Origin of the sequence: Bremerella sp. JC817, assembly GCF_040718835.1 — a bacterium.
In the GTDB taxonomy this organism is placed as follows: domain Bacteria; phylum Planctomycetota; class Planctomycetia; order Pirellulales; family Pirellulaceae; genus Bremerella.
Map to the genome: position 1 here is coordinate 1,095,442 of NZ_JBFEFG010000280.1, position 57,671 is coordinate 1,153,112.

General features: G+C 57.5%; 50 protein-coding genes and 1 tRNA gene (3 of these 51 cut by a window edge). 26 read left to right on the plus strand and 25 right to left on the minus strand.

What is annotated here, in order from left to right:
* The 7 genes from AB1L30_RS22890 to AB1L30_RS22920 all read left to right on the plus strand — a co-directional run.
* A protein-coding gene (locus AB1L30_RS22890) for a PAS domain-containing methyl-accepting chemotaxis protein (RefSeq protein WP_367016342.1) crosses the window boundary here: on the plus strand, positions 1–946 show its end. The gene continues 1,049 nt to the left of window position 1, outside the view; only the last 946 of its 1,995 coding nucleotides appear in the window; the start codon falls outside the window, past its left edge; it ends in the stop codon at positions 944–946.
* A gap of 206 nt (positions 947–1,152) precedes the next feature.
* Positions 1,153–2,271 carry a GTP-binding protein gene (locus tag AB1L30_RS22895; protein WP_367016344.1) on the plus strand — a complete coding sequence of 373 codons (1,119 nt, stop codon included), beginning with the start codon at positions 1,153–1,155 and terminating at the stop codon, positions 2,269–2,271.
* Between the two features lie 246 nt (positions 2,272–2,517).
* The gene (locus AB1L30_RS22900) at positions 2,518–2,721 is read left to right on the plus strand and encodes a hemin uptake protein HemP (RefSeq protein WP_367016346.1); all 204 of its coding nucleotides are present in this window, start codon (positions 2,518–2,520) and stop codon (positions 2,719–2,721) included.
* A gap of 70 nt (positions 2,722–2,791) precedes the next feature.
* Entirely contained in the window at positions 2,792–3,532 is a 741-nt protein-coding gene (locus AB1L30_RS22905) for an energy transducer TonB (protein WP_367016348.1), read from the plus strand.
* Positions 3,533–3,740: 208 nt separating this feature from the next.
* Positions 3,741–6,686, plus strand: coding sequence for a CHASE domain-containing protein (locus AB1L30_RS22910; protein ID WP_367016350.1), 2,946 nt, complete (start codon positions 3,741–3,743; stop codon positions 6,684–6,686).
* 201 nt (positions 6,687–6,887) lie between these two features.
* Positions 6,888–7,835 (plus strand): DUF1559 domain-containing protein, encoded by a 948-nt coding sequence (locus tag AB1L30_RS22915; RefSeq protein ID WP_367016352.1) that lies wholly within the window; start codon positions 6,888–6,890, stop codon positions 7,833–7,835.
* A gap of 33 nt (positions 7,836–7,868) precedes the next feature.
* The gene (locus tag AB1L30_RS22920) at positions 7,869–9,056 is read left to right on the plus strand and encodes a cytochrome c peroxidase (RefSeq protein ID WP_367016354.1); all 1,188 of its coding nucleotides are present in this window, start codon (positions 7,869–7,871) and stop codon (positions 9,054–9,056) included.
* Between the two features lie 71 nt (positions 9,057–9,127).
* Here the strand turns inward: AB1L30_RS22920 and AB1L30_RS22925 are convergent, their stop codons facing one another.
* Positions 9,128–9,349: a hypothetical protein gene (locus AB1L30_RS22925; protein WP_367016356.1), complete on the minus strand. Its 222-nt coding sequence runs from the start codon at positions 9,347–9,349 to the stop codon at positions 9,128–9,130.
* A 211-nt stretch (positions 9,350–9,560) separates the two neighbouring features.
* Here AB1L30_RS22925 and AB1L30_RS22930 point away from each other — a divergent pair, with 211 nt between their 5' ends.
* The 6 genes from AB1L30_RS22930 (at position 9,561) to AB1L30_RS22955 (ending at position 19,872) form a co-directional block, all read left to right on the plus strand.
* On the plus strand, positions 9,561–12,281 hold the full coding sequence (locus AB1L30_RS22930; RefSeq protein ID WP_367016358.1) for a phosphoenolpyruvate carboxylase: 2,721 nt from the start codon (positions 9,561–9,563) through the stop codon (positions 12,279–12,281).
* Between the two features lie 93 nt (positions 12,282–12,374).
* The gene (locus tag AB1L30_RS22935) at positions 12,375–13,457 is read left to right on the plus strand and encodes an alpha/beta hydrolase (protein WP_367016360.1); all 1,083 of its coding nucleotides are present in this window, start codon (positions 12,375–12,377) and stop codon (positions 13,455–13,457) included.
* A gap of 243 nt (positions 13,458–13,700) precedes the next feature.
* Complete coding sequence (locus tag AB1L30_RS22940) at positions 13,701–16,505, plus strand: hypothetical protein (RefSeq protein WP_367016362.1); 2,805 nt, start codon at positions 13,701–13,703, stop codon at positions 16,503–16,505.
* Positions 16,506–16,717: 212 nt separating this feature from the next.
* Positions 16,718–18,187 carry an arylsulfatase gene (locus tag AB1L30_RS22945; protein WP_367016364.1) on the plus strand — a complete coding sequence of 490 codons (1,470 nt, stop codon included), beginning with the start codon at positions 16,718–16,720 and terminating at the stop codon, positions 18,185–18,187.
* A gap of 35 nt (positions 18,188–18,222) precedes the next feature.
* Positions 18,223–18,366 (plus strand): hypothetical protein, encoded by a 144-nt coding sequence (locus tag AB1L30_RS22950; RefSeq protein WP_367016366.1) that lies wholly within the window; start codon positions 18,223–18,225, stop codon positions 18,364–18,366.
* Between the two features lie 381 nt (positions 18,367–18,747).
* Entirely contained in the window at positions 18,748–19,872 is a 1,125-nt protein-coding gene (locus tag AB1L30_RS22955; RefSeq protein ID WP_367016368.1) for a hypothetical protein, read from the plus strand.
* 89 nt (positions 19,873–19,961) lie between these two features.
* Here the strand turns inward: AB1L30_RS22955 and AB1L30_RS22960 are convergent, their stop codons facing one another.
* Complete coding sequence (locus AB1L30_RS22960; RefSeq protein WP_367016370.1) at positions 19,962–20,306, minus strand: histidine triad nucleotide-binding protein; 345 nt, start codon at positions 20,304–20,306, stop codon at positions 19,962–19,964.
* 389 nt (positions 20,307–20,695) lie between these two features.
* Between AB1L30_RS22960 and AB1L30_RS22965 the strand changes: the two genes are divergently transcribed.
* A complete protein-coding gene (locus tag AB1L30_RS22965; RefSeq protein ID WP_345088331.1) occupies positions 20,696–21,277 on the plus strand; it encodes a hypothetical protein in 582 nt (193 codons plus the stop codon).
* A gap of 106 nt (positions 21,278–21,383) precedes the next feature.
* Here the strand turns inward: AB1L30_RS22965 and AB1L30_RS22970 are convergent, their stop codons facing one another.
* A complete protein-coding gene (locus AB1L30_RS22970; RefSeq protein WP_367016372.1) occupies positions 21,384–21,746 on the minus strand; it encodes a hypothetical protein in 363 nt (120 codons plus the stop codon).
* A 111-nt stretch (positions 21,747–21,857) separates the two neighbouring features.
* The gene (locus AB1L30_RS22975; RefSeq protein ID WP_367016374.1) at positions 21,858–22,841 is read right to left on the minus strand and encodes a DUF1559 domain-containing protein; all 984 of its coding nucleotides are present in this window, start codon (positions 22,839–22,841) and stop codon (positions 21,858–21,860) included.
* 485 nt (positions 22,842–23,326) lie between these two features.
* On the opposite strand from AB1L30_RS22975, the gene AB1L30_RS22980 reads away from it, so the two are divergent.
* Both AB1L30_RS22980 and AB1L30_RS22985 read left to right on the plus strand, forming a co-directional pair.
* Entirely contained in the window at positions 23,327–23,641 is a 315-nt protein-coding gene (locus AB1L30_RS22980; protein ID WP_345088326.1) for a hypothetical protein, read from the plus strand.
* A gap of 362 nt (positions 23,642–24,003) precedes the next feature.
* The gene (locus AB1L30_RS22985) at positions 24,004–27,936 is read left to right on the plus strand and encodes a family 10 glycosylhydrolase (RefSeq protein ID WP_367016376.1); all 3,933 of its coding nucleotides are present in this window, start codon (positions 24,004–24,006) and stop codon (positions 27,934–27,936) included.
* Between the two features lie 23 nt (positions 27,937–27,959).
* On the opposite strand, the gene AB1L30_RS22990 is transcribed toward AB1L30_RS22985, so the two are convergent.
* From AB1L30_RS22990 to AB1L30_RS23005, 4 genes are all read right to left on the minus strand, one after another.
* Entirely contained in the window at positions 27,960–29,192 is a 1,233-nt protein-coding gene (locus AB1L30_RS22990; RefSeq protein ID WP_367016378.1) for a sulfatase-like hydrolase/transferase, read from the minus strand.
* 85 nt (positions 29,193–29,277) lie between these two features.
* Positions 29,278–30,069, minus strand: a complete 792-nt coding sequence (locus AB1L30_RS22995; protein ID WP_367016380.1) for a WecB/TagA/CpsF family glycosyltransferase — start codon at positions 30,067–30,069, stop codon at positions 29,278–29,280.
* A 7-nt stretch (positions 30,070–30,076) separates the two neighbouring features.
* Positions 30,077–31,477 carry an O-antigen ligase family protein gene (locus AB1L30_RS23000; protein WP_367016382.1) on the minus strand — a complete coding sequence of 467 codons (1,401 nt, stop codon included), beginning with the start codon at positions 31,475–31,477 and terminating at the stop codon, positions 30,077–30,079.
* A gap of 62 nt (positions 31,478–31,539) precedes the next feature.
* On the minus strand, positions 31,540–33,009 hold the full coding sequence (locus AB1L30_RS23005) for a hypothetical protein (RefSeq protein ID WP_367016384.1): 1,470 nt from the start codon (positions 33,007–33,009) through the stop codon (positions 31,540–31,542).
* Between the two features lie 549 nt (positions 33,010–33,558).
* On the opposite strand from AB1L30_RS23005, the gene AB1L30_RS23010 reads away from it, so the two are divergent.
* From AB1L30_RS23010 to AB1L30_RS23040, 7 genes are all read left to right on the plus strand, one after another.
* Positions 33,559–34,557, plus strand: coding sequence for a GNAT family N-acetyltransferase (locus tag AB1L30_RS23010; RefSeq protein WP_367016386.1), 999 nt, complete (start codon positions 33,559–33,561; stop codon positions 34,555–34,557).
* Between the two features lie 10 nt (positions 34,558–34,567).
* Positions 34,568–35,437: a polysaccharide deacetylase family protein gene (locus tag AB1L30_RS23015; protein ID WP_367016388.1), complete on the plus strand. Its 870-nt coding sequence runs from the start codon at positions 34,568–34,570 to the stop codon at positions 35,435–35,437.
* Positions 35,434–36,951 carry a lipopolysaccharide biosynthesis protein gene (locus tag AB1L30_RS23020; RefSeq protein WP_367016389.1) on the plus strand — a complete coding sequence of 506 codons (1,518 nt, stop codon included), beginning with the start codon at positions 35,434–35,436 and terminating at the stop codon, positions 36,949–36,951. The genes AB1L30_RS23015 and AB1L30_RS23020 overlap by 4 nt, the downstream gene beginning before the upstream one ends.
* A 20-nt stretch (positions 36,952–36,971) precedes the next feature.
* The gene (locus AB1L30_RS23025; RefSeq protein ID WP_367016391.1) at positions 36,972–38,198 is read left to right on the plus strand and encodes a glycosyltransferase; all 1,227 of its coding nucleotides are present in this window, start codon (positions 36,972–36,974) and stop codon (positions 38,196–38,198) included.
* A 124-nt stretch (positions 38,199–38,322) separates the two neighbouring features.
* Complete coding sequence (locus AB1L30_RS23030) at positions 38,323–38,934, plus strand: lysophospholipid acyltransferase family protein (protein ID WP_345088316.1); 612 nt, start codon at positions 38,323–38,325, stop codon at positions 38,932–38,934.
* A gap of 15 nt (positions 38,935–38,949) precedes the next feature.
* Positions 38,950–39,996, plus strand: coding sequence for a phosphatidate cytidylyltransferase (locus AB1L30_RS23035; protein WP_367016393.1), 1,047 nt, complete (start codon positions 38,950–38,952; stop codon positions 39,994–39,996).
* Between the two features lie 108 nt (positions 39,997–40,104).
* Positions 40,105–40,187 (plus strand) — tRNA-Ser (locus AB1L30_RS23040).
* Positions 40,188–40,423: 236 nt separating this feature from the next.
* Here AB1L30_RS23040 and AB1L30_RS23045 read toward each other — a convergent pair.
* The 10 genes from AB1L30_RS23045 to AB1L30_RS23090 form a co-directional block, all read right to left on the minus strand.
* The gene (locus AB1L30_RS23045; RefSeq protein ID WP_367016395.1) at positions 40,424–40,909 is read right to left on the minus strand and encodes a helix-turn-helix domain-containing protein; all 486 of its coding nucleotides are present in this window, start codon (positions 40,907–40,909) and stop codon (positions 40,424–40,426) included.
* 33 nt (positions 40,910–40,942) lie between these two features.
* Positions 40,943–41,392, minus strand: a complete 450-nt coding sequence (locus AB1L30_RS23050; RefSeq protein WP_367016397.1) for a hypothetical protein — start codon at positions 41,390–41,392, stop codon at positions 40,943–40,945.
* A gap of 305 nt (positions 41,393–41,697) precedes the next feature.
* Entirely contained in the window at positions 41,698–41,907 is a 210-nt protein-coding gene (locus AB1L30_RS23055) for a hypothetical protein (protein WP_367016399.1), read from the minus strand.
* Positions 41,908–41,931: 24 nt separating this feature from the next.
* Complete coding sequence (locus tag AB1L30_RS23060; protein ID WP_367016401.1) at positions 41,932–42,786, minus strand: hypothetical protein; 855 nt, start codon at positions 42,784–42,786, stop codon at positions 41,932–41,934.
* Between the two features lie 4 nt (positions 42,787–42,790).
* A complete protein-coding gene (locus AB1L30_RS23065; protein ID WP_345088293.1) occupies positions 42,791–42,913 on the minus strand; it encodes a hypothetical protein in 123 nt (40 codons plus the stop codon).
* Between the two features lie 57 nt (positions 42,914–42,970).
* Positions 42,971–43,516, minus strand: a complete 546-nt coding sequence (locus tag AB1L30_RS23070; protein WP_367016403.1) for a hypothetical protein — start codon at positions 43,514–43,516, stop codon at positions 42,971–42,973.
* The gene (locus tag AB1L30_RS23075; protein WP_367016405.1) at positions 43,513–45,162 is read right to left on the minus strand and encodes a hypothetical protein; all 1,650 of its coding nucleotides are present in this window, start codon (positions 45,160–45,162) and stop codon (positions 43,513–43,515) included. Before AB1L30_RS23075 ends, AB1L30_RS23070 begins: the two co-directional genes overlap by 4 nt.
* Positions 45,162–45,965, minus strand: coding sequence for an ABC transporter ATP-binding protein (locus AB1L30_RS23080; protein ID WP_367016407.1), 804 nt, complete (start codon positions 45,963–45,965; stop codon positions 45,162–45,164). Before AB1L30_RS23080 ends, AB1L30_RS23075 begins: the two co-directional genes overlap by 1 nt.
* Before the next feature lie 333 nt (positions 45,966–46,298).
* On the minus strand, positions 46,299–46,808 hold the full coding sequence (locus AB1L30_RS23085) for a DinB family protein (protein WP_367016409.1): 510 nt from the start codon (positions 46,806–46,808) through the stop codon (positions 46,299–46,301).
* Between the two features lie 71 nt (positions 46,809–46,879).
* Positions 46,880–47,515, minus strand: a complete 636-nt coding sequence (locus AB1L30_RS23090) for a molybdenum cofactor guanylyltransferase (RefSeq protein ID WP_367016411.1) — start codon at positions 47,513–47,515, stop codon at positions 46,880–46,882.
* 68 nt (positions 47,516–47,583) lie between these two features.
* Here AB1L30_RS23090 and AB1L30_RS23095 point away from each other — a divergent pair, with 68 nt between their 5' ends.
* The 3 genes from AB1L30_RS23095 to AB1L30_RS23105 all read left to right on the plus strand — a co-directional run bounded on the left by AB1L30_RS23095 (position 47,584) and on the right by AB1L30_RS23105 (position 51,093).
* The gene (locus AB1L30_RS23095) at positions 47,584–48,402 is read left to right on the plus strand and encodes a formylmethanofuran dehydrogenase subunit C (RefSeq protein ID WP_367016412.1); all 819 of its coding nucleotides are present in this window, start codon (positions 47,584–47,586) and stop codon (positions 48,400–48,402) included.
* A 552-nt stretch (positions 48,403–48,954) separates the two neighbouring features.
* Positions 48,955–49,230 carry a DUF4212 domain-containing protein gene (locus tag AB1L30_RS23100; protein WP_345088279.1) on the plus strand — a complete coding sequence of 92 codons (276 nt, stop codon included), beginning with the start codon at positions 48,955–48,957 and terminating at the stop codon, positions 49,228–49,230.
* Positions 49,231–49,233: 3 nt separating this feature from the next.
* The gene (locus AB1L30_RS23105; protein WP_367016414.1) at positions 49,234–51,093 is read left to right on the plus strand and encodes a sodium:solute symporter family protein; all 1,860 of its coding nucleotides are present in this window, start codon (positions 49,234–49,236) and stop codon (positions 51,091–51,093) included.
* A gap of 141 nt (positions 51,094–51,234) precedes the next feature.
* On the opposite strand, the gene AB1L30_RS23110 is transcribed toward AB1L30_RS23105, so the two are convergent.
* Positions 51,235–51,522: a hypothetical protein gene (locus tag AB1L30_RS23110; RefSeq protein WP_367016416.1), complete on the minus strand. Its 288-nt coding sequence runs from the start codon at positions 51,520–51,522 to the stop codon at positions 51,235–51,237.
* Between the two features lie 351 nt (positions 51,523–51,873).
* On the minus strand, positions 51,874–52,608 hold the full coding sequence (locus tag AB1L30_RS23115; RefSeq protein WP_367016418.1) for a response regulator transcription factor: 735 nt from the start codon (positions 52,606–52,608) through the stop codon (positions 51,874–51,876).
* Between the two features lie 82 nt (positions 52,609–52,690).
* Positions 52,691–53,386 carry a phosphate signaling complex protein PhoU gene (gene phoU / locus AB1L30_RS23120; RefSeq protein ID WP_367016420.1) on the minus strand — a complete coding sequence of 232 codons (696 nt, stop codon included), beginning with the start codon at positions 53,384–53,386 and terminating at the stop codon, positions 52,691–52,693.
* Between the two features lie 31 nt (positions 53,387–53,417).
* A complete protein-coding gene (locus AB1L30_RS23125; RefSeq protein ID WP_367016422.1) occupies positions 53,418–54,251 on the minus strand; it encodes a hypothetical protein in 834 nt (277 codons plus the stop codon).
* Between the two features lie 36 nt (positions 54,252–54,287).
* Positions 54,288–55,142, minus strand: coding sequence for a phosphate ABC transporter ATP-binding protein PstB (gene pstB / locus AB1L30_RS23130; protein WP_367016424.1), 855 nt, complete (start codon positions 55,140–55,142; stop codon positions 54,288–54,290).
* A 42-nt stretch (positions 55,143–55,184) separates the two neighbouring features.
* Positions 55,185–57,671, minus strand: the 3' portion of a protein-coding gene (locus AB1L30_RS23135) for an ABC transporter permease subunit (RefSeq protein WP_367016426.1). Its footprint extends 3 nt past the window's final position; 2,487 of the gene's 2,490 nt are visible here — the last part of the coding sequence; its start codon lies beyond the right edge, outside the window; it ends in the stop codon at positions 55,185–55,187.
* A protein-coding gene (locus tag AB1L30_RS23140) for a hypothetical protein (RefSeq protein ID WP_367016428.1) crosses the window boundary here: on the minus strand, position 57,671 shows a 1-nt sliver of it. The gene runs 2,699 nt beyond the window's last position; only 1 of the gene's 2,700 nt is visible here; its start codon lies beyond the right edge, outside the window — the gene reads right to left on this strand; the stop codon is cut by the window's right edge — 1 of its three bases falls inside, at position 57,671. The genes AB1L30_RS23135 and AB1L30_RS23140 overlap by 4 nt, the downstream gene beginning before the upstream one ends.

The following is a 57,671-nucleotide window of genomic DNA, read 5'->3' on the forward strand; positions in this document are numbered from 1 at the left end:
GAAGCTCAACCGTGGTGAATTCGACGCCGGCCAATACAAGCGACTGGCCAAGGGTGGCCGCGAGATCTGGATTCAGGCCAGCTACAACCCGATCTTCGATCTCAACGGCAAGCCTTACAAAGTGGTGAAGTACGCCACCGACGTGACCAAGCAGGTCCAGATGCGAATGGACATGGCCAACCTGATTGTCAACGTCATGGAAAGTGCCAACCAGTTCAGCGAAAGTGCCGCCACGGTCGCCGAAGGCTCGCAGTCGGTTGCTGAAGGTGCCCAGACCCAAAGTGCCGCAGTCGAAGAAATCAGCGCTTCGGCTCAAGAGCTGACTCGTTCGATCCAAGGTGTTCGCGACCGTGCGAATGAAACCGATCGCCTTGCCGGTCAGACCAGCCAGATCGCCATCGAAGGTGGCCAGGCGGTGATCAAGAGCGGCGAAGCGATGGATCTGATCAAGGCTTCTTCGGAACAGATCGGCGATATCATCCAGGTGATCAGCGAAATCGCCAGCCAGACCAACCTGTTGGCCTTGAACGCTGCGATCGAAGCGGCCCGTGCCGGTGAGCATGGTCTTGGCTTCGCGGTCGTCGCCGACGAAGTTCGCAAGTTGGCGGAACGTGCCAGCGACGCCGCCAAGGACGTTTCGGCCTTGATTAAAGAATCGACCGCTCGTGTTGCTAACGGTGTCGAACTGAGTTCGCAGGCCGGCAATGCCCTGGAAAGGATCGTCGCCGCTGTCGAAACGACTTCGGCCAAGATCGCTGAAATCGCCGCTTCGACCGACGAGCAGATGAGCATGTCGCAGGAAGTGTTCGATACGATCCAGCAGGTCGCTTCGGTCACCGAACAGTCGACCGCTTCCAGCGAAGAAATGGCTGCCAGTGCCGAAGAACTCGGTGCCCAGGCCAAGTCGTTGCGAGACCTGGTCGAAAGCTTCGACATGCACGGCTAATCAGCCGAACCAAGCTATGGGAAGGGCCGAATCCAAGAGTTCGGCCTTTGGGTGGCAGGGGCCCGTCGCGAAGACGGAGGCCCCTTTCGCCGATTCTTGGGGGTGCCTTTGGTGGCAAGACGCTTGGTTGAAGCGTGGCCGGAGGATGGTTATTCTAATCATTGTTTGAATGATTGAGACTTCTGCATCCCCTCAGGAACGTATCTATGGCTTCCGATACTCCCAAAATCCGTTTCGTCATGATTGGTGGTTTTTTGGGGGCTGGCAAAACGACCACGATCGGTCGACTGGCCCAAACCTATCAGGACCAGGGTCTGAAGGTGGGAGTGATCACCAACGATCAGGCTGCCGACCTGGTCGATACGAATCTGTTGCGTTCGCAAGGCTTGCGGGTGGGGGAAGTCGCCGGCGCTTGCTTCTGCTGCAACTTCAACGAACTGACTTCGACCGTCGAAACGCTGTCGGCCGATCAGCGTCCTGATGTTGTCATCGCCGAACCGGTCGGCAGTTGTACCGACCTGGTGGCGACTGTCGTGCAGCCGCTGATGAAGCTGTTCGATGCCGAGTTCGATGTCGCACCGTATGGCGTGATCTTGAAGCCTTCGCATGGGCTACGGATCTTGCGGAAGGAAGCCAACATGGGGTTCTCGCCCAAAGCGGCTTACATCTTCGAGAAGCAGTTGGAAGAGGCCGACTTCTTGATCATCAATCGCATCGACGAGCTGAGCCCGGAACAAATTTCGGAACTGTCCGATCTGCTGGCCAAGTTCGCCCCGGAAACGCCGCTGCTCCGATTGTCGGCCAAGACCGGCGAAGGGATGGATGGCCTGATCCAGATGTTCGAGCAGCGCGGCGCATTCGGGCAGAAGATCCTCGACCTCGACTACGATGTCTACGCGGAAGGCGAGGCGGAACTGGGCTGGCTGAACAGCAGCATGCAGATGACCAGCGGCGAGCCATTCGCCTTGGACGACGTGCTATTGGGGATCGTGGAAGGTCTGCGGGAACGCCTGGCGAGCGACGGTGCCGAGACCGCTCACTTGAAAACAATTGGCCTATGGGAAGGTGCTTATGGTGTCGCGAACCTGGTGAGCAGCGATACGCCAACCGTTCTTTCGTTGCCTTCCAACTGCACCACCAAGGAAGCGAACGTGGTGGTTAACGCCCGGGTCGCAGTCGATCCGGAAACGCTTCGCGACGACGTCCAGGCGATCGTCAATCAGCTGGTCGAGCGGATGGGAATCACGGTCGAATTTCATCAAACGCAAAGCTTCCGCCCAGGTCGCCCGGTGCCAACCCATCGGTTCTCGAATGCCAGCAGCTAGCGGGGTTTGGTCTGCTGGAAGTGGGATCGAGCGAATGTCGCTTGGCGCGACACGATTGTTTGCCTGAGCGACATATTTTCGCCGATTGGAAGGCAAAACGAGGGGATTCGAGGCCGGCGCGCCACTTGCATAGAGGGGGTGCGACCCGTTTTCCCGCACATTTTTGGGGAATCCGGGTCCGCTCGAAATTCTTTGAACGCCTGAAGGGGTGTTCATCCGATTCCTTTAGCAGAAGTGTTCATCACCATGCATCGTAGCTATGATGGCGTGAGCGTTGCCGAAGTCCCCACCCGACCATTGGTACGTCGCGAAGCAGTGACCGCTGAGCAAGAGTCTCCGATTGCATCGAAGGAATTGCTGAAAGGTCAGCGACAGGTCTGGATCGACCACGGCGGAACGCTCTACTGTTTGAAGGCCACGTCCAACGGACGTCTTTACCTAACCAAATAGGGCTCCTGCGGAAATGGGGCTCGCTTCGGGCGTGCCCCCGCACTTCGCGGTCGTGGCAAAGTAATTTTCCATGCAACGACTTGCGACTGCTCAATTTGCCATTCCGATCTCGATCAGCGTGCATATGCTGCTGGTCGGCTTGATGGTCTGGCAACGGGCAGCCGTCTTGCAGCGGATGGAGTTCGCCGGCGAATCGAAAGCAGTCACCATCGCAGCGACGTTCGCTCCGCCGGTACCCTTGAGTGAGCCACAACCGGTTAACATCGTCACCAGCGAGATGGACGCGACCGAAACGACGGTCGAAGTCGCGGCGGAAGCCCTTGTCGCTCGGCAGTCGCTCGATCTGAAGCCGACCCGCAAAGAGGCTGAGATTGTGGTCGCCGAGTTGCAACAGACCCCCCAGGCCCGGCTGGCCAATCGACGGCAATTTCAGCGTCAGCCCGATCCACCCAAACCAAGCACGCAGCCGGTTCCACGGCAGTCTCGACCGATCAAAGTCGCCTCGCTGGCGTCTGCCGTTCCGATCCCCGTCGGCAACGTGAAGAAGACGCCGCCTGACTTCTCGATGAATCCTCCGCCCGACTATCCGGCCGAAGCAAAACGTAACGGCTGGAAGGGGGAAGTCTTGCTGCGGCTGACCATCGCGCTCGATGGCCGCGTCAGCGAAGCGATCGTCGCCAAGAGCAGCGGCTACACCATCTTAGACGACGCAGCCGTCGAGGCCGTTCGTCGCTGGAAAGGGCTTCCGGCCACCGTCGGAGGGCAGCCTGTAGCGGTGGTGCGGTACTTGCCGGTGCGGTTTTCACGGTAAGTTGCTGCGGGTTTGCACCATACCTCTGTCAGCATAACCGGCGCAGAACCTATTGTCTTTCTGACTGGATTACGGGCCTCCGTTCCACGCACGAATCAGTACCCGAAACCCGGCAACTTCTTTAACTGTGTGCGATCTTGCACATGATCAGCAGGTTTACTTGCTTCGGGCCGCAGTGCGGTCTTTATCGGTTTAGCAAGGGCATCCAATGCAATGCAACAAGGTTCTGTTGCGAATCGTCATCGAACTGGTTTTGGTGGTGATCGCGGCAGATATCGTCACTCAATTTCTACTTCCGGAGGTGATCCCAAGCCTGCCGGATTACGCATCGCGTGTCCTGGACATGGCGTCGAGTGCCTTGATCATTGCGCCCTATATCATCTTGCGTGTGCTCTCGCTCTGGAGAAATCCGCCACGCGAAGAAGCCACTCCCGTCGAAAGCAGCATGCGCGACGTCATGCGGCCGATCTTCTTGATCGTGATTCTGGGGGTCGGGCTCACCTCGATTGTCGCGGTTTGGCTCGCTCGCGAAGCCCATCGTCAGGCCGAGTATGAATTCGACGGCCTGGCCGAACGTGTGAAGATCGACGTCACACGTCGTATGACCGAGTTTGAACATGGGCTCAAGGCTTTACGCGGACTGCACGAAGCGAGCGAAGTGCTAACCCTGTCCGAGTTCCGCGACTACTGCAAAGTGGTCGATCCGGTCGCCTGTTTTCCAGGGGCGATGGGCCAGGGGTTTATCCGTCAGGTCCAGAAGGATGAGGTGGGGCCGTTTCTGGAATGGGCTCACGAGAACCTGGGAGGCGATTTCACGATCCGCTCGGCGGGTTCGTTACAAAACACCAGCGACTACCTGGTCATCTGTCATATTGAACCATTGGCCCTCAATCGTCAGGCCTGGGGGTTAGATGTCGGATCCGAAGCGAATCGCCGCGCCGCCGCCGTGAAGGCAAAGAGTTCCGGCTTGCCAACCTTGTCCGCCAAGATTGACCTGGTTCAAGATAACCTCGATCAGAACGGCTTTCTTTACTATCTGGCCGTCTACGAGCAAGGCAAGCCGCTGCGAACGCCCGAAGAGCGGCAGAAGGCCTTCAAAGGCTGGGTCTATATGCCGATCACGTCGGAATTGGCCCTCGATGGGATTGTCTGGTCAGGCGACGGCAAGATCGATATCGAAGTCTTCGACGATCGCGCGGTCGACGATCCAAACGCCCGTTTGTTTGTGGAGCATGGCTATCAATTTGAAGACCACCATGCCAACGCCGACCAATACATGGCGTTGTTCGAGAAAAGCTATTACCTCAGTTTCGGTGGTCGACACTGGACAGTGCTGATTCGCAGCAATCCGAGTTTCGACACCAGCGGAATCTTCATGCGACCCGCGATTACGGTGGCGGTTGGTGGTATTGTGACCTTGTTGCTGGTGATCATGACCTGGAACATGAGTGCGGCCCGTCTGCGGGCAATTCAAATGGCCGAGTCGATGACCACCGACTTGAAGGCGGCCAAGGAAGAAGCCGAGAACGGGGTTCGCCGCTTTACAACAATCTTCAACGGGGTGCCGATCGGCGTGGTCGTGCTAGACGAGCATGGCAACGTGATCGACAGCAACCCGGCCGCGCTCTCGCTGTGGGAAGCGAAGTCGGCGGAACAGATTCGTGGTATGTCGCTGTTGGATCAGGTCGCCTGGAACTCGCGAGTTGACGTCGTTCAAGGTTTGTGCGATGCATTGATCAGTAAACCATCCTGCATCGAATTCGAGATGATGGGGCTACGTGGTACGTGGCGTCGAATCGAATTGCACTCGGTGGTGGCACTCAACACGACCAGTGAAGAAGAAACCATTCAAATATTGACCGTGTTACGCGATGTCACCGAACAGCGTCGTGCCGAAGAAGATCTCCGCGAAGCTCGCATCAAGGCGGAAGAAGCGAACCGTAGTAAGAGCGAATTCCTGGCAAACATGAGCCACGAAATCCGCACGCCAATGACGGCGATCCTCGGTTACACCGACCTGCTGGCCGATCATCAACGCGATCGCGATGCGAACACGGAGACCGGCGAATATATCAGCACGATCCGCCGCAATGGCGAGCACCTGTTGACCATCATTAACGACATTCTCGACCTGTCGAAGATCGAAGCAGGCATGATGACTTTCGAGACGGTCCCGATGCGAATCGATGTGCTCGTTCGCGAAGTGATGGACCTGATGGAAGTCAAAGCGACCGCTAAGGGGCTCACGCTCAACACGATCTTCGAGACGAAGATTCCGATGATCGTCCACAGCGATCCGATTCGACTTCGCCAGATCCTGGTGAACCTGGTTGGCAACGCGATCAAGTTTACCGAGATCGGCCGCGTTCGCCTGCGTGTCAGCTATGCGAAGTCGGACAAGACCATTCGCTTGTCGGTCGAAGACTCTGGCATCGGTATGACCGACGAACAGATCGGCAAGTTGTTCCAAGCCTTCGTCCAAGCCGACAACTCGACCGCGCGGCGCTTCGGTGGTACCGGGCTGGGGCTGCGAATCAGCAAGCGTCTGGCCGAAATGATGGATGGCGACATCACCGTGACTTCAGAACCTGGCGTCGGCAGTGTCTTCTGCTTGTCGCTCATGGTCGACGATGTGCCAGACGATCAATGGATCACCCCTTCGATGGCTCGCGGTCAGAACAATGCGGACGAAGAGGTCGCCAAGAATAAGAGCAAGAAGATCAACTCGACGGCTCTCCAAGGAATGCGGGTCCTGTTGGCGGAAGATGGTCCCGATAACGTCCGTTTGATTTCGTTCCATCTGCGGAAGGCAGGGGCCGAGGTCTTTACGGTCGAGAATGGAAAGCTTGCGATCGAACAGCTTACCGTCGACGGAACCGTCGACGGCGAACTTCGCTCGCCGCCACCCTTCGACGTGCTGCTGACCGACATGCAGATGCCGGTGATGGATGGTTATGAATCGGCAATTCGGCTGCGCGAGAAAGGGTGTCAGATGCCAATCGTGGCCCTGACCGCCCACGCCATGGCAGGCGATTTGCAAAAGTGCCTCGACGCCGGCTGCACCGCCTACACCACCAAGCCGATCGACCGTCATCGACTGATCGAAACGATCCAGCGTTTCCATCCGGCGGCAAAAGAACCGATCGAAATCTAATCGGGGCACGCCGGACACTCGCTTCCAGGCGGTGCCGCTAAATAAGGTGGTGCCAGCACGCTCTGCCGCGTTGTAGACGCCTCCGGCAGGCAGTTAGTAAGCTAAATGCCTGCTTATTGAGATCGTGTCTCTCTTAGGGCAAGCCTTCTGCCAGCCTTCCAGACATGTCATTTTGCCCCCTGAATGTCGAAGGTTTGAACTATGTCTCGCCGTCGCGGTTTTACCCTGGTCGAGCTCTTGGTGGTGATTGCCATCATTGGCATGTTGATCGCCTTGCTTCTCCCCGCTGTGCAACAAGCCCGAGAAGCCGCTCGCCGGATGCAGTGCTCGAATAATCTGCGTCAGATTGGTCTCGGTTTCCAAAACTTCCATGCGGCCCAAGGTTGTTTTCCGAAGGCCATTTCCGATGGAGCGGTACGGCACTATTGGGGTGCCCAGATTCTTCCTTACATGGAACAGTCAGCTCTGGCGGATCTTTACGACTTCACCAAGAAGAACATCGACGTAGAAAACAAAGAAGCCGTTCAGTATCCGGTTTCGTACATGCTTTGCCCGAGCACGCCGGGCGGTCCGCTGCCGCATCCCAAGTTCAAGGCCGGCACCGATGGCTGGCCATCAATCGCCGCCGACTATGCGGGCTCCAGCGGTCCTTGGTCGAATCAATGGGCGTATGTTTCATATCCAGAGCCAGAAGGAGCTTCGGGCTTCTTTGGTGGTTCGTCGAAGCTGAATGAAAAGGGACGTCGGATGCGCGACATCACCGACGGAACCTCGAACTCGGTAGCCATCGTTGAATGTGCCGGTCGCCCTCAGGTTTGGTACAACGGCAAGATGGTTCCTGGAAGTGGGCAAGCCAGCAGTCCCACCAAGGAATACGTCATTCTTTGCAGCTGGGCCGATACCAACATTACGAAGATGAAGGGCTTTACCTTCGACGAAACGCAGGCCGATCCGATCGATCGCTTCGACGACCCAGGCACGAAGATGATCAACGGTGGCAACTATTACGGTATCTACGCGTTTCATCCCTCCGGAGCGAATGTCGCGATGCTCGATGGCTCGGTTCGATTCGTTTCGGAAACGACAAGTTGCGATGTGGTCTGTGCCATGCTGACCATCAATGGTGCTGAAGTCGTCAGCCAGAACTAGATTTAAGCTCTCCCTCCCAGCGAACGCCCCACCATGTTTCGATTGATTCCCCTTTGTGCGGTTGTCTCGTTCTTTCTTAGCCAGCCTCTGCTTGCCCAGGAAGGAACGGCCACGGCCAAACGAACCGTTCGGCCGGAACAGTCCGAGCTTCAGCGGCAAGCTCGGGCCGAAGGTTTGCGGACCGTTTACTCGCAGCCGGCCGACAAGTGGCCTGCACCGCATGTCGATGAAGGGGTGAAGTGGAAAGAGATCGGGCTGCTGCCCGAGGTCGTGCATCCACCTGAAAATCCGCACAGCGACGCGAAAGAAGCACTCGGCAAAGCGTTGTTCTTTGATCCTCGAATCTCTGGCACCGGGCAGATGGCGTGTGCTTCGTGTCACGACCCGGACCTGGCTTGGTCAGATGGTCGCACGACCAGCTTCGGCCACTCGCGAAAGATGCTGGCTCGAAATGCCCCCACGACCCGTTTCGCTGCCCACCAGCAGAACTTTTTCTGGGATGGCCGCGCCGGAACGCTGGAAGAGCAAGCGGTTGCCGTGCTGCTGAATCCAGACGAAATGCACTCGAGCCGCGATCACGTGGTCGAGACCGTCTCGGCAATCACGCCCTACCAGAAGATGTTTGGCGAAGCGTTTGGTGATGAAGAAGTCACGTTAGAACGCGTTGGTCAGGCGATTGCCTGCTTCGAACGAACCGCCGTCAATGGTCGAACTCGGTTCGATGCGTTTCTGAAAGGCAAGCAGGACGCGATGTCCGACTCGGCGATTCGAGGGATGGACTTGTTTCGCCGGGAAGCACGCTGCATGAATTGCCACCATGGGCCGATCTTCAGCGACGGCGAGTTCCACGAAGTGGGGCTCAGTTATTATGGCCGCAAGTACGAAGACCTCGGCCGGTACAACATCACCGGCCTGGCCGAAGATGTCGGTCGCTTCCGCACGCCGCCACTTCGCGATGTGACTGCGACGCAGCCGCTGATGCACAATGGTCTTTTCCATCTGCCAGGCGTGCTAAACATGTACAACGCCGGTATGCCGACCATCAAGCGGAAAGAGCACCAGCAAGACGACGAACTCTTTCCCGCGAAGTCGCCGCTGCTCAAACCGTTGGGTTTGAACAAGCAAGATCTCGCTGATCTCGCCGCGTTTCTCGGTTCGTTAGAAGAACCCAAGCTGCGAGTCCGTCCGCCGGAACTGCCAGGGCTGCATCCAGCACCTTGAGCCAATTGCGACGCCAGAACTCGAAGCAAACGAGTTCTGGTCGGATGAATCAAATTCGCCGGAGAAGGCTGTTAACGTTGCGGAGCCGCTTCGGGTGGTTTCGCACTGGAACCCTCGGCCCGGGCTGGTTCGCCGTGGACATAGCTGTTACAGCCGCCATTGCCGGTGATTCGTAGATTGAACGGCTGCAGGTCTTCTTCGATGCAGAAGCCGGCCGTTTGGTCGGTCACGCTGGCATCGGGTTCGATCTGCCACCACTTACAGTTTTTGCAAAGTCCCCAGTGATTACTCATGGCTCGTCTCCTGTTTTAGACGGAATGAGGCTCGGAATTAGGTAATCATTTAGGTGCACTTTGCGTGCCATTGTTGTTCGAATTAGCACGGCAAGGGGGGGCCTGAATTGCCTCTGGATTGTCAAACGGCCCCTACGAACTTCCCTCCCTTCGAGGTAACCTATTTACCGAGGCGAAGATTAGACATCGAAGTAGAAGGGCGGCATCTGCCATGTATCACGAAGAACACGTACCGGGCCTGAACTTGTTGGTCGAACTTCTCGATCAGGTCGTGCGAGAGCAAGTTGGCGACGCGCTGGCCGAAACGATGGGCCGTATTCGTCGCATGTCGTTAGAGCGTCGGGCCGGTTTGCCAGACGCCGAAGAACGCCTGCTCGCCGAGATCGGACGTATTCCGAAGCAGCAACTCCGTAGCGTGATTCGCTGGCTGAGCCTCTATTTCGACCTGGCCAACCTGGCCGAAGATTACCACCGGGTGCGGATCCTTGACCTGCGTGCCGACGAGGCCGAAGCGGAAGGTTTGCCTCGCAGCGAATCGATTGCCGACGCGGTTCGTCAGTTGGCTGAAAGTGACTGCAGCGCTGCCAAGATGCAAGATTGGCTTGATCGTCTGGCGATCACGCCGGTGTTCACCGCTCATCCGAGCGAAGCGAAGCGTCGTACCACGCGGGAACTTCTGCGTCGGCTACGCGACCATTTGCCATTCCTGGAAGTCGAACCGACCGACGAAGACTTCGATGCCGCATTGAGCGACCTGACGCTGCTATGGCAGACCGACTCTCTCCGTCCGCAGCGTCCCGGCGTGATGGGCGAAGTGGAACGAGGGCTCTTCTTCGCCGAAGCCCTGTGGGACGTCGCTCCGCAGATCTATCGCGAGATGCGAAAGGCATTGGCGCGGTACTTCCCGCACCATCAATTTGAAATCAAACCGTTCCTGACGTTCGGCAGTTGGATCGGTGGCGATCGCGACGGTCATCCGTTCGTCACGGCCAAGGTTACCGAAACGACTTTGGGACTGCTGCGGAAGACCGCCCTGGAACGTCACCTCGCCTATTGCCGCGAACTCAAGAAGACGCTCGTTACGTCCGATCGCCAGGTGGAAGTCACCGGCGAAATTCGCGAGCGCCTGACCAAGGCGACCGAAAGCTGGGAAGAACTGCGAAACCGCCTGGAAGAGATCTCGCCAAGCGAAGTCTATCGCCGCTTCCTGAAGATGATCGAGTTCCGTCTCGAAGCTTCGCTGGGGCAGGTCTTTGTCGAAGGGGACGAGCATGTCGCCTATCACCAGCCGGACGAGCTGACCGAAGAGGTCGAACTGCTGCGGGACAGCATGCTCGAATATGGTGGCCGCCGTGTGGTCGAGCGTTACCTCGACCCGTGGAAAGATCGCCTGCTGACGTTTGGCTTCCACTTCTTCTCGCTTGACATTCGCCAGGATTCGGAAATCCATCGCAATGCCCTCCGCGAAATCTTGTTCGCCGACCTGCCGGCCGAGCAGGAGATCGAAGAATCGGAATGGCTGAAGAAGCTGGCCGACCTGAAACAGGTCCCGGCGATCGATACCGCGAAGCTCAGCGAGATGACGCAGGAAGTGCTGGCCACGTTTGGTGTCTTGGCCGATACGATGGCTCGCGGCGGGCTGCGTCCGTTTGGTGGCTACGTGATCAGTATGACTCACCAGCCAACCGACGTGATCGCTGTGCTGTGGCTGTGGAACTATGTCTGGAATCAAAAGTACCCGGGCAAGCCGCGACCTTACCTGCCGATCTCGCCACTGTTTGAAACGATCGACGACTTGGAGCGTGCTCCGATCATCTTCGAGGCGATGCTGAAGCAGCCGGTTTATCGCGATTACTTGTCGCAGCAGCCACGGCTGGAACAGATGATCATGGTCGGCTATTCCGACAGCACGAAGGATGGTGGTTACCTCACCGCTTCCTGGAAGCTGCACCAGGCTCAAGAACGTCTGGCGGAAGTGGCCGCCAAGCACCATATCGAAATGACGATCTTCCACGGTCGTGGTGGTAGTCTTGGTCGTGGCGGCGGTCCGGCTGCTCGTGGTATTCAGTCGTTGCCACCGCAAGCCGTGGATGGCAAGCTGCGACTGACCGAACAAGGTGAAGTGCTGGCCGAACGGTACGACAACGCCGTGATCGCGCACCGTCACCTGGAACAGCTGACCAACGCCACGCTGCTGGTCAGTGCGTCGACCCCTTCCGACGAAATGGATAACTGGAAGGAAATGACCGAGTCGATGTCGCACGCGGCACTTACCAAGTATCGCGAGCTCGTTTCGCACGACGACTTCCTGAAGTACTTCGATCAGGCCACGCCGATCAGCGAGATCGAAAGCCTGCCGATCGGTTCGCGGCCGGCACGTCGACGGCAACGAAGGTCGCTCAAAGACCTGCGTGCTATTCCGTGGACTTTCGCTTGGACCCAGTCGCGGCAGCTGCTGCCGGCCTGGTATGGCATGGGAACCGGTATCCGTTCATTCGTCGATGCCCATGAAGGGAACTGGGAACCGCTGCAAGAGATGTATCAAGAGTGGCCCGTTTTCCAGGCCATCATCGACAACGCCGAATTGGCGCTGGCCAAGGCTGACATGGACATCGCCCGCGACTACGCCGAACTGGCTGGCGTCGCGACCGACAGCATCTGGGCGCTGATCGATCAAGAGTATCGCTTGACCTGCGGTGCGATCTGTTTGATTCGCCAGCAGCACGAACTGCTCGAGAAGATCGGTTGGTTGAATCGCAGCATTCGCAGCCGTAACCCTTATGTCGATCCTCTCAACCTGATTCAGATTCAACTGATGAAGCAGTCGCGCGAAAACGGTTCGTCCGAAGCGGAAGACGATCAGGATGGTTTGTCGCAGATGGTTCGTCTGACGATTCAAGGGATTGCCGCCGGTCTTCGCTCGACCGGCTAACGGCTGGCGGGGGGAAACGCTAGGAATCTCATTTCGATGGGTTAAACTTACGTTCCTAGCCTCTGACCTTTTCCCACCATCCACCGTTCGATCATGTTTCGCATTCGCCACCTATATCTGTGGGGATGGTTCGCCCTCGCCATTGGTTGTGGTCCCACTGCCGATCTCTCGATTCCGCGGTTGCCGCCCAGGCCTGTGGTATGGCTGAACAATTGGCAGCCGGCCAAGGTCTCTGCCACACGCAGCGAAGCTGATCAGTACCTGCAGAAGGGAGACGCCCTGAAGGGGATGGGAATGTACGACGCGGCCAAGGAGCAATATCTGGCCGCCTCGAATGCTGATCCAGAATTCGCCTTTCCGATGTATCAACTGGCCTGTAACTACGAACTGGCCGGCCAGCATGACGATGCCGTCCTGGCATTCCGCGAAGCGATGGAACGCGGCTTCGACGACTTCCCCACAGCGGTCACCGACGAAGAGCTCGGCCGCATTCGTCGACGAAGCGACTTCCAAAACGACTTGCAAATCATTCGAACGCGCTATCTTGTCGCGGCTCGAAAGCATGTCGGCCAACCGATCGCGGTCCGACCAGAAACCGACAAGCCTCCAGCAGGCTGGCCAGTCATCTTGATGCTGCATGGCTACGGCGATACCCATCTGAATTATCTGGACGAAGCGGAGCGATGGGCTCGGCAAGGGTTCGTGGCGATCGTGGTGCCAGGCAGCTTTCCGACCCACGGCGATACCTTCCAGTGGTCGCTCGATTCGTTCGAGACCACCCACGGCGACTTGCAGGCAATCGTGCATTCGCAGCTCTTGGATGGTGTGGTCGATCTGTCGAAGATCTATCTGCTGGGATTCTCGCAAGGGGCACTCCACGCGATGCTGGTGACCGAGGCCCATGCCGACAAGTACGCCGGCGTCGTCGCGCTGTCGCCCGGCGGAAATATGATCCAGCAACTGGGGCGTCCGTCGCTCGATACGACCAAGGGCGCGGCCCGGATCGTCTTCATTCATGGCGAGCAAGAACCGCACGCCCCGCTGGTCAATATATGGGCGCGCGAATGTGGCAACGCGAAGTGGATGTTCGAGAGCCAGACTCACCCTGGGGGGCACCATTTTCCCGACGATTGGGAGCTACGTGTTCCGGCGATCGCGACCTTTCTATTGAAGTAACCACGCTCGGTTACTTGCTGCTAACAGCGCTGCAACTCGATATGCCTGAGATGTTTGCAGCGATCTCTCCGTTAACAGTTTCGTGCCCGCCTCGCAAGTTGTTCACTGAATTTACAGTGATATTTAATTTTTGGAATTTTTGGTTGTCGTGTGAACATGCCCCTCTTAAGATCGGCAGTGCTCTACCCCTATCGGTGTTTTGTGGTGAAATAAAAATCACTCCTCTATCCCAGGAAATGCCCCATGGTGAGTCTTACCTCTCTTCTCAAGTCGGTATGTGACAATGGCAAATCGAGCCGCTCGGCCAAGTCTCGGCAAGCGGCCCAAAAACGGATGAAGCGGCGGATGAAGTTCGAGTCGGTCGAACAGCGTCAGATGCTCGACGCCGCCGGAATCTTGTACGTCGACCTCGACGCGACCGGCGCTGGCGACGGTTCCGATTGGACCAATGCCTACACCACGCTGGAAGCGGCGTTGTCGCAGGCTTCGTTGACCGAAGGCGCGGATGAAATTCGCGTGGCGGAAGGTGTCTACACGCCGACCAACGGAACCAGCACGGGCCGGCTTTCGACCTATATCGTCGTCGATGGCGTGACGATCAAAGGTGGTTACTCCGCCAACTTGAATAACCCTGAGCAGCGCAACACCAACGTGTTCGTCACGACATTGAGTGGCGATCTGGGCGTGCTGGACGATAACAGCGACAACGCCCATAACGTGCTGACGATTGTTGACGCGGGCGTCGTACTGGATGGTTTAGAAATCGTCGACGGCAACGCGATCGGATCGAACCTGCATAGCAGTGGCGGCGGGATCTACGTCTCAGGTGCCACGCTAACGATCAACGATGTCGACTTCTTGGACAACACCGGTTCGTCGGGTGGCGGCCTGACCGCAAACAACGGAACCGTGTTGACCATCACCAACAGTAACTTCGAGCGCAATCACTCGAACTACGGTGGTGGTATGAACGCCAACAACAGCACGATCGTGCTCGACTCGGTGAACTTCATCGACAACACCTCCGGCGCGTTTGGTGGTGGCCTGATGACCAATCAGACCGACGTCGTCGTGACCAACAGCAACTTCGACGGGAACTCGGCTGCCAACGGTACCGGCGGTGGTGCGTTCCTGTACCGCGGTCAGATGACGATCGACAATGTCGACTTCGAAGACAACTTCGCTCGCTATGGCGGTGGGATCGCGGTGGAGTCGAACACCGGCACGATCATCGACAGCTACTTCGACGGCAACACCGCCACGGCCGAAGGGGGAGCGATCCGTGGTTTGCGAAGCACGACCAACGTCGAGCAGTCGCGGATCTACAGCAACAGCTCCAGCAGCGTCGGTGGTGGTGTCTCGGGACGCGACTCGGTATTCAACATCGATTCGACGCGTTTGATCAACAACACGGCTGTGAACTCTGGCGGCGCGGTGATGATGATCGGCGGGGCTTCGTTCACGATGAACGATTCTCTGGTGCAAGGAAGCGATGCGAATGAAGGTGGTGCGATGACGCTCAACAGCGGCAGCTACCTGGTTGAAAACAGCCGCTTCATCGACAACACCTCACAGTTCCGTGGTGGTGCTATCCTGGTGAACACCGGCGCCGGGCAGATCAATGGCTCGAGGTTTACCGACAACGTCACCGGCGGTTCGGGCGGTGCCTTGGAAATCCGAGGAAGCGGCGGTCTGATCGTTTCGGACTCGCAGTTCCTCCGTAACCAGTCGAACTCGAGCGGCGGTGCCATCAATATGGTTTCGGGCGAACTGCAACTGTTCGACAGTGTGCTGCGGGACAACACCGCTCTCATCCAAGGTGGGGCGGTCGCCATGATGGAACCTCAACCGATCACGATTGCTGGTTCGGTACTGGAAGGGAACACAACCCAGGAAATCGCCGGGGCTGTCTTTATCAATGGTGGCAACTTCACCATCGACGACAGCAGGTTCCAAGACAACAGCACGCCGAACCAGGGCGGGGCGGTCTATGCCATCGGGGGAACTGGTGTCGTAACCGATTCGATCTTTGGTGGAAACTCGGGTCGCTCTGGCGGCGGTATCTTCTTCAGCGGCAACGGCATCACCATCGATGGAACGCGGTTCCAGGAGAACTCCGCGTCGCAAGAAGGGGGCGGTCTGTTTGCTACTGGTCAGGTCCAGCTGACTTATTCGCGGTTCATCGATAACTTCGGCGCCAGCCGAGGCGGCGGTGCCGTGCTGCAAAACGGGAACGCTTACATCAGCGACTCGGTTTTCCAGGGGGGCGTGTCGAACAACAACGCTGGTGGCCTTTTCCTGGGCGGAAACCTCACGACGAATGTCTACGACACCCGCTTCATCGAGAACGATGGTAACCGTGGTGGTGCGGTCTTCGTGGCGGGTTCAACTGCCAACTTCTACGATTCGATCTTCTCGCGGAATACGGCCAACTTCACCGCCGGTTTGCACAACAACTTTGGCAACGTGACGGTGACCGATACACGCTTCATCGATAACATCGCCGATGTCAGCACCGGTGCGTTGATCAACTTCCGTGGAACGACCGTTGTGCGGAACTCGACCTTCACCGGCAACCAGGCCCTGGGGATGAATCCGCAGAACTATTCGTTTACCGTGGGCGTGGGTGGTGCGATTGAAAACGCCGGCCCGGTCGGCACGTTGGAAGTGTACGACTCGGTCCTGCGGAACAACTACGCCGCGACGTACGGCGGTGGTATCCAGATCGGTTCTGGCAGCACGACCATCCTGGAAGGGAATCGCTATGTCGACAACTTCGCCGGTATCCAAGGTGGTGCGGTCAACAGTCGTGGGTATGTTCGCATGACCGACGAGTACTTTGCCCGCAACGAAGCTGGAGAGAAGGGGGGCGCAATCTTCAACGGTGGCGACCTCGCGATTGTCGACAGCTTCTTCAAGAACAACGAAGCAACCGGCACGATGCAGGTAGAAGGTCTCGGCGACGAGATCTACAACACGATCGACTCGTTGTTCGCGATCGATGAAGACACCGTCATCGACGAAGATGGCATCTACCAAGAGGTTTAGTGCCTCGGCAGTTGCTTTCGACAGTTCACTCGAAGGCCAGGTCTCGCACTGCGGGGCTTGGCCTTTTTCTGTAGCGGGGGAGGATCGAATCGCGAGAAAATGCGTGACGTAATGCAAATATCCCGCGACATTGACCTGCGGAAACCATTAAAACATACTGACTAGACCCCCTTCGACTCCAACCTTTCGCTTTGCTTTCCCTGGGAGTGTCCATGATGGCTCACCTTAACCTGGCTCGGATCGTGTTGGCTACGGCCGCGATCTGTCTTTCCGCCCTGGCAACGACGACGCATGCTGCCGAGCGTCCTCCGAACATCGTGTTCATCCTGGCGGACGATCTTGGATACTCCGAACTGGGAAGTTACGGTCAGACCAAAATCAAAACACCTGCGCTCGATCGCCTGGCGAAAGAAGGGATGCGTTTCACCGATTTCTACAGCGGCAATGCCGTCTGCGCTCCGTCGCGCTGCGTGCTGCTGACCGGCAAGCATGGTGGCCACGCCTACATTCGCGACAACGGCGACCCAGGCCAAATGCTTCCCGAAACGAAAGCTTTGGGGGCCGAGTTCCCGGGTCAAAATCCTATCCCGGACGAAGAGCTGACCATCGCCGAGATGCTCAAGCAGAAAGGGTACGCCACCGCTGCGATTGGCAAGTGGGGCCTGGGGCACTTCGGGACGACAGGCGATCCGAACAAGCAAGGCTTCGATTTGTTCTATGGCTTCAACTGTCAGCGTCACGCCCACAATCACTATCCGGAGTACCTCTGGCGCAACCGGGACAAGCAAGTTCAGCCTGGCAACGATCGTACGTTGACAGGGGAAACGTTCTCGCAGGATCAGTTCCGCGACGTGGCGATCGAGTTCATCGAAGCGAACGCCGACAAGCCATTCTTCTTGTACTTGCCCTTCGCGATTCCCCACCTTTCGATCCAGGTGCCGGACGAAGACTTGGCGCAATACGCCGACATGCCAGAGAACGACTACGTTCACAAAGGCTATTTGCAGCATCCCAAGCCGCACGCAGGTTACGCCGCGATGATCACGCACATGGACCGCGACATCGGCATGATCCTCGATTCGATCAAGGCGAAAGGGTTGGACGACAACACGGTGGTGATGTTCAGTTCGGACAATGGCCCGACCTACGACCGCCTGGGTGGCAGCGATTCCGAATTCTTCGAGTCGTCCGCTAACTTCAAAGGGTTGAAGGGAAGCTTGTACGAAGGAGGCATCCGCGTGCCGCTGATCGTGCGTTGGCCTGGCAAGATCAAGCCTGCCACGGTGACGCATCACATCGCCGCGTTCTACGACCTGATGCCGACGGTCGCTCAGATTGCAGACGTGAAAGCTCCGGCCGATATCGACGGCACCAGCTTCTTGCCGACGCTGCTCGGAGAAAAGCAGCCTGAGGCGGATTACATGTACTGGGAGTTCCGGGCTTACGGTGGACAACAGGCCGTACGAATGGGAGATTGGAAAGGGATTCGCCAGAACATGATGAGACCGAAGCGTCCGGGTGCCGGCAAGTTGGAACTGTACAACTTGAAGGACGATCCGAGCGAATCGAATGATGTCGCCGCGTCGCATCCAGAAGTCGTCGCGAAGATGGAAGCGGCGATGAAAGAGGCTCACACGCCTTCGGAACTTTTTCCGATTCCGATGCTCGATAAGGCCAAGTAAGTCCCATGCCGATGTTGCCCCACGAACTAATCTCGATGCCTATGACGGCCTTCGTGCAAGGCATCGGGATTTTCGAGTTGATGATCTTGCTGGCGGTCATCGGCTTCTTCGTGGGGATGGCCATTCTGGCCGTGGTCGTGATTGTTTTGGCGGTGATGGCGGCGTTGAAATCGAAGTGATTGAAACCCCAGTGGCCACGATGCATGAGTCGAAGTCGATCGGTCTTGAGGATAGCCGCAGGATCGAGGGGCGTAAGCCCGCTGCAGTAAGCCGATTCAGGGCGACTTGAGCGAAAATTGCCTGCTAGCGGCGATTTTCCAGGAATTTGCCCTAGGAGCTTCGCGGCCATTTGGTTAGCCTTTGAAAACTTTACAAGTCGGCGATAAGAACCCCTGAGGCTGAACGGATTGACGCCGGGGATCGTATCGAAATCGGCTGTTTGTGCTCCGATGATCCCAACAACCATAGGGAGGCACGACAGCAAAGTCTCAAATTGTTGTCACGAGGCCATTGCATGAAGCGACGGCGTTGTCGGCAACCCAATCGCCTGGAGCCTGCTGATGAGCATGGATGCTCGCGTGATCCGTCACGCTATTGTGACGATGTTCGTGTGGACCGTTCTGTTGACGGTCGCTTCCGCGGCAAGCGTTCGCGGGACTAACTTTCTCGTTACCGCTCAAGATCCTCAACTAGCCCGACAGGTGCTGGAATCGGCCGAGATCTATCGCCGAGACCTGGCCATCGAGTGGTTGGGACGTGAGTTACCTCCCTGGTCGCAGCCTTGTCCCATCACCGTGAAGGTGGGTGGCGGTGCCGGCGGACAGACCAGCTTCGCTTTCCATCAGAACGTTCCATTCAACTGGACGATGGAAATCTTCGGCCCACGCGATCGCATTCTCGATAGCGTGTTGCCTCACGAAATCCTGCATACGATCTTCGCCACGCACTTTGGTTGCCCGCTGCCACGCTGGGCCGACGAAGGGGCCTGCACGACGGTCGAGCACATGTCGGAAAAAGACAAGAACACGCAGTTGCTCTACCGGTTTCTGAAGACCGACCGCGGCATCGCCTTCAACCAGATGTTCGCCATGAGAGAGTATCCGGCCGACATCCTTCCGCTGTATGCCCAGGGCTATTCACTGGCTCGTTTCCTGATCGCTCAGGGTGGCAAGCAAAAGTTCGTCCAATACGTTGGCGAAGGGATGCAGACCAACAACTGGACAAATTCCACCAACAAGTACTACGGTCATCCAAGCCTCAGCAGCCTGCAGATTGCCTGGCTCGATTGGGTTCGCGATGGCTCGAACGAAGGGATGATTGGCGACTACGCTCCGGCTCAGTTGGTCTCGAACACGGGTACCACCGGCGTCGTTCGTGGTCAAAGCCCGGAACCTGCCAGCCGCGAAGTCGCTTCGGCTCAAGGTCAGCAGCCAGCACCACTTCCTTTGACCGGTCCGATCATGCCAGTGGGCTACCAGCAAGATATCGCTCCGCGTGAGCCAGGCGTCAGCGGAGGTTTCTACTCCAACGGTGGTCGTCTTGCTTCTCAGTCGAACGAGCCACGCACTTCGGCCCTGCCGGGTGGCCAACGCGAGATTCGCCAGATCGATGCCATGCCAGTTTCGGCCAGCGGCAAGAGTGCACCGACGTTCTATCTGCCTGGCGGAACGTCGCTGTATCGATAGAACCATTTACCGTCCACACGTGATGAAAACGGCCGCCGAGGGAAACCTGGGCGGCCGTTTTTGCGTTGGTGGTTTGGTGTTCGCGTCGCTTAGCCAGGTGGCCAGCTCATCTTGCGGCCGCCGAGCAGGTGATAATGCAAATGCGGAACTTCCTGGCCGCCACCTTCTTTGCAGTTCACAATCACGCGGTAGCCTTCTTCCAGCCCCAGTTCGCGGGCCAGATTCCGGATGACGATCCACATGTGCCCGATCAAAGCGGCATCGTCGTCGGCCAGGTCGTCGACCGTGGCGATCTCTTTCTTCGGGATGATCAGCACATGGACCGGGGCCTTCGGGACGATGTCTTTGAACGCCATGCAAAGGTCGTCTTCGTAGACAACGTCGGCGGGGATTTCCTGGTCGATGATACGTTTGAAGATGGTCTTTTCCGACATCCTGGTGCCTTTCTCGGGGGATCGAATGGGGAGTTCAGGCTACCAATTCCCAGGTTCGCTTCAAGCTGGCAGGCGAAATTTTCGCACAAGTGGATATCGATGCGAATGGCACCGCAGGGGACGCGCGGCTCAGCAATCCATGGACAACTTTCGACTTACCTTCCATAGAAAAACGTCGATCCACCCCGGCAATCGGATTGCCGCCAACGCTAGCGAGGCAAATAGTGTGAATTCGTGTGAAACCACGTGCCGAAACGGTTACTAGGAGAAGTTGGGAAACGCGGCAAGCTGCGAACTTCCGGCTGGCTCCGATCGGAATTGGAACCGCGCAAGGATGCGCTCGACCAACTCTTCTCTACTTTCGATTTGGACGCATGGGGGAACGCAGGATGCGCTGCCGCGGACTAATGCTGGGAATGCTGCTTTTCGGAGCTGCTCAACCAGTTCTGGCGGAAGACGTTCGTTACGTCGAGCGAGACGGGATTACGTATCGAGAAGTCGTGCAGACTTATACCAAACCAGTCTCGGAAACGACTTATCAAACGCATACCGAAAAGTTCTATCAGGAACGCCTGACGACCGACATTCAGGAATCGCAGCGGGCCTATTACACGCCGGTGACCGAGTATCGCTGGGAAGCGTACACGCCATTCTCGGTCAACCCGTTCGCCCCGCCTCGCGTTGCCTATCGCTGGGTGCCACGCACCCGTTGGGAACAACGTACCGAGACCGTTCGCACGCCGGTGACGCGTCGTGAACTGGTCCCTGCCGAACGCACGGTCTCGCGTCCGGTGACGACGCTGAAGATGGTCGAGCAGCAACAAGTGACCCGTGTCGCGATTGCCCCGCCGGCACCTACGCAGACGAATGTCGCTTCGCGGCAGGCGATCGGTGGTGTCTCGAACCTGCAAGATGGGATGCCACGCGTCGGCCCTTCGGCACCTTCCGCCATGAGCACGCTTCGCCGCTAGATTGCCACGAAGCTAAAAGAAAAGGGGCACTCGCTGGTGCCCCTTCGTGCGTTCTCGCAAGCAACTCGCCGCGAGCATGTAGCTGACAAGCCTTCTGGTGGAAGGCTTAGTTCTCGTCGGCCACCAACTGGTTGGCCGCCGCTTGGAGCTGTGTGAGCTGGCTGGCGATCTCATCTTTGGCCGCCTTGCGTTGATAAAGCTCTTGCAGCTTCTGGGCTTCGTTTTGAACGTGCACGAACGCTTCGGAGCGATCGGAAGCACCTTCCAGCGATTCGATCATCAACGAAAGATTCGCCGGAGCGTTACGAGGCGACTTCTGCGCCGTGGTCACAAACTCTTCGACCTGGCTTCGTACTTGCTGCGCGACTTCCGGATTCGTCGTACCGGCACCTTGCTCGCCGGAAGAGGACAAACAACCAACGCTCGACAGCAACAAGACCATCAAGAGCGAAACGTGGGATAGCTTCATGGGGGACACGACCTTTGGCGTCTGGCGTGATTTCAAGTGGAAAGAAGAAAAACGTCGCGTGCCCGAAGTGGGCTTCGGCACGCGACGCGTTGAGTTCAGAATCCGCGAGGCTTAAGGAAGCGTCGTTGGATTGCCGTCGCTGATGGCCATCGCGTTGGCATAGATGGTCGCGTCGATCGTTTCTGGAACGAACTGGCAACTGGCATCGGCCAGGCACATCACCACGCCGCCAGGATGGAAGCTACGCGCCGCGACGCCTGATTCGGTGCTGCTGTCAGGGTTGCTGTTCTCGCCATAGACCGTGGCGTTGGTCTTGTTGTACGAGTAAGGCGAAGCATCGACGCGCCGCGACGTGTTCGGCGTCATGACGATCGCCCCACCATGATGGTTACGACCACTGAAGGTGGAACCGGTGGCGTAACCCCAAGCACCACGGTCGTCGCCGCCGCTGTTCACCACCATGATCTCGCTCAAGAGGATCGAGTTCGAGGTACCGTCGGTGATGTCACGGAACTTGGCACCATACTGCCCCACGACGCTGAACGGACCCTTCTTGGTCGAATCGTTGTAGTCAGCCATGCGGCACAAGCGACCGGCACCGACATTGACGGCATAGTTCACCTTGGCAAAGCCGGTGAAGTCTTGCGTCAGCAGCGAGGTAACGCTCGGATGGCTCGGGCAAAGGTACGCATCAGGACGTTGACGCGTCACGCGATTGTTGCCGCTGGTCGCGTTGCCGTTACGAGCCAACTGGCGGCTGTCGTATTGATCGTGCAGTGCGTTTTGTTCGATGAAAGGCAAGATCATCACCGCCCAGGTCGCACCCCAGTCGCGATTACGCGACCAAGCGCCGATGGAAGTGTCTTCTTGAACGCCAGCCGTATCCAACACTACGCATGCTGGTGGGAACGACTGGAAGGTGTCGTGATAGTTGTGCATCGCCAGGCCCAATTGCTTCTGCTTGTTGGTGCAAGTCATGCGACGGGCAGCCTCTCGAGCTTGCTGAACGGCAGGCAGGAGCAAGGCAATTAAGACGCCAATGATGGCAATTACCACGAGGAGCTCAACGAGCGTAAATCCACGTTGCTTTGGCATAACATGGTCTCCACGAATCAGATAATGAAGAAAAGAGATAGAAGATCGACCGCGCTGGAGGTTTGCCCGGCGAAAGAAGCCAGGGCAACCGAGGTGGCAAGCAGGCAGGAAGCTCACCACTACTGGATAGTAAAAAGTGCAGGAAAAAGTATAAAACATCCTGGATTTGAATGCAATAAAAAAACGCAGCAACGCTGAGTTCCCTGTTGATGGGGGACGCGGGAACCCTCACCGAATCTTGCCTCTTCCCGAATCGGACCAGATAGTTATTAGTGCGCTACTGCTGTCTGATTCTGCAGACCGGAGGCACCTTCGATCCGCCTTGTCTGCCGGAACTGCACGATGTAGGGACTGTTCGTCCTGTGCCTAAAGAGACTGATGTAACTTCCCATCAGAAAAAGGTTTGTCTTCGCTAGCACTCTGGCCGATACCTGATTCTGTCAAAGGCAATGTAGCCAGTTGGTATTGAGGAGGCATCGATAGATATGGCAAAGAAAGACACATTCCGCGTGGTGACCCGAGGCGCCAATGGCGAGATCCGCATTAAGGATTACGACTCGGCCGAACCACTGTTGAAGATGCACTCGCAGGTAGGTACCGAAGACAGCAGCACCGACCTGGCCCTGCGTGGCATGCCTGTTTTCCGTGGCCTGATTGGGCCGATGCCGGAAGGCAAAGCGATTGTCCGTTACGAATCTCCAGAAGTCTTTGAAACGTTGACCAAGGAATGGGGAGCTGCCAAGCCGAAGCGTCGTCGCCGCCGCACGGCTTCCGCCGAAGCTACCGTCACCGAAAGTTAGTTCCTCGTCGACGTGGGCTGCGTGCCGCCTGGCAGCCGACAAAGACTTCTCTCCAATTCACCCTCCCGGGCGATCCCGCCGAGTTTCCTGTTCTCGGTGGACGCCAAAGCGAGTAGCGCTTCAGCGGGTGGTTGAGAAATGCTAGTCGAGATCTTCTCCAGTTCTGGGTATTGGAGGGTTTCTCTCCTTTGCCCCATTTCTCAACCACCCGGCGCACTCGCCGACTTTCTGGCACTCGAGGGTGCTTTCTGCCACCGCAATCATCGATTTCCCTCTGGATGCGGATTTGAATCTCTGTCTATAATCCGCGGCCATTGTCCCATTAGGGCACATTATTCCGTTCCTCCGAGAAACGCAGCGTCATGCTGGCACGACTGGTACAGGGAAGTCCAGGCCGACAGCACATGGATGTCTTGCTCCGTCCCGCGATTTATAACCTCGCGCTGCGGTGTGTCTTGCTCTGTGCGCTCGTTTTCGCCGTCGCTTCGCCCGCCCAAGCTCAGGCTCAAGGGCCTCCGCCGGTGGAAACCATTCGCAGCACCCTCCGGGTTGCCTGGGGTGGTTCGTCGGAACGCCGTTGGCGAGGAACGCTGGCACTAACTGCTGGCAAAATCCGGCTGGTCAATCTGTTAGGGATGGAAGCCGACGAGGCCCGGGCTGTTCTTTCCTCCCAGGGTCGTGTCGAAATCAATCATCTCACGCCGCGCATCTACGACGGGTTCGACATTCAAATCGAAGCCCCCGCCGGCGCTCAACTCACCATTCAGCTTTCTGGCACCGGAACCGATCAGGCCCAGCCGATCTCGATTCCGATCAGTTCGTTGATGCATCAGCCTTACCAGGACGCGCTCGACGAACAAGGTTCGCGTATCCTCGTGCAGCGTGCCCCAGGCGATACGATCCGCACCGATCTTAATCGCGACCACCTGGTCTTCGCTCCGGAAGAAACATTCCGGGCCACCATCACCGGCTATCGCACCAACTTCCCGCCAGGAACGTCGGTGCAAGTTCTCGTGAAACTGCGTCCGGCCAGGGCAGGGCGATCGATCTGGGAAAAGACCTTCACCACTGCAGTCGACAATCGTGGCGACATCCATCTGGGGGAAGCCATCGATGTGGAAGTTCCCGTCAACGAAGGGGTATACGAGCTGGTGGTGTTGATGACCGAGCAGCGACTGACGAGCCTGGTGTTTGCGTCGAAGCCGACGCATCAGCGGGTTCTGCAGTTTGTGGTGATCGATCCGGAATTAGAATTCACACCGAGTCAGGAAGATCCACGGCCGATCGCGTCGTTCGATCCAACCGCCGCCGACTGGTGGCCTCGCTTGTCGAAGCTCGCTTCGTACAGCTTGTGGCAAAAGTCGAAGACTTCCGAACTGCATAACAACCTGACCAAGACAATCGACCACAACGAACGGAAGTGGCAGCAACTTCAGCCGACCGGTTGGCATGCCTATCCGCTACCGATTGAGGCGATCGGGGCACCTTTGGTGGTCGAGGTCGAATACCCGTCCGATCTGCCGCAAAGCCTGGGGATCAGCATCATCGAACCCGACGCCGCCGGCATGATCACGCCGATCGGGATCGACTCAGGCGTCGAGGTTTCGCCGCCGCAGCCAGGCGACAAACCAGGCGAACTAAAGCATCAACTCGTCTTCTGGCCACGCACTTCCACCCCGATGTTGCTGCTAACCTGTCGCGACAAGGCTTTGCCGTCGACTTATGGTCGGATCAGCGTTCTGGCCGGTCGGCCTAAGTTGGGGCCGCCTGCCTCGCCGCTGGAAACAGCCGCCGCCGCGAATGTGGAAGACGACCGACTGGCGATTGCTTACTGGGACAAGCCACTCTTCTCGAAAGGGTTCGGTGCTCCGGAAGATTTGAACATCGCCTCCAATCGTTCGCTCGAAGATTGGCTTACCTTCCTGGAAGGAAGCAATCGCGTGATCGAACATCTGAAGCGAGTCGGGTTCAACGCCGCTTGCATCAGCATGATGAGCGAAGGTGGTTCGCTGTACCCCAGCCCCCACTTCCGCTCGACGCCGAAGTTCGACAAAGGTTTGTTCTTCGACGATGGACGAGATCCGTTCAAGAAAGATGTTGCCGAGTTGCTCTTCCGTCAGTTCGATCGCGCTAATCTCCGCTTGATTCCGGCGATGGAGTTGAACTCCCCGCTGGTTCGCTTGGAAGAAGGCCGGATCGCTTCGCTCGATCCGAACTACGCCGCTCCGCTGAATCATCTTGGCCAGCCCGCGATCGACCGCACCGGCGTCTCGGCAGGCGAAGGGGCCTACTACAATCCACTCGATGAGGACGTACAACAGGCGATCAGCGACCTGGTGCTCGACTTCGTTTCGCGTTACGGCCATCACCCGTCGTTCTCGGGCTTGGCGTTGAACTTGGACTGCGATGGCTATGCCGTCCTGGCCGGGCCGCAGTGGGGCATGGATAACGCCACGCTGCTTCGCTTCGCCCAGAGTCTGCCGGCGGTGCAGCAGCAGATCTTCGCGAACCTGCCACCCGATTTGAAGACCCGCAGCGACTGGGTACTCGAACAGCAATGGGAGAGCTGGCTCCGCTGGCGTGGCGAACGGATGTTCCAGTTGCATTCTCGCTTGGCAACCATCATGCGAAGTGCCAACTCGAATGCAGTGCTCTACCTGAATACGGCTGGCTGTTTCCATGGGCAACATGCCAAGAAGCGTCTGACGCCAGAACTGCCACGCACGGCGACTTCGACCGATGTTCTGTTGGAACTGGGCATCGACGCGAAACGCTATCGCACACATCCCAACATTTCGCTTCTCGATACCAACTTCGTTCGCCCGCGTGGCAATCCGAAGCGAGGCCGCTGGTACATCAATTACCAGGCAGCCCGTGAAGACGAAGTCTCTTACGCCGACGAAGACAATCGCGGCGTGTTGCATTTTCATGTCCCTGATACGCTGCACGTGGCAGGCTTCGATCAAGCCAAGCCATTTGGTCGCGATGGTAACTTCACTTGGGTTGCCTCCGAGTTCATCGGCAGCGGATCGGACGCACGCAAACCGCTGGTCGAGCATCTGGCGCAAGAGGATGACTTATCGATCTTCTTCGGCGGCTGGACGGTGCCGATGGGACAAGACGCGGCGTTGCACGAGTTCCTGACGATCTACAAGATGCTGCCACGCGGCAACTATCATCGCTTGAACGTTCCTCAATCGCAGCCGCTGGTGATTCGCAAGCTTTCGACCGGATCGGAAACGACGCTGTACTTCGTCAATCCAACTCCGTGGGACTTGAACGCCGCACTAACGGTTCAGTTGCCGAGCGATGGTATCGTCACGCCACTCGCTTCCAGTGAGATCTCGCGCGGGCCTCAACCCAAAGGGGAAGGGCAGTGGAGTATCACGATTCCGGCGTACGGTCTGATTGCCTGTAAGGTCGATGTTTACGACGTCGCGATCACTGGCGCGAAGGTCTACTTGCCGACCGGCGTGATGCGAATCATGCGAGAACGATTGGAAGAGCTGGCCCTACGAGTACGCAGCATTCGCTCGCTGCCACCGGTCGCGCTGCTGGCCAATGGCGACTTCGAGCAACCAGCGACCGATGGTCTAATTCCAGCGTGGACGCTCAGTAATCAGCCCGGCACGGCGGTTGGGATCGAGACGCAGAAGATCTATGAAGGCAATCAGTCGCTCCGGCTGAAGAGTACCGGTCAGGTCGTTTGGGCCCGGAGTGAAGAGATTGAAATCCCGGAAAGCCGCCGGCTGATGCTGAAGATGCATCTGCTGAACGACTCTCCTGGTGCCCAGCCGAATCTGCGAATCGTGCTCGATGGTTACGTCGGCACGCAGAACGTTTATCGCCCGGTCTCGGTCGGCGCCGGCACGCCATTTCCGCTGCAGGCCGAATGGAGCGAGTTCGCCTACCCGGTGCTCGATCTTCCGCCGGAACTGGAAACCGCTAAGATCGGCTTCGACATGATGGGGGACGGCAACGTGCTGGTCGACCGGGTCGAACTGTACGACGTGGCGTTCCGCGACAGCGAGATCAATCAGCTCAACAAACTGGTGACGCTGGCCTATGCTCGCTACCAACAGTCCGAAGTGGGCGATTGTTACCGATTGCTCAATGGCTATTGGGTGAAGTATTTGGAGAAGCACGTCCCGATCGCTCCGGCGTTGGCCCAGCAGCTCGAACAGAATCGAGCCGCCAACGTTGCCCAGCGAAATGCTCCGAAAGAAGAGCCGCCGCCGAAGACCTGGTTCGAGACCTTCCGCAGCTACACGCCGCGCCTGCCTCGCTTCCAATAGGCGTCGCGATCTTGGCTGGCCGATTAAACCTCGGTCAGCAATTCTTCCGGGATCTCAGGCATCAGCTTGCCCTCGCGATAGGCCTGTTCAATGGCCAAGGCCGTCCGCAGTCCTGTTTCGGCGATGTTCTTACAGCGGTCCGCGATGTTGCTCACTTCCCAGCGGTCGTCCGGTTTGACGAACAGCTCGGTCACGATTTGATCGAGATCCAACTGATCAAGCGGCGTTACATCGTCAGGCAGGTGATACCGCAGACTCCAGTGATTCGTGCGGAAGCAACGCTGGTCGCCCAGGCCTGAAAGAACGAACTCGCGCGAATCGTTCAGGCGAACCTGCAGCAGGTTCAAACCATCTTGCGGAGCGACTTCCAGCCCGAACGATTCGACGATCGTTGGCAAGACATCGCCAAGCCGGGCGATTCCCAGACAGCGCGTCAAGCCTTCCACCGCGTCCGGTCGACGCACCAGCAAAGGCACGTGAAGCGTATCGCTATAAAGCCGCACCGGGCCATCTTCGACGCGGCCGATTTGTCCATGCAGTCCCAGCGGATAACCACCGGTCGAGGTCAACACCACCAGCGGCTGCTTGTCGGCGGGAAGCTCTTCGATGGTGGCCAGGATTTCGCCCAGCAACATGTCGAGGACCGTGACCTGACCTGCGTAGGCCTGGGTGATGCCCAGCACATGATCGGAATCGAACTCGCGGTTTTCACGTTCGAAAGGGGGCTGCACGATCTCAGGCGGCGCCGGGTCTTCTTCGTCGGCCAGGTCTTGGCGATAGCTGTACGGTGCGTCCCATGGTCCCAGCATCCCTAGCATGTGAGCCCAGATCACTTCTTCGCGGGCCGGTTCTTCGAGCCAATCCAGCAGCACACTGGCGAAGCGAGCCAGCGTTGTTTCTTCCGCGCTGCCGGCCGCGACTTCGGCGACTTCCGGGAAGGTTTCGACCGAAGCCAAACGGGTCGTATCGCGAAGCACTGCCAGGCGAGGGTCGTCGGTCAGCAAGTGCACCGGAACATCGGCGTCGGCCAATGCTGTCATCAGGCCACTTTCATCCTGCGAGCCTAGCGGATGGGTGCCGCCGAACAGATGTGGATACAACACCAGCGGGTCAGGGCATTCCGAGATGCACTGCTCGAACAGCACCGACTGGCAGGCCCACTGATCGAGCGCTGGCGTATCGAGCCACGAGTTTCCATAGCAGCCGAGAAAACCGGCTCCCCAACCATCGACGACTAAGACCAGTGCACGACGCACAAGCGACCTTCCCAAAAGAAATGGGTACCCCCAGGGTACCCTTAAATTGATCGGTGTTCCTTGCCGCAACTATAGAGGTGCGGGGCTATTTGGAAAAGTCGGGGCGGCGAATCGCAGGCCGCATCCACTCGCGCCACAGCAGTCGCGGGAACACCACGGCATCTTTCGCATACCGTTTGGCGAGCCGTTTTGGGTCGGTGCCGATGCGGTAAGCCCACTCCAACCCGGTACGCTGCATCCACTTCGGAGCACGGCTCTTTTCGCCTGCCAGGAAGTCGATCGTCGCTCCGGCACACAGGGCCACCTTGGCGGTCACTTCGTGCTTATGTTTGTCGATCCAGATTTCTTGCTTCGGTGCCCCCAAGCCAATCACCAGAAGCTGCGCTTCGGAATCGGCGATCCGTTCCAGGATCTGTTGGTTCTCTTCGGCGTCGTTCTCGAACCCCAGCGGAGGGCTGTAGGTTCCCACGATCTGCACGTTGGGGTATTGGCGATGAATGTTGACCGCCGCGCGCTGGGCCACGCCTGGGGCGGCACCCAGCAGAAAGGTCTTCAGCGGAGCCGTACTGGTCGCCGCTTTGAAAAGAGCCGGCACCAGGTCGCTTCCGGTCACGCGTTCCGGCAGCGGCTTGCCAAAGATTCGCGAAGCAAAGACCACCGGCCAACCGTCGGCCAGGACCATCGATGCGTCTTGATAAGCCTCGCGCAGACCGGCACTGGTTTGCAGCAGCACGGTGTGATCGACGTTGGGGGTCACCACAAATTTGGTGGCCTCGCCCCGTTCGCCTTCGATCCAGGTCATCAACTGACTGACAGCCTGAGGCATGCGGATGGCATCGATATCGATACCGAACATGGAAATGCGTTCGTTGCTCATTGGACGATTAACCTCGCGCGGCAGCTTGTGCCGGCCAAGAGGTGGTAGGGGCTGGGGTATGGGAACGAGGAACGAGTCCAAAGTCGTAAACCAGGGCGGCGTTCATACCGGCAACCAGGAATATCAACAGGTGTTCAAACGGCATGAAGGTGATCTCGTGACCCACCATCTGACAGAAGGCAATCAGCACGGTGCCAACTCCCAGGGTGCCAACCGCTTTGGCCCACGGAGGGGACTCGCTGCGGGCCAGGCGCCAACCATTTCGTAGCCACATGCCATACATGCAGAGAAACGGAATGAAGCCGAGCAGGCCGAGATCGGTCAACACGCTTAAGAAGGTGTTGTGATGGTCGTAGTCGCGAATCGATTCCAAGATCAGGTCGACGTTGCGATCGGCCAGGTACGGCAATTTCGCTTTGCGGAACTGGCTGAAGCCATGTCCCAGGATTGGCCGGTCGAGGAACATTTCCCACGAGACATACGTGAAGCTGGCTCGCATACTGACCGAACGCCGCGTGTCTTCGACGGTCCCTTCTCGCTTCAGACCCATGATGGCATCCGACTTGGCAGCCACTGCTAACAGGCCACACGCCACCATGCCGGTCAGCAAGACCGTTCGGGCTTTGCCTTGCATCGTCAGGAAGATCCCGGCCATTAAGCTGACGCCAGCGCCGGCCCAGACGGTTCGAGTCTTGGTGAAGAAGATTGCCGCGAGAAACAGCGGAATCAAACAGAACACAAAGCCTTTGGTCTTGGCCGATGCACGCGACCAGAGCAAACAAGTCGTCAGCAAACAGCCGCACAAATAGACGCCATAGCTGACCGATTGCACCATCGGACCGCGAGCACGACCAAAGTGCAGGCCAATCTTCGGATCGGCGATGTAGCGAGGAAAAACGAAGCCATACAGCCCAAGCCCTTCCATAATGCCGATCACCGCCAGGTAAACGCCGAAGGCAGTCATCGCCATCAGAAACCAGTCGACCTGGCGTTCGTCGTATTTCAAATTTCGCGCCACGATATAAACCGACAGCGGAATCAGATAGCCGTTGATCAGGTGCTGCACCGGCGGCACCTGGTCCGGGGCGAGGTTGCGGATGTCGTGGCTGAACGTATTGAAGATCAGCACACCGAAGAAGATGGCAATGACCGTGTCGAGCGCCATCCAGGGGCGCAGCTCGATTTTGCCTAGCTTCCACTGTACGGCGAAGGCAACGCCCAGCCCCACGATTGCCAGGCGGTCGATCGAAAGATTGATGCCGCCGAACTTGAATTCAAAGAAGTAGACGCCGAAGGCCGACGTCGCAACCAGCAGCCCGACCGAAGCTAACAGCAGGTTGCCTCGGATCGCCAGGATGGTTCCCCATACCAGGCCTACGAGAGCAAAGATGATCAGGATCGGGGTCATGGTGGCGGTTCAGATTTCAGTTCGCAGATTTTACGTAGTCGCTGAAGCCTGAAAACCGAAGCTCAATTGGTCGATGGCGTCCGGTTCGCGAGGTGAAATAAGGCCTCCTTCAAAGATAGGCCATGCCCAGCGTGGGGAGCCTCGGACGATGGACTACTGGAACCATTCGTCTGGCTGTTTGCCGATGGTAGCGGTTGTGATGGATGTGACGGCATGGGCGAAGTGGTCAGCACCAGCACACCCATCCCAAAGAACAGCCCGCCCAGCAGACCCGCTCCGGCAATCAGCTTTCGCGAAGGGCCGACCGGGTAATCGCTTACCTCGGGCGTGCTGACCTTGGTGATCAAACTGGTTGTGGTCGCTGCCGAAACGGAACTGCGGGCATCGGCCAAGTCGGTCCGAATTCTCGTCAGCTTGTCGTTCTTCTCGCGGACTTCACTTACCAGGTTGTTGTAGCTCGCCCGGAGCGACGCGAGCTTTGTCATTCGCAGGCTGACATCGTCGAGCATCGTTTCCAGTTGAGCGATGCGGCTGGCATTGACCGTTTGTTCCGCTTTCAGCCCGCTGATGGCCAGGCCGATCTCTTGATGCAGGTGGGCGCGAATCTCTTCTTCGGCATGGCGAGCAGCGATCACACCAGGGTGGTCGTCGGTGCGAATCCCTTGCAGTTGAGCCGACCGCAATTGAGCGTCAATCAAGCCATCTTTCAAGCGACGAAGGGCGGGCTGCGAATCGAGCAATTGGTTCGGCGTGGCGATCAATTCGCTCGTGTTTTGCTGGGCAGTTGCCAGGATCTGAAGCAGTTGGTTCGAGCTCTGCTGGTTGGCCATTGCGGCACGCAGTTCGTTTTTGATTTCGACCATTTGCTCGCGAAGGTTACCGTTGCCGGAGCCGACTTCGTTCAAAATCCGCAGCTCGGCGAGGTCGGTTCCGACGTTCGATTCCATTTCGGAAAGATGCCCGGTCACGCTCGATAAGGCGTCGCCTGCTTGTTGTTCGCGGTAGTTCAATTCGTCGACCAGGCTTTGGGCTCGGTCGTTTCGCATTTCGCCCAGCTTCAGATCGAGCTCGGCGCAGATCAATTGATTGAACTGCCGGGCCCGCTCGGGCGTGTCGGCTTCAACACTGATGTACAGCATCTCGGTCGTGCCGAACTCGGTCCCACTCGGGGAATGAGCGCTGATCGATTTGCGAGCCGAGGCGATGTCGTCTTTGGATGGCCAGGTGGAAGTGGTCCAGCGATCGGCTGGCGGACCCAACTGGATGAGGGCGGCCTCGATCACTTCCCGCGAACGGGTCAACTGCAGGACCGTTTCCTGGGCGTGTTTCATATCTTCGATGCGATTGAATTCGCCGGGGCGCCCAAGGCTGCTGACTGCTTCGTCGCGCAGCACAATTGCTTGCGTGGCGTCCCACGAATTCGGTTTGATGGCGGCGTAGATCAAGGCACCTGCCGCAACGATCACCATCGGAACAATCCAGCGGAATCGATAGTGGAGAAGGGCATAAAGAATGTCGGCCGGGTTCCACATAAGAAGTGCCTCAGTCGATAGGCAAGCGAGAAGCAAGAAACAAAAAAAGGTGCGGGAAGCAAGCCAAGGGCATACGACCCTGGGCGTTGCTTCCCACAACCCCGATTCGCTGGACCTAATAGGCAAAGGGGATGCCAAACTTCCGGCATAACTCTCCATTTGCGTCTGGAAGTCTTCGTGTCGAAAGCACTTAAACGCAATTCGTACACCCCAGGATGCTGGGGCATTGGTGATGCAAAAACAGGATGCGATGTGGCGAAAAAGCATCATGTGATGCGTTGCGGAAACGAATCGTGGACCTTGGTTCGCGATCCTATTCAATCCGCGAAGACTTCGTTTGCATTTATCTAGCAGTGGGGAATGTTTGAGAGTCTATGGGCCGCCATGGTATCGGTTTGCGCGGTGGAAACCTTGGCCCCAAACGCGTTATCGTCCCCTCAAAAAATCATGCATGTCGAACGGTTTACGAATGCTCAATCGGTGGCCTCTTGGCGTTCCGCCTGGAATGGTATGGCCGGAGGTGTTCCATTTCGAACCTTCGAATGGTTGATGTCGTGGTGGCGACGCTACGCGGACGATTGCCCTCTGTATCTCTTGGGAGTGTTCGACGGCGATCGCCTGGTAGGGATGGCTCCGTTCTATCGTTCGGCCGGCAAGACAGGTGGACGTACGCTTCGCTTTCTAGGCGATGGCGAAGTCTGTTCGGACTACCTCGATCTGCTCGCCGCCCCTGGTTACGAAAACCGAATCATTTCGCCCCTGGTCGATTGGTTGCTGGAAGCACTGACGACGAGCGACTCGTGGGATGCGATGGAACTGGATGGCATCGAGTCGGGCACGCCGCTGGTCGAAGAGCTGACCCGGCAACTCGCCGGCGCCCAAGCCATGGTCCGTCGACGACCGGCTCAGAATTGCTGGCGGCTCGAGCTTCCGGAAAGCTGGTACGAGTTCGAGATGCTGCAGTCGAAGTCGCATCGCAAGCAGATTCGTCGTTTGATCAAACGCGTCTTCGACACCGATCGTTGCCAGTTGCATGTTTGCAACAGCATTACGCAGATCGACGAAGCGATGCCGATATTGATCGATCTGCACACGCGCCGCCGCAAGACACTCGATCAGACAGGCTGCTTCGCGTGCGATCGTTTCCGCCGCTTCTTGTACGAAGCGGCCAACGAAATGATCCCCAGCGGCAACTGCGAGATCTTATGGCTGGAACTGGACGGGGCACCGATCGCGGCAGAGATTCACTTTCCGACCGATACGATCTGTTATGCCTATCAGGCCGGCATCGACCCGGCCCGAATCAAAGAAGAGCCGGGCAGCTTGATGCAAATTGCCGTCATCCGTCGCGCGATCGAACAAGGTAAGACCGCGGTCGATTTTCTGCGTGGCGACGAACCTTACAAAGCCCATTGGCGAGCCGAGCCTCGCGTTTGTGAGACGATCCGAGTAGTACCCAACACCACGTCTGGCCTGATCCGTCACGGGATCTGGTCGACGCAGGTTCAGGTGAAAAGCTGGTTTAAAGCTTCGTTGGGGAAAGATTGAGGAGGAACGGATGGATCGAATCAAAAGTGCATTGATCGATGGTTACTGTGCCGCGACGTGGCCCTGGCGAGCTCGTTTTCGCAAGGAGCGTGCCCGCGTGGCGATGGCGCCGGTGATGGTGTTGTTCTATCATCGCGTCGCCGATATCAACTTGAATCCGTGGACCATCACCAACGATGATTTTCGTCGGCACCTGGACTGGTTGCAGGCCCACCTCGACGTGGTTTCGCTAGAAGAAGCGCAGCGGCGGATTGCCTCGCGCTATAACACCAAGTCTTGCGTGGCGATCACCTTCGACGATGGCTATAGCGAGAACTGCGACTTCGCCATTGGCGAACTCATTCGCCGCGAGATGCCGGCGACTTACTTCGTGACGCTCGAGAACGTTCTGAGAGGAAGGCCATTTCCGCATGATGCCGAGTTAGGAATTAACGCTCCGCCGAATACCCTGCCGCAGATCTGCGAGATGGCACAAAGCCCTTGGATCGAAATCGGTGGACATACGCGGACCCATCCCGACGTCGGCAAGATGCGTGATCTTCTGCTGCTCAAAGATGAAGTGATCTTTGCAACCGAAGGTCTGGAGCAACTGATCGGGAAGCCGATTCGCTACTTTGCGTTTCCGTTTGGTCAGCATGCCAACTTGAACGACACGGCGATCAATTTGCTGCGTGAGAAGGGAATCCAAGGGTTCTGCTCGGCCTACGGTGGATACAACTTCCCTGGCGACGATCCGTATCACATCCAACGCATTCATGGCGACCCGGATATGGCTCGCCTGCGAAACTGGTTGACAATCGATCCCCGCAAGGTGAATGGCGTGCCGCGGTATCAGCCGCGTTACACCAAGCCCGTAAGTCCCCTGGGAGGCAGCGAATGAGTTCTGCCTCGTCGGTCGACAATACGGCGCCTCTGCCAGAGACCGATTCGTTTCGTACGACGTCGCTGGCGGAAAGCATGCTGCTGTTGGCGATGCTGACCGTGTTCCAACGCGGCATCGGCTTCGTGCGCGGGGTGCTCTTTTGCCGTTGGCTGCCGGCGGAACAACTCGGTCTGTGGGACCTGGTGTTTGGTTTTCTGATGTTGGCCGGCCCGCTGGTCGTGCTGGGTATCCCAGGTTCGTTCGGCCGCTATGTCGAGCACTACCGACAGAAGGGCCAGCTGCGCACGTTTCTCTATCGCACAACGATCGCCACGGTGGTTTTGTCGGCGGTCGGATGCAGTGCGCTGTGGTTGTTTCACGAACAAGCCGCGGTGGTGCTGTTTAAAGATCGCAGTCTCGCCTCGATCATTCCGGTGGTGGCGTTGACGCTAACGGCCGTGATTGGCTTCAACTATTTCGTCGAACTGTTCATCGCCATGCGGCAGATGCGAATGGTTTCGGCTTTGCAGTTTGTCAACAGCGTGCTGTTCGCCGTCGTCGGTCTGGGGCTTCTACTGTGGTACGAAGCCAGCGCCGAGAGCGTGATCATTTCGTACGGCGTGGCCTGTAGTGTGACTGTGGCAATGGGCGTCTGGGTGCTGATCCGTGATTGGCAGACGTTGCCCCTTGGCAACGAAGTCCCTGCGCAAAGCGAATTCTGGCGCAAGCTGCTTCCGTTTGCGGCCTGGCTTTGGGCGATCAACTTGTTGTCAAACTTGTTTGAAGTGGTCGACCGCTACATGATCGTTCATTTCAGCGGCCTCTCGCCGGAGCAAAGTATCACGCTGGTCGGCGACTATCACAGTAGCCGCGTCGTGCCTTGGTTGATGGTGGCAGTCGCCAACTTGTTTGGTGGAATCTTGCTGCCTCACCTGTCGGCCGATTGGGAAAGTGGCAACCGAGACAAGGTCGGGCGGCAGATCAATCTGCTCCTGAAGATGGCCTCGATGGTGATGATGGCCGGAGCGATCGTCATCGGGATGACCGCGCCGTTTCTGTTTGAATATGTCTTCGAGGGCAAGTACAGCGGGGGTTTGCAGGTGCTGCCTTGGACGCTGACTTATTGCGTCTGGTACAGCCTCAGTGGCTGCGCGATGCTTTATTTCTGCTGTGCCGAGAAGACCCACGCCGGGGCGATTGTCTTTGGGATTGGCCTGGCAGCGAACGTTGCCTTGAATGCGATTCTGCTGCCGATGTGGGGACTCACCGGAGCGGTGGTTGCCACGGCACTAGCCAACGCCATTGCGATCTCGTTGGCGCTGATACTTTCCAAACGACATGGCATGCAGGTTCAGCTTGCCACCTTGCTGCTTGCCGCCGCACCGCTGCTGTTGGGGCTGGGCTGGATGCCAGCGATTGCCCTGTGGATTGTGCTGGCCTGGCAAGCGACGACAGCCAACTGGCTGTTTGACGAAGAAGAAAAACAACAACTACTCGACGGCATTGGCGTGCTCACCAAGAGATTTCGCTGAGCACCTGCAAGGGAAAGACGATGGGACGACGAACAATCAAACCGCTGGAAAACCGTGGCCCGTTGCGTGTCATGTTCCTGGTAACCAGCATGCCGGTCGGGGGTGCTGAAACCTTGCTGGTGAATCTGATTCGTCGCATGGACCGTTCTCGCTTCGCTCCGGAACTGTGCTGCATGAAAGACCTCGGCCCGCTGGGTGTGGTTATGGAGCAGGAAGTGCCCACGTTCCATAAGATGCTCAGCAGCAAGTACGACCTGCGAGTCGTGTCGCGACTCAGCGAACTGTTTCGCGTTCGCGAGATCGATGCCGTGGTGACGGTTGGTGCAGGCGACAAGATGTTCTGGGGACGTCTTTGTGCATGGCTGGCTGGCGTGCCGGTGATCGCCTCGGCGATTCACTCGACCGGCTGGCCTGATTCGATCAACTGGCTCAATCGTCGCCTGACCTCGATCACCGATCGATTCATCGGCGTGGCGGCTCCGCACGGCAAGCACCTCGTTGAAGTCGAAGGCTTTCCGACCGAAAAGGTGACGGTCATTCCGAACGGGATCGATACCGATCGATTCGTGGTCGATCCGGAAGTCCGGCGACGAGTGCGTGACGAATGGCGTGTCCGTGACGACACGGCGGTGAGTGGCATCGTTGCTGCACTGCGACCAGAGAAAGATCATGCGTTGTTCCTGAACGCCGCCGCTCGCGTGGTGAAGCGTTGCCCTCGTTCACACTTCGTGATCGTCGGCGACGGCCCTGAGCGACCTGCGATCGAAGCCTTGCGCGACGAACTTGGTCTGCAAGATCATGTGACGATGATGGGCAGCCGGAGCGATGTTCCAGACCTGCTGTGCGGGATGGATACCTTCGTGCTGACCTCGAAGAACGAAGCGAGCCCGGTCTCGATTCTGGAAGCGATGTCTTGCCAATTGCCGATCGTTGCCCCCCGGGTGGGGAGCATTCCGGATGCGGTCGACGACGGCGTGAATGGCTTGTTGGTCGAAGCAAGCAGCCTCGACGAGACCGCCGATGCGATGATTGCCCTGAGCCAGGGAGCCAATTTGCGAGCCGAAATGGGAGCCGCCGCGCGCGAGAAAGTGCTGCGTTACGGCTCGCTCGACGCGATGGTGGGGGGCTACCAGGACCTGATCACAACCGTCTATCGGCAAAAGGCTTTGAAGGCGGCGAGCACCGTGCTGCAGCCCGTTTCAAGCGGTGTTCTGCTGGGGAAACCGTCTGACGTGAAGGCATCGTAACCTTCTGTCAGCACACGGGTTTCGTTCTTTCAACGGCTAGGCGTCTTGGCGACGGTGCGTTACCATAGAGCAGATCGAATCAGGTCTGCAAAATTGGTTTGCTGTCCCAGGGGTCAGTCGCAAGGTGAAGTTCAATCTGACGGGTCCGTTCTTGGCCGGCTTGGCGAAAGTTGTCGCCGGCAGCAGCGTGCGCTGGGTGGACAGCCATCCCGACACGTGTCAGCGGATTTACTTTGCGAACCACACCAGCCATATCGACGCCGTGATCATCTGGGCTTCGCTTCCCAAGCATTGCCGAGAACTGACCATGCCCGTGGCGGCGAAAGACTATTGGGATCGCGGCTGGTTTCGACGTTACCTGGCGCGCTCGCTCAATGCGATGCTGATCGATCGCGAGAACATCAAAGTTCATCGCAGCCCTGTGGAATCGATGCTGAAAGAAATCGGCGACAAGTATTCGGCGATTATCTTCCCTGAGGGAAGTCGAAACGACGGAACGACGCTCCGCGAATTCAAAAGTGGGCTTTTTTACCTGGCGAAGAAGCGACCCGACCTGGAATTGATTCCGGTCTACGTCGACAATATGACTCGCATTTTGCCGAAAGGGGAATACTTGCCGGTCCCCTTGTTGAGCCGGGTGATCTTCGGACCGCCAATCTGGCTAGAGAACGGCGAACCCAAAGCGGACTTTCTGGCTCGTGCCCGAGAATCGGTTTCTCGATTGCGAGACGTTTGACGCTGAAGCGACACCATGGACTTGCTGCATCAATCCTTTAGCACGAACCTTTTGGCACCGTTGTTGGCCCAACAAACGGCATTTCTGCTGGATGGTGCCACCGGGATCTTGCTGGGGGTCGTGATCAGTTGCTTGTTGATTGCCACCGGGGCCGGGCAGATCCTCCGGCGTCAGCCTGACTCGAGCGTGAACCCCGCCATCGTCCAGGCCTTCATTCGCCGCGTGCGAGCCTGGTGGCTGATGACGGCGATCCTGGCAGTCACCTTCATGATTCCTTCGCCGGTGGCGACGGTGATCCTGTTCTTCTTGATCTCGTTCTGGGCGCTCCGCGAGTTCATTACGTTGACGCCGACCCGCCTGGGCGACCATCGTACGTTGTTCTGGGTCTTCTTCGTGCTGACTCCTGCCCAGTATGTGCTGGTGGCGATGGGGCAATCGCAGTACGAACTGTTCAGCATCTTGATCCCGGTCTACGGCTTCCTGTTCGTTGCCGCACGAATCGCCGTGGCAGGGGACTATAAGCGGTTTTTAGAGCGTATCGCCAAGATCCAGGCCGGGCTCTACATCTGCGTTTACTCGTTAAGCTACGCTCCAGCTTTGCTGTATCTGACCGACTGGACCGATCCCGAGTACTCGCATCGCAGCACGGCGGGTCTGTTGTTTTACTTCCTGCTGATCGCTCAGCTCAGCGACCTGCTGCACTTCGTCTGTAGCCGACTGCTGGGGAAGAATGTGATTGCCCCGAACATCAACGCCAGCCGAACCTGGGAAGGCTTCTTTGCCGGAACCGGCGTGACGGCGGTCGTGGGGGCGATGCTCAGCCTGACCGGGGCCACGCCGTTCAATCCTTGGCAAAGTGCCGTGATGGCGATCATTATCTCGGTCATGGGAGCCGCCGGCGGAATGGCCATGAGTGCCATCAAGCGAGACCGTGGCGTTCAGGACTATGGAACCCTGGTCGAAGGGCACGCAGGCGTTCTGGACCGAATCGACGCCATCTGCTTCGCCGCCCCGGTCTTCTTCCACCTGACGCGGTACTACTTCACAACGGCCGGCAGCTAGCGTGAACCTCGGGCGAAGATCGCCCCTCTTAAAAAATCATGCCACTTTCGTGGCGGACCACCGGTTGATCAGATTCCAAGAGTCGATAAACTGGAGAGTTCCAAACCGGGAGGATACGCGAACTGGCTAGCAGCTTGACTCGAAATCAAGTGCCGGGTAACCGGTTGAGGGTTCGAATCCCTTGTCCTCCGCTTACGGTAAAATTCGAGCAGAAAAGGACTTACGCCTTAATGGCCTAAGTCCTTTTGCTGTTTCTTGGGGGCAAGCTGCATTTGCATATTGGTGGATACAATAATCGGGGTTGTTCTCCTCTAGCCGTGGTTTCGCTCACGAGGCGAAATAAAAAGGCCTCATAACAGTCGTATGAGGCCTTGCTGCTTTTCCCGTTTCCGAAAGCGACTATGACAAAATTATCAAGCTAGCTAGTTCACTCGTTGGGGAACCCTGGATCAAGTTGCGAGGGATGTACTCCGAGAGCATCAGCAATTTTCTCCATAGTAGTGGAGGTTGGCACATGCAAGCCTGTTTCCAACCTCGACAGGTGACTCTGTGAGATGCCAGCACGTTCCGCTAGTTCTTCTTGTGACATCGATTTCTGGCGACGCAACTCTCGCACTACTTTGCCAACTTTACGACGGTACTTGTCAACACGCTCCCTTACCTCTGAGCTTTCATTTTCCAGCCCATATTCAGGTTTTAAGTCTACGAGCATCGAATCGGGAACGAGAATTTCCTCTATTGCTTGGCCAATTTGTCGTTTTAGAGTTGGATCCTGTTCCTTGAAGAGCATTTTCAGAAGATCAATTAAATCTTCCCCTGTTTCTGTCGGTAAGTTATCCAGGACCTTGGCGAGTTGGTCCCTCCATAGAAGCAATTCTGAGTGGTCGTTATTTGCGTGTGCTGTGGTGTTCATAATATGTATTGGCTCCAATCCAATCCAATTTGATCACGGCTCCGGTGTCACGCGAGTACCCTTGCTGACAGAGTAACGGATCAAATTGGTATCAAAGGTTCCGTTAAGGTAGTGGTTCCAACGGTTGCGAAGTAATTTCATGATGAAGGGAGGTGCGGCCCCATCATCTTCCTTCTTGTACGTGTGGAGAACAACAATTTCGTTGCTGACCTCATTGAACCTAAAATAGACGCGGAGGTTAATCTTCCCGAGCATCCCTCCCTTTTCTTTCAATTCCCAGAATTCGCCGAATTGCTCTACCCTGAGATTCGCTTGGTAGTTCTGGGATCCAAAATCGACTAGCAGCTTGATCAGATCCTTAACGTGAAGATATTGACCTTCTGATAGGATATCGTGGCCTTCTTTCGCTGCCTTCGCCAGGACAACGATGTCGTGCGATCTATGTGTTCTGCCACCATCCGTCGGCTTGTGTTCTTTGTTCATGGCGATAGGTTCCGTTATCGATGTTTTGGCCTCCATGCCTTGAGATTATACAACGTTTTTGTCGGAAGACAAGTAAAATATACAATCTTGGATTTCCTGACAAGCCTACATTCTCAGTCGGCTGGAAAATTATATTGATCGAACTGTTTGTCAGGGTGGCGAGGTATCGTAGGCTACGGTAATCAATTTCGATCCATCTATTCCGAACTCGCCGCTTACGGTAAAATTCGAGCAGAAAAGGACTTAGGCCTTAATGGCCTAAGTCCTTTTGCTGTTTCTTGGGGGTAGTTTTCGGCCAGGGAGTATTAGTCGAAGCGGTCGTTGCTGCTGCGGCTGAAGAAGGTGGTGCAGCACCAGCCCAGGCCGATGCCGACGATACCGGCGATGATCAGCTTGGCGATGTGGGGCCATTCCGGGACGACTGCGTTGAGCGTCAGGAAGGTTCCGATCAGGCCTGCGAAGAGGCCGGTGTAATAAATCAGGTCGTCGATGGTGTAGCCGGGGCCCTTAACCATATGCATTCTCCTTGCGAGAGTGGATCACGTTGTCAGGTTGTTTTCGAGTGATTGCCGGACGATCTCCAGCAGGTTGTATTTCAAAACGCCGTCGAGAACCAGGAAGCCAATCCCGATCTGCCAGCGCCGGATGCGCCGCAGGCGAGTACTGAGACGAACCTTGGTCATTCTTTCCAGCGAGTAGCTGGTGACCTCGAACGTCAGCAGCAGGTAGCCCAGCCCACGCGTGATCGACCAGATGTGCCAGCCCACCAGCAGCGTGGTGAATGGGTTCTTCGAGTGGATCAGCATGTTGCCGACATAGCAGTTCATCAAGTCGACTTCCTGAAAACCTTGCCACAAGGTGACAGAGCCGAGCGAAGTGAACGAGAAGAAGGTCGACGCGAGCATCAACTGAACATGAGCCCAAAGCCAATGGCTTAGTTCATATTCAGGGCTTTGGCCCGATAAGACCCACTGCAATGTGACCTGCCAATAATCTTCGCCGCGCGGATAGATCGCCGCGACTCCGTTGGGATCGTTGTAGGTCAACGTGATCACCAGGGCGCAGTGGGCCAGAAAACCGAGGGCCAACGCACCCAGGCCGCGCAGCATCGAATCTCGCGATACGGCCGCGACCAGCAGCGGGGTTAACAGCAAGGACGAACCAAGCTGGCCGCCGGGGGTACCTAGCAAATAGGCCACCAGCATCGGAAGCGAGCCAGCGATCATCGCGGCCGGGTACCAGAGGTACCACGGCGCGAGTCGATCGTCGAGCTTCCGCGCCATGCGCAAGGTTCGCGAGGCAATCTTCGCCGGAATGCGAATCGGCCACATCCAATACTTGGGGGGCGGAGTTCGGGGCGGAGAAGTTGCCGGAGGAGACTGGGTCGTGCTCACGTCTCTATCGTCGTGGAATTGGAATGAAGAAGATCCCGGTCGTCATGTACAGGATCAAGTTGCCAACCCCAAAGATCAGGATGAAGATCACCCAACCCATGATTCCGCCGTCGCCATCATCACTCATGATGTGTTTCCTTTTTCATTTGCCGAAGTTCGTTGTTAACGAGTTAAAAGGAAGTCCTCAGGGATTCTTTCCCTGGGGCAAACGGGCCAACAGCCCATCTGCCGCGGTTACCAAGGCAGCTTCGTCCCGGCGAGACGACTTCTCGCGGGCATAGGTTGCCAGTCGACGAATTTCGTCGATATGATCCTGCGGCGGTGCAAAGCTTAACAGCTGCAGCGCTCGCTGGCGTTGCTCGACATTGCCGACCACCAGGGTTCGACAGCAGCGATCGAGCATGTGTTCGGGGGCAAGTTCAAATAATTGCTGTGCCAGGCTTCCCTGGGGGTCGAGCTGTTCGTCTTGAATCCATGCCGCGTACAACCATTCCTCTTCGGTCGACTCAAGCGGATTGGGATTGTTGGCAGGATTGGTCTCGACCAGGAACTGGGCTCGCTTGGTGACTTTTTCGGTGATCTCAGGAAACTTCTCGCGGACGTACTTCTCGAAGAACAGTTCGCGAACGCACAGCGAGGCGACGGCCAAAACCATTGCGCCGAGCAGCACGCCGATCAGCATCAGGCCTTGGATCTTGGCCGAGCGAAGTTCTGGTTTCGAGATCTTCACGCCATGCCTCCTGCCAGTTTGCGGAAGCGATCGTCGGCTTTCTTCAGCAGCGGGATCATCAGCAGCAGCGCTACCACGAAGCTGGCGATCCAAAATATGATCGACGCAGCAAAGAAGTAGTGCAGCGCTCCCCACTGCATCGCCAGGCCTGACAAAGCCGCGGTGACCAGGACCGGCCCGGTCGAACCGCCGCGGTCAGGGGCCCTGGAAAAGGGTAGGTCTGGCACAGCCAGCCACAACGCCGCGAGCGCCATCACCCAAGACAACAGCCACGCCAGCGAAGCATGAAGCAGCGCCGCGACAGGATCGCCCCATTGCCACAGTGCGACGCCGGCGAAGGCGACGCAGGTTGGGGTGATGATCCAGAACATGACCGCTTTCGCGACCCCTAACCCCAAGCCGATCGGCTGGCGAAGTGGTGCACATCGCAAGAGCCACGCGGCGTCGTGATCGTCGTTGAACGTGAGGTTGTAAATCAAATGCGGAACGCTCAGGGCAATTAAGTAGACGGCCAGGATCGGCAAGGTGACCTGGGCGGGATCGTGATTTGTCATTGGGTTGGCAAACTGTCCGGTCGCGATTGCCAAGGCGACGGCGGCTAGCGGCATGCTGAACGGCAACAAGCTTCGCATGCGCAGGTTGCCATCCCGCCACAACAGCTTGCCGCAGAGCCAGAAGCCGACGCGCTGCTCCGGGCCGCGAGCCAGCGGATGGCCGGCTCCAAATGCGAGGCCACCCAGCGTGCCAGGCTTCATCGGACGATGGCGAATTTGGACGGTGAGTGGCTGCATCGACTTGTAAAGGTAAGCGACGCAGCGAACCGTGACCGCCAGGCAAACCGCCGTGAACAGCAGCATCAGGCCGCCAATGGTTAGCGTCGAAACGCTGGGCGTGACGGAGGCTTGTTCCACGAAGCGAGCCAGCCAGGTCGTCGGCAAATATTCGATCCATGCCGGAGGGAACGCACCCCAGACTTCCAGTTGCGATTTCTTGTCGCGGAACATCATCTGGGCGCCATACCCGGCGACCAGGATCAAGATGATTTGCGTCCATGCCAGGACGGTCTTCCAGCCTTCAAGCGTCTCGGAATTGCCGAGTGCTGCCAGGCCCAGGATTACGAGACAAACCATCACGCTGCACCCAGTAAACGAGGCCAGCAGGTAAGCCGGTGCGAACCAGGGACCGGTGTCGCGGAGGCCGATGCCGACAATCGCTGGCTGAATGGTCAATGCCAGGAACATCATCGCGACGTACAGCAGCAGATTCGCAAAGCGTGCGGCGGTGTAGGTGCGTGGCGAGATCGGACGTGGTCCGAGGATCATCAGGTCTTTCGGGTTCAGCACCACTTCTTGAAATTCGACAAGCACCGTCGTGGCAATCACCACGACTGCCAGCGAAAGATTCACGAACGAAAAGAAGAAGACCTCGACCCGCATGAACAGCACGAGGCTGGCAATCGCCGACAACGTCAGGCACTGACCCACTACCCAAAACAAAGGGCTCACCACGTGTGATGGCTTGGTGCCGGTCGCCTTGGTGTAGTGTAGCCCACGCAGGTCGGAAAGCAGGAACGCTTTCGTGAGCGCGAAGAACTGCCGCGCATCGATTCCCTGGGCCGTGAGCAAACTGGCCAGCCAGCCAACCATCAGCTATTCCTCCGTGGCAGCGACGAAGGAGGATTACCAATCGGCGACTGGCCACTGACCATCGCGGCATCGCGTTCGATCTCAGGCGACAGTCGGGTCAGTTCCTGAAAGACCGCTTCGAGCGAACCTTTCGGCGTGCTCGAGAGAAGCGTCTTCGTTTGGTCGTCTGCCACGATCTGGCCATGATGCAGCACGATCACGCGGCTGCAGAGTCGTTCGACGACATCCAGAATGTGCGAACAGTAGAGGACCGTTTTGCCTTGATCGATCAGGCCTTCGACCAGCCGGCGAAAGGTCAGCGCGGCATTCACATCGAGGCCATTGAGCGGTTCGTCGAAGATCAAGACGTCGGGGTCGTGCAGCAGTGCGCTGCTGATGAGAACTTTCTGCCGCATCCCTTTTGACAGGGCATCGATCTGTCGATCGGCGGCTTCGGTCAGTTGGAAGCCTTCCAGCAGCGTACGAATTTTGTCGGCGGCTTTCTCCCGATCGAGATGATATAGCTCGGCGACCAGCGAAAGGTATTCGTTGGCGGTCAGCCCGGAATACATCGCCGCGGTCTCTGGGACGTAGCCGATGCGGCGTTTGACTTCCAGCGGTTCGGTCAGCAGGTCATGGCCGCAGATACGAACTTCGCCTGAGTTGGGACGCACCAGGCCAGCCAGAATCTTCAATGTCGTCGACTTGCCGGCACCATTCGGGCCCAGGCAGCCGGTGGCTTCGCCGGGGCGAACCGTGAAGTTGATCCCTTGCAATGCCGTGTTGCTACCGAAGGTTTTGACGAGGTTAACTACTTCAATCACGAAGTGTTCCCAGGCTCAGGACGTTTCCATCGATTCTTGCCCAGGGCCGATCGGGAAGGTCACACGCAGAAGGGTAAGCGGATTTGTAGGCAGGAATGAGGCGTTGCCTCCCCCCCGAATAGGAAAGTTATGATAAGCGGTTGGTTCTACAAGTTCAAACCTTGGGATTCGATTTTCCGCATATTCGTCGGTGAAGTTTGTTACTGAAAACAAGTCGATTTATTGAAATCTGTTGATTTTGTAAGCCTGACGGCAAGCAAGAAACAAACAAAGCACTCGCCATCGGGGATTTCGACGACGAGTGCTTCAGAAGGATTGGGTGATTGATTCGGCTTAACGCAGGGGATCTTTGCCTGCCAGGCGGCGTAGCAGCCCCATCTGCCCCATGTGCATCATCGCGTGATATGGCAAGAAGACGAGTGTGTCGAACTTCGTCTTGAACAGCGGATGATCGGGCAGGCTAGGCTCGTCGAGCTGATCGAGCGTATGGGTTTCCATCTCTTCCTTCAGCGAGTCGTGCACCTTCTTGTAGATCTCGACCATGCGTTCCACCGAAGGGTAGATCGTTTGGTCGGTCGAAGGAACGCTTCCACGACCGAAGTGGGCCGAATAGCTTTCCGGCATCAGGGCGGCGTCTTCCGCTCGCTTGCCTCGAATCCGCAGCATGCCCAGGCCGTAAGTGGCGATGGTGATGTGACCGACCTGCCAGGCAATGTGGGTCACGCCTTCCTGCGGCATGCGGAACCACAACTCTGGTTCCAGGCCTTCGATGAATTCGCGAATCATATGGTCGGTGAAGGCGATCCGTTGCTTGGTCAGTTCCCATTGAGCTGCGTCAGCCATTCGATCATTCCTGTAAAAGAAGGGGGTGGTTTTTGGGTTGTTGTGTGGGGTAACGGAAATGGCCTTGCCAGCTAGGAATCGAGCGGATGTGCCAGTCCAGCCAGTTGCAATGCCTCGCGATACGCTTCCGGCGTGTTCACATTCTTGAGCAAGCCTTGATGAGGATCAACGCGCGCAATCTCTTCCGGCGTGACCCAACACGTGTCGAGCATTTCGATGCAGTCGAGCAGCTTCTGGTTACCTGAAAACAGAACTTCCTCGAATTTCTCCATCGCGCTGTTGGCATACACGGCGGCCAAAGGTTGAGGAAAACCCTCGTAACGAGGGATCACCGCTTCGTGCAAACGTAAGCGAGCAAACAAAAGCTCGATCTGAACTTCCGATACTAGCGGCAGATCGCATCCCAGCACGATCGCGGCTTCAGACCAGCCGGTGACATACTTCAGCCCCTCATAGATCGCTGCGGCCGGGCCTTGATTTTCCACGCGATCAGGCAGCAGCGTCACGTCGTAAGGAACTTTCGGCAGTACTTGTTCCTTGGCGGTCAACAAGATGACATCCGAGACCGCCGGCGAAACGATTCGGACGACACGTTCCAGCATCGTTTCGTCGCCGAACGGAAGATGCGGCTTCGATTGCCCCATGCGGCGACTGCGGCCACCGCAGACAATCAACGCGGCTCGCTGGGAAAGGGGCACTGTGGTCATGATGTCGATTTCCGGGTCGGTTATATTGAAGAGGTCTTCTTTTTACTGCTCACCGGTTGGTTTGTGCGATGAAGCTCCGACTACGTCACGATATCACGGTCTCTCTCGATCTACGAGGCGTTCTGCCCTCGCGGCTGCTGCCGATGTCGGCCGACGAAGCTGCGCGCGTGACGGTCTGGCAGGGTAAACACCAGGTGCAACTCGGCGAGTTGTTCGATATCGAAGCGGGAGGGCGTCGGCCTGATACGCTGCGAATCATTGGCGACTTGTCGAAGGCGGACAACGTCGGGGCCGGGCTCGAGGCGGACTCGCTGTTCGTGCAAGGTCCGGTCGGAAACCACGCCGGGCAATCGATGACGGGCGGATCGCTGTACATTCATGGCCGCGTCGGCAACAACCTGGCGGAAGGAATGAAGGGGGGCTTCGTCAAGGTTCTCGGAAACGTCGGCGACCGCGTCGGGTGTCCGCTGCCAGGGGAAAAGCGAGGCATGGCAGGCGGAAGTTTGTTTATCTTGGGCACCGCCGGCAACGAAGTCGGGCATCGGATGCGGCGCGGAACAATCGTCGTGGTGAACGACTGTGGCGACTACCTCGGCTACGAGATGCTGGCCGGCACCATCATCGTCGGCGGCAAAGCAGGCCAGTCGGTCGGGCTCTCGATGCGACGTGGTACCATCGTTCTCGGCCAGAACCAGGCCGGCGAACTGCTGCCAGGCTTCACGCATGGCTGCCGGTTTCAGCCAACGATGATTCCACTGATGCAGCGCGAGTTCACGCGGTTGGAAGTGCCTGAGGCGGCTCGGTTGGTCTCGAAGGGAGCCGCGTACGATCTCTTTCATGGCGATCTGGCCCAGATGGGACGCGGCGAGATCTTGATGCCGGCGTAGGTGCCGCTTGGCGGTGCCTTTCCCCTGGTCGAACGAGTTCGAGATGTTGTAACCGCTACGTTCGGCATAGCCGGCGCGCGGTGGGGCAAACCATGTCATGTCTGTCGCCGACTCGGTTGGGGTCGTACGTAGGGTTTAATCCTTTAAATCCGAGGGACGACGAAATGTGAAAAAAGAATGACCACATGCGTCGATACTTGTTTGTAGCCACGGATGGGTGAAGTGACTCATGGATGGGCAAGCGAAACCACACATGTTGGGAACGTAGCAAATGCCTGTCGAATTACTCCACGCTTGGTTAGGCGTCGCATTTCTGGCGACATGGGCCATGATTGGCCAAGTAACCTTGGAGCGGAATTAGCTGCACTCGGATCGTATCGGGAAAGGACACCAAAGCACAAAAGCTTTCCCCGGATCGTACCGATTTGCAGCTCTTCACCCCCTTTATAGGGTGCTTCTTTAGAACGCGTCTAGTTGACAGACGCAGCGGAATTGATTTTCCTAGCGGCAACTTTTCTTTTTCTTTCGAAAAAAAGCCCCTGGAAATCCCGCATGTCTTCGACCCCTCCTTCGCAACCTCCCGAGCCTAAGGTCGCCTATTGGCGTCAAAACCTGATGGTGATCGGCGTGCTGCTGTCGATCTGGGCCTTCGTAGCCTTCGGCTGCTCGGTCTTCTTTATCCAGTGGCTGAATCAATTCAAGATCGGAAACTTACCGCTCGGCTTCTGGTTCGCCCAGCAGGGAGCGATGTACGTCTTCTTGATCTTGATCCTGGTCTACGCCTTGGTGATGGACTACCTCGACCGCAAACATGACGTGAAGGAGTAGTCCATGGAATTTATGGAAATGCTTCCCTTGTTGGGAACGGCGTTAACGGCGACGCGTGCGTGGACGTTTACCTTCGTCACGATCACGTTCATGATCTATTTGTACATCGGGTGGCGTAGCCGCGTGACCGAGTCCGGCGAGTTCTATGTCGCCGGCCAAGGGGTCCCGGCCATCGCCAACGGTGCCGCGACCGCCGCCGACTGGATGAGCGCCGCTTCGTTCATCAGCATGGCGGGTTTGATCAGCGGCCTCGGCTCGGATGGCTCGGTGTTTCTGCTCGGTTGGACGGGTGGTTATGTGTTGCTGGCGATGCTGCTGGCTCCGTATCTGCGTAAGTTCGGTCAGTACACGGTGCCTGACTTCGTGGCGAAACGTTATTACAGCGAAACGGCTCGAATCGTGGCCGCTGTGTGTGCGGTCTTCATTTCGATTACCTACGTCGCCGGTCAGATGCGTGGCGTCGGGATCGTGTTTGCCCGCTTCCTGGAAGTGGAAACCTGGCAGGGTGTCGTGCTGGGGATGATCATCGTCGGCGTGTTTGCCGTGCTGGGTGGTATGAAGGGGATTACCTGGACCCAGGTGGTGCAGTTCTTCGTGCTGATCGCGGCGTTTTTGATTCCGACGGTCGCCTTGTCGAGTATGCTCACCGACAGTTGGATTCCGCAAGTTGGTTTCGTCACCGGCGACATCAGCGAGAAGGTCAACCACATTCAGGAAGATCTCGGCTTCGCTTCCTATACGCAGCCGTTCACCAACTACGACATGGCGAACGTCTTCTTCATCATGCTCGCCCTGATGGCTGGTACCGCAGGTCTGCCTCACGTGATTGTGCGGTTCTATACGGTGGCCAACGTGCGGGCGGCTCGTTACAGCGCGTTCTGGGCGTTGCTGTTCATCTGCTTGCTGTACACGTCGGCTCCGGTTCTGGCGATGTTCGCTCGTTACACGATCTTGCAGACGCTGGAAGGTGCTCACATCGGCCAGGTCACCAAGGACGAAGGGGACGACAAAGAATACGTGCCGGTCTATCGCGTCGAGAAAGATGGCAAGGAAGTCCCCGTCCAGTGGGTCGAAACCTGGCAGAAGACTGGCCTGATCACGATCGACGACAAGAACAAAGACGGCATCCTGTCGCTGCGAAACGTCGATGGCAACTTCGACGAAGTGAAGATCGACAAAGACATCCTGGTGCTGGCGACGCCTGAGATCGCTCAGCTTTCGCCTTGGGTGATCGCCATTGTCGCGACCGGTGGTCTGGCCGCCGCCTTGAGCACGGCAGCCGGTTTGTTGCTGGTGATTTCAAGCTCGATGGCGCACGACTTGTACGTTCACTTTATCGAGCCAGAGGCGTCGGAACCGCGACGTTTGTTCATCGCTCGTATCATGATCATCGGGGCAATCCTGGTGGCAGGCTACTTCGGTATCTCTCCGCCTGGTTTTATCGGAGAGGTGGTCGCGTTTGCGTTCGGGTTGGCGGCCGCCAGCTTCTTCCCGATTATCTTCCTGGGGATCTTCGACAAGCGAATGAATCGTCAGGGAGCCACCGCCGGCATGCTGGTTGGTATTTTGTTCACGGCCTTCTACATCATCGCGTGCCGCTCGGACCGCGTGCTCGGCTTTGCAGAGCCGCTCATGTCGCCATGGTTCGAGGGAAGCTCGTGGATTCCGAATGGCTTGCGGCCCGAAGGTGTCGGTGCGATTGGCTTGCTGTTGAACTTCGTCGTAGCGATTGTCATCAGTCGTCTGACGCCTCCGCCACCGAAGGACGTTCAAGAGCTGGTCGATAGCGTTCGTATCCCGCGTGGATCGCACGCTCCCGAAGCTCACTTCGACGAAACCGACGCCGAAGCTGACAACCCGTAAGAAGCCTAGGCTTCCAGAAGATGGCCTCGCCCGGCAATGGGTCAGGCCATCTGGCAGGGGATCGAAAGTGATCCCGGCGCATAAAAAAGCATCGCGGTGATTGGACTGCGATGCTTGGATGTTTTGATTCGTTGGGCGAGACTAGACCAGTTCCAGCGACGGAACCGGAGTCTTCGAGCCTTCGCGATAGCGATCGAGCAGCTCTTCTTCGACGAAGTAGGTCTGTCCTTCGTCCTCGGTATACAGCCCCTTCAAGCCGGCAGCAGACTGGTCGGCGCGGGTAATTCTGCGGCAAGAGACCGCCAAGGCACAGAACTGCTCAGGATCGACGAAGTGAACGTTTTCCTGGCTTCTAAGAAGCGCTCGACGTTCCCACAGGGTTGTTCCGCTCAAACCGCTATTCACTTTCAAACCGACCATGATTTCCATCTTCCTTCCTTCTTCATATCGACAATTCGATCGAAGAACATCATGGGAAGGAAATCCGTTCCATGTCGCAGGGTCTTCAATGACGCCTGATTTGCACGAGAATCCGCCGTGCTTTCCTGTTTTGGGAAGGAATCCTTTCCGATCGGCTTCGCCTGCCGACCGTACTTGCTAGCACGACATCCTTGGCGAACTCGATTGTCCCTGCGTTAAGGATCAGGGCAAGCTTCACCATTTCCGATTAACGATACCTTAATCGCTCGTTCATGTTCAAGTATCGAATGCAGACTTTTGAACAAAAACCCTAGCGAGGTACTAGCTTACCTCAGGCTGGTGGTGTTCGACGTAAGGCGATTACAGAAAAGAGTTTATGTTCCAAGCAGGTTCGCGGAAGCGGTAACCCACACCGCGGACCGTTTCGATCAGGATGCCTTTGCGGTCGAGCTTTCCACGGATCGATTTGACATGAACGTCGATCCGCCGGGTGCGGCTCGCCTGGTCGGACTCGGTTTCGGTCTCTTTGTCTTTGTGAGGCAGCCCGGCCGCCTCTTCCAGTTGGGCTCGCGTTAAGACATGTCCTGGCCGCGATAGCAGGGCCTGCAGCAGTCGGTACTCGGTCGGCGTCAGGTCGAGTCGTTGCCCGTCCAATTCGACCAGGGCGAAGCGAGGGTCGAGTCGGACCCCGTGGCATTCAAGCACGGCCTGGGTGTCGACCGTTTGTCGGGCTCGATAGGTGAGCGTCTTGACCGACTGGGCCAGCAGGTCGAGGGCCAACGATTCGGCCAGCTTCGAGTCATGTGTTGGGTCATCGATATCAGTCAAGCTGGAACCGGTCGGCGCGATCAGAATCGCCGGCGTGGTTTCGTCTCCCAGGTTTCGCATTAGCGAACGGCACAAATCGAGAGTGTCGTTCTCGGGCAAGGTTCGCGACAAGACGACCACATCTGGAACGTACTCCATCGCCTGCTGCAAACCATCGCGCATCCCTGCAGCATGATAAACCATGCAACCGGTCTGCTGCAGGTTCTGGGCAACCGTGTACAACGGGCCGCCGGCTTTCTCAATGATTAGGATACTTCGTTGAGGCACAATTTGTCATCACGCTAGGGTAAAGGGAACTCGGAAGCCTGTTTGCCGGGAGGTGTCCTTTCCTGAAGGCGTTCCGGGGAACTCACGCAGAGCTTCCCTCGGGACCATCTGGTAATTCGCGGTGCCGGACGATTTCGCCTTCAACCCAATAGATGACGATCTCGGCGATGTTCGTCACATGGTCGGCGATCCGTTCGATATGTTTCGAGACGCCGGTGATCTCGATCATCCAGTCGATCTCGGTGGGGCGTGTTTGAATGCCTTCTTTCAGCCACTGAAAGATCTCGCGATGCAGCCGATCAAGCTCGCGGTCTTGGCGAATCAACCGGCGACAAATGGCGGTGTCTTGAGCGATAAAGGCGTCGAGGCTGTCTCGCAGCATCTCCATCGCTTTCTGGCTGGCCAACTTCAAGCATTCCGGCAGCACCATCTGCTGCAGCGTGACGCCGCTGTCTCGTAAGCGATTGACGCATTCGGCGATGTTCACGGCCAGATCGCCAATTCGTTCCAGTTCGTGCCCGACCGACATCGACGACACAATCAATCGCAAGTCCGAGGCGACCGGCTGAAACAAGGCGATCGAATGCAGGCACTCTTCTTCGAGTCCCACGTCCATGTCGTCGAGTTCATCGTCGTTGGCGATCACCTCGATCGCGCGGTCTCGGTCGAGATCTAACAGGGCCAGCGTCGCCTCTTTCACTTGCGTTTCGGCATGGGTCCCCATGCTCAGCAAGTGAGAGCGAATACCTTCAATCTGGCGAATCCAATGACGTGTCATGCCGGCGTTCTTTCCCGTCTTCGCGTGGCCGTTATTGCTGTTGGACGCCTAGGAACGAATCGATCGTTCCGGCATCGGGCGCCTTGATCGTGGTGCGGAGCGGGCCCGCTCCGATCCGGGTAACATGCTTTTCTGGAAACCCTTTTTCCGGCAACGCATTGGCGGCGTCGCTTCCCTGGGCAAAGACCCACGCTCGGCCATCTTCAAACCGAGTCACAAAGCCTGGTTTGGTAAACAGGTAACCAATCGCGGTCTCGCGGCTATCGGATTTCAACGTCTTGCGGTCGGGGCCAGCACCGGGCAGCGTGATATGTTTCTCGGGACCTTCTCCGTGCACCAGCTTGGCAACGTCGGGACTATCGAGCGAAAGCACCCACAAGCGGCCATCGATCATCTTGGTGACGTAGCCTGTACGGTTGAACGAAGCGTGGTCACCGGAAGACTTCACCAGGGTGCTATCCGCCAGGTAGTACAGTTCGTACCAGTCGTCGCGTTTCGGGTTCACGCCGGGGCGGCTGCGATAGAGCACGCTCATTCCAAAAGGCTTGCCGTCGCGCTCGTGCTGGACCACCACGATCGAACCGAAGTCCAGCTTGCTTGGGTCTTGGTTGGCGATGGAGTTCAACGAAATCACACCCTCGCTGCCTGCCTCGGGCGTCGGGGCCGACGCGGGAATCGCCTCGACCCTCTGCCACTCGGGAAGGCGGTCGCTGAGGTAGTTCCAGAAGTCTTCGGCGAACTGCTGGTGCTCGGTCGATCTAACGGCAGCGTCTTCCGCGCCGGCAGTCCGCGGCATGGCTTCCTGCATACCGAAAGCGACAAGCAGCGTGATCAGTCCGGTAAGAACTGGTAAACGAGGCAGCATGGTCGGCGTCCTTTCGCGAAGGGGAAAACGATACGATTAACCGAATCGACCGGTTACATAGGCGTTGGTTTCAGACAGCTTCGGCTTGGTGAAAATGTCGACGGTCGGGCCATACTCGACCAATCGGCCCAGGTACATGAACGCGGTGTAATCGCTGATTCGCGATGCCTGTTGCATGTTGTGGGTCACGATCAAGATGGAATACTCGCCGCGCAGCTCGCGGATCAGGTCTTCGATCTTGCCGGTGGCGATCGGATCGAGTGCCGAACAGGGTTCGTCCAGCAGCAGCACTTCTGGTTCGCTGGCGATCGCCCGGGCAATGCACAAACGTTGCTGCTGACCACCCGAAAGACTCAGCCCACTTTCGTGCAAACGATCTTTCACCTCGCTCCAGATCGCGGCACCCTTCAGGCTGTGTTCGCAAACGCCTTCCAGGACGCTACGGCTTCGCTCGCCGTCAATCCGCAGAGGGTAGACCACGTTCTCGAAGATACTCATGGGGAAAGGGTTAGGTTTTTGAAAAACCATTCCCATTCGCTTGCGAAGTTCGATGACATCGACGCCCGGATCGCAGATCGAGCTTCCGTTGAGGTAGATGTCGCCACGGATCCGCACGGTATCGATCAGGTCGTTCATGCGATTGACGCAGCGCAGCAGGGTCGACTTGCCGCAGCCCGATGGCCCGACCAAGGCAGTGACCTGGCCGCGAGGGATCGGCATGTTGATGTTGAACAAGGCCTGCTTGTCGCCATACCACAAGTTGAAGTTCTTGATCTCCAACGCGTTCTCTTCGCGATAGACCGCATCGTGCACGACCGGCGCGAAGTCTTGTCCCTGGGCGATCAGCTCGAGGCGGCTCGTTTCGGAAGATCCTGGAGAAATCTGGCTCATGGAGTTCGTCTTCTGGTGTTCACAAGGGAAAGCGGGCGGCGATTAAAACTGGCCTGACTGGAAACGCCTGCGGAGCCGAGCCCGCAGCCAGATCGCAAACAGGTTGAGGGTGGCGATCACGGCGATCAGCAAAAGAGTCGTCGTGAAGACCATCGGTTTGGCCGCCTCGCTATTGGGGCTTTGGAAACCGAGATCGAATATGTGAAACCCGAGGTGCATAAAGCTGCGGTCGAGATGGACGAATGGTGCTTGCGTATCGATCGGAAGTTCTGGGGCCAGCTTCAACACGCCTACCAGCATCAACGGAGCGACTTCCCCCGCGCCACGAGCCATCGCCAGAATCATGCCGGTCATGATGCCAGGCAGCGCGTGTGGCAGCACGATGCGGCGAATCGTCTGCCACTTGCTCGCCCCGCAGCCATACGAACCTTCTCTCAGCGAATTCGGGACGGCGGCCAAGGCTTCTTCGGTGGCGACAATCACGACGGGTAGCGTTAACAATGCCAAGGTCAAACTGGCCCACAGCAAACCACCCTTGCCGAACGTCGGGTTCGGAAGGCCTGCCTGATAGAAGCCATGGAAACCAGGCGTGAACGCGACCAAGGCGACGAAGGCAATGGTCGACACGATCCACAGCACCAGGCTGATGATCCCCAGGTGAGGCGTTCGCATCCGGGTCAACACCTTGCGGCTACCCAGCGAGTACGACGTGGTGATGAACGCCGTGAAGGCGGTCAACGCCAGTCCCGTCGCGGTAATCCACCACCAAAGCTTCGGCATCGTTGGCAAGTTGGCATTGGCAGGACCACCGTCGATATAGGCCCCGACAACCAGGATCAAGAAGCCATAGCCAAACACGCCAAATACAATGCTCGGCACGCCTGCCAGGTTGTTGATGCTGATGCGGATGATACTGACGACCGGGCCACTCTTGGCGTATTCGCGAAGGTACAGCGCGGCCAGCACGCCGAACGGGACGACAATCAGCGACATGATCATCGTCATTGCGACCGTGCCCCAGATCGCCGGGAAGACACCCCCTTCGGAGTTCGCTTCCCGCGGATCGGCCAGCAGAAACTCGCCCCAACGGGCAAAGTAAACCTGCAGACGGCCCCAGTAATCGAGCTGATTGGCTGGGAAGGCCCGGACGATATCGCCCAGCTTCAAAACGGTCTCGGTTCCTTCGGCGGTCTTGGCATGCAGCCCGTAGCGGTCGTTCAGCTTTTGGATTTCGTTAATGCGATCCTGCATCGCCGCGATCTGGTTATCGACGTCGAAGCGGACGTCGACGTAATGATCGACCGCGCGGCGGGCCGAATCGGGAACTTCGCGAAGCAAGGCATCGATCTCGACCAGTCGCGACTCAATCCGCTCTTGATGCACGGTTCGATCCGCATTGAGGGCAGCAACCAGGTCAGGGCCCAACTTGCCCATCGCCGAGTCTTTGCCGAGGATACGTTCGGCGCGTTGGACGATGCGAATGTCTTTTTGTTTTTCGTCCTGAATCTGCTTCAGTTCGATTCGCAGGTTATAAATCTCGTTTGCCAGCCCTTCGACAAAAACGTCGTGCTGAATCTCTTCGTCGCGCAACTTCAAGCGAGCTTGTTCCTGGTGGCGACTGCTTTCGCCCACTTCGTATCGCGCGATCCGATCGATCGCCTCGACACGTTCCCGGGCCGTGGCATGATGCTTCTGATAGGCCGCATAGGTCTCCGCCGGACCATCGTAGATCTCTTGCACGGCAGTCAGGTTCTGACCATCTTCCACGGCGTTTAATGGAACCGTCTCGCCACTCGCCAGCACGCCAATCAAGCCGCGTTGCCCGCTCTGCTTTTGTGTCACGAAGCCGTGGGTGTTTTCGGCTTCGAGGTGGGCGAGTTGCTCGCCGATTTCGGCGATCTCGCCGTCGAGACTTTCGAGCGTGGTGCTCCAGGTTTTTAATTCTTCTTCGCTGGCACCCGAAGGGGCAACAATCCGTGACTTCTGGTTGCGATAGAAGTCACGGATATTGGCCAGGTCTTCTTCGTCCGATGAAATGGGGCGAGGAGAGTTGATCACGAACCGTTCCGGAAAGCCGATGAAGCGGCCAAGCTTCGTTCGCTCGAACAGCATTGCCCATTCCGGCTGCGTAGCGGGCTGGTCGCTCAATTCCGCATCGGTGATCCAGCGATACGTTCCGCCAGATCCCTGGAATTCGAAGTTGTCGGTTCGGTATTGGCGGCGGTGCAAAGTCTCCGGCTCGCTATCGGTGCTGGAAGATTCGACCGTGTAGTCTTCTTCGTCGGTCATTTCGCCCAGCAAGACGGTGCCATCTTGCAGGGTGATCTCGTAAAGTTGCCCAGGCCAGAAACTCGACATGCCTTGATAGACGATCATCGCCAACAGGCCGAAGATCATCAGCAAGGCCAGCGTCAGCGCGCCGCCGGAAAGCCAGATCATCGGTTCCCCCTGGGCAAGCACGGTCAGCCCAGGACGCACGGTCCGGCGATACTTTTGAGGCTTGCTCTCTTGTTTGTCGCGAGCTTGGCT

Coding starts and splice junctions, on each gene's coding strand:
- AB1L30_RS23020 (WP_367016389.1), top strand. CDS start 35,434: ATGAGTTCTGCCTCGTCGGTCGACAATACGGCGCCTCTGCCAGAGACC.
- AB1L30_RS23015 (WP_367016388.1), top strand. CDS start 34,568: ATGGATCGAATCAAAAGTGCATTGATCGATGGTTACTGTGCCGCGACG.
- AB1L30_RS23055 (WP_367016399.1), bottom strand. CDS start 41,907: ATGGTTAAGGGCCCCGGCTACACCATCGACGACCTGATTTATTACACC.
- AB1L30_RS22950 (WP_367016366.1), top strand. CDS start 18,223: ATGCCTATGACGGCCTTCGTGCAAGGCATCGGGATTTTCGAGTTGATG.
- AB1L30_RS23045 (WP_367016395.1), bottom strand. CDS start 40,909: ATGAACACCACAGCACACGCAAATAACGACCACTCAGAATTGCTTCTA.
- pstB (WP_367016424.1), bottom strand. CDS start 55,142: ATGAGCCAGATTTCTCCAGGATCTTCCGAAACGAGCCGCCTCGAGCTG.
- AB1L30_RS22925 (WP_367016356.1), bottom strand. CDS start 9,349: ATGAGTAATCACTGGGGACTTTGCAAAAACTGTAAGTGGTGGCAGATC.
- AB1L30_RS23035 (WP_367016393.1), top strand. CDS start 38,950: ATGGACTTGCTGCATCAATCCTTTAGCACGAACCTTTTGGCACCGTTG.
- AB1L30_RS22915 (WP_367016352.1), top strand. CDS start 6,888: ATGTCTCGCCGTCGCGGTTTTACCCTGGTCGAGCTCTTGGTGGTGATT.
- AB1L30_RS23095 (WP_367016412.1), top strand. CDS start 47,584: ATGAAGCTCCGACTACGTCACGATATCACGGTCTCTCTCGATCTACGA.
- AB1L30_RS23065 (WP_345088293.1), bottom strand. CDS start 42,913: ATGAGTGATGATGGCGACGGCGGAATCATGGGTTGGGTGATCTTCATC.
- AB1L30_RS22975 (WP_367016374.1), bottom strand. CDS start 22,841: ATGCCAAAGCAACGTGGATTTACGCTCGTTGAGCTCCTCGTGGTAATT.
- AB1L30_RS22965 (WP_345088331.1), top strand. CDS start 20,696: ATGCGCTGCCGCGGACTAATGCTGGGAATGCTGCTTTTCGGAGCTGCT.
- AB1L30_RS22960 (WP_367016370.1), bottom strand. CDS start 20,306: ATGTCGGAAAAGACCATCTTCAAACGTATCATCGACCAGGAAATCCCC.
- AB1L30_RS22985 (WP_367016376.1), top strand. CDS start 24,004: ATGCTGGCACGACTGGTACAGGGAAGTCCAGGCCGACAGCACATGGAT.
- AB1L30_RS23110 (WP_367016416.1), bottom strand. CDS start 51,522: ATGGAAATCATGGTCGGTTTGAAAGTGAATAGCGGTTTGAGCGGAACA.
- AB1L30_RS23025 (WP_367016391.1), top strand. CDS start 36,972: ATGGGACGACGAACAATCAAACCGCTGGAAAACCGTGGCCCGTTGCGT.
- AB1L30_RS23050 (WP_367016397.1), bottom strand. CDS start 41,392: ATGAACAAAGAACACAAGCCGACGGATGGTGGCAGAACACATAGATCG.
- AB1L30_RS22920 (WP_367016354.1), top strand. CDS start 7,869: ATGTTTCGATTGATTCCCCTTTGTGCGGTTGTCTCGTTCTTTCTTAGC.
- AB1L30_RS22945 (WP_367016364.1), top strand. CDS start 16,718: ATGATGGCTCACCTTAACCTGGCTCGGATCGTGTTGGCTACGGCCGCG.
- phoU (WP_367016420.1), bottom strand. CDS start 53,386: ATGACACGTCATTGGATTCGCCAGATTGAAGGTATTCGCTCTCACTTG.
- AB1L30_RS22970 (WP_367016372.1), bottom strand. CDS start 21,746: ATGAAGCTATCCCACGTTTCGCTCTTGATGGTCTTGTTGCTGTCGAGC.
- AB1L30_RS23085 (WP_367016409.1), bottom strand. CDS start 46,808: ATGGCTGACGCAGCTCAATGGGAACTGACCAAGCAACGGATCGCCTTC.
- AB1L30_RS23125 (WP_367016422.1), bottom strand. CDS start 54,251: ATGCTGCCTCGTTTACCAGTTCTTACCGGACTGATCACGCTGCTTGTC.
- AB1L30_RS22940 (WP_367016362.1), top strand. CDS start 13,701: ATGGTGAGTCTTACCTCTCTTCTCAAGTCGGTATGTGACAATGGCAAA.
- AB1L30_RS23010 (WP_367016386.1), top strand. CDS start 33,559: ATGTCGTGGTGGCGACGCTACGCGGACGATTGCCCTCTGTATCTCTTG.
- AB1L30_RS23105 (WP_367016414.1), top strand. CDS start 49,234: ATGGAATTTATGGAAATGCTTCCCTTGTTGGGAACGGCGTTAACGGCG.
- AB1L30_RS22935 (WP_367016360.1), top strand. CDS start 12,375: ATGTTTCGCATTCGCCACCTATATCTGTGGGGATGGTTCGCCCTCGCC.
- AB1L30_RS23100 (WP_345088279.1), top strand. CDS start 48,955: ATGTCTTCGACCCCTCCTTCGCAACCTCCCGAGCCTAAGGTCGCCTAT.
- AB1L30_RS23005 (WP_367016384.1), bottom strand. CDS start 33,009: ATGTGGAACCCGGCCGACATTCTTTATGCCCTTCTCCACTATCGATTC.
- AB1L30_RS23000 (WP_367016382.1), bottom strand. CDS start 31,477: ATGACCCCGATCCTGATCATCTTTGCTCTCGTAGGCCTGGTATGGGGA.
- AB1L30_RS22910 (WP_367016350.1), top strand. CDS start 3,741: ATGCAATGCAACAAGGTTCTGTTGCGAATCGTCATCGAACTGGTTTTG.
- AB1L30_RS22930 (WP_367016358.1), top strand. CDS start 9,561: ATGTATCACGAAGAACACGTACCGGGCCTGAACTTGTTGGTCGAACTT.
- AB1L30_RS23090 (WP_367016411.1), bottom strand. CDS start 47,515: ATGACCACAGTGCCCCTTTCCCAGCGAGCCGCGTTGATTGTCTGCGGT.
- AB1L30_RS22995 (WP_367016380.1), bottom strand. CDS start 30,069: ATGAGCAACGAACGCATTTCCATGTTCGGTATCGATATCGATGCCATC.
- AB1L30_RS22955 (WP_367016368.1), top strand. CDS start 18,748: ATGAGCATGGATGCTCGCGTGATCCGTCACGCTATTGTGACGATGTTC.
- AB1L30_RS22905 (WP_367016348.1), top strand. CDS start 2,792: ATGCAACGACTTGCGACTGCTCAATTTGCCATTCCGATCTCGATCAGC.
- AB1L30_RS22900 (WP_367016346.1), top strand. CDS start 2,518: ATGCATCGTAGCTATGATGGCGTGAGCGTTGCCGAAGTCCCCACCCGA.
- AB1L30_RS22895 (WP_367016344.1), top strand. CDS start 1,153: ATGGCTTCCGATACTCCCAAAATCCGTTTCGTCATGATTGGTGGTTTT.
- AB1L30_RS22980 (WP_345088326.1), top strand. CDS start 23,327: ATGGCAAAGAAAGACACATTCCGCGTGGTGACCCGAGGCGCCAATGGC.
- AB1L30_RS23075 (WP_367016405.1), bottom strand. CDS start 45,162: ATGGTTGGCTGGCTGGCCAGTTTGCTCACGGCCCAGGGAATCGATGCG.